This window comes from Arcicella sp. BE140 (assembly GCF_031456255.1).
GTDB lineage: Bacteria > Bacteroidota > Bacteroidia > Cytophagales > Spirosomataceae > Arcicella > Arcicella aquatica.
The window spans coordinates 1-44,054 of record NZ_JAVDUE010000025.1 but is presented as its reverse complement, the minus strand read 5'-3'; the positions used below and the strand labels follow the sequence as shown (position 1 = coordinate 44,054).

Genomic DNA, 44,054 nt, shown 5'->3' with positions numbered 1-44,054 from the left:
ACCTCCTGTTTTTTGTGTTTGTCGTAATTCACAAAATAAACAAGGAGGTTTTTATTTGGCAAGCCATCCACAAAATTCGGGATGACTCATGTTTTTTTGATATAGCATTATTACTAAAATCCCTTATTTTACTGCTGTCAATTCAATCACTACACTTGTTCTTCTGCGTGTAATATCTGGATTGATACCTACATTCATTAAATAATCGCCAGAGTAAACAAGGTCTTTTGCTAAGCTAGACTTCGTATCAGGATAAATATTAATTTCCTGAACCTTGTATCGTTTCTTAGGGTCTAATCCTTTTAATTTCACAGGCGTAATACTGAATACTTGGTCGTATCTGTTGGTAGTTAAGTATGAAAATACCACCGCATGGTCTTGTTGTGCATTACTAAACATCAACGAAGCATAAGGATTCTCCCAAGGGTTTTTCAAACGATACAAATCACCATGCCAGATAACATCACTAACATTCTTATAATTTGTCAAGGCTTGTTGACTAAACTGTAAATCTTTTTCAGATAACTCACTTACTACAATATCATAACCCATTTTACCCATCATCGCTACGTCAGTACGGTATTTAATACCTACTTTACTCCAATCTGTAATATGGTTACACTGAGCGATAGCGGGATAAAAATAAGAATATTCCCATTGTAAAAATACTCTTTCAAGTGGGTCGGTATTATCACTTACCCAAAATTCCGTAAAGTATTTTAAGGCTTCGTAGTCTACTCTACCACCTCCGCCAGAGCATAACATCATAGGTACTTTAGGATATTTAGCCCTGATTTTTTCTAATACTTTATACAACCCTCGGACATATTCTATGTACAAATGGGTTTGAGGTAACCCCTTTTTCTGTAAATATTCTGAATGAGCATTGTATGTTACCGCATTACAATCCCACTTAATAAAGGCTATCTCTGGATTTTTTGTAAACAAATTATCAATTACGCCATATACAAAATCTTGTACTTCAGGATTCGACAAGTCTAAAGGTAATTGATTTCTAAAATATTGCTCTGGACGCTCAGGTTCACGAATGACCCAATCACGATGTTTTTCATATAATTCAGATTTCGGATTTACCATTTCAGGCTCAACCCAAATCCCAAATTTAATGCCTGCCTTTGTGGCTTCCTTTACTAAATATCCAATACCATTCGGTAGCTTTTTGCGGTTTTCTTGCCAATCGCCCAAGCCTGCATTATCGCCATTTCTTGGATATTTATTGGCAAACCAACCATCATCCAACAAAAACATATCAACGCCCAACTTTTTACCATCTTTGAAAAGTGTTGTCAGTTTAGGCTCATCAAAATCAAAATAAGTAGCTTCCCAGTTATTCAGCAATGTTAGTCTTGAACCTTCACCATCCAAAATCCTATATTTTCTAGCCCAGTTGTGCATATTCCTACTGGCTTCACCTTTTCCGTTATCAGAGAATGTAAAAATAAAAGATGGTGTTTTGAAATCTTGGTTACTAGCCAGAGAGTACTCAGAGGCAAAAGAATTGATACCAGCCAATAAACGAAGATTATGATAAGTATCCAGTTCAAAATCAATCTTGAAATTACCAGACCAAGCCAATGTGCCTAACAATACTTTTCCGTAGTCTTCTGTAGCAGGTTTATCAAACGACAACATAAACGTAGGAGGCTGAAATAAATTAGCTCTTGTACCTAACTTAGAATCCAACGTTTTGATACCAGCCGTTAGCTTTGTTTCCTCTGGCTTCATTTCCTTTGCCCAACCTCCATGATAATGATTGAGGTAATAATCATCTGCCATGAAATACAAATTGGCAGAAGCATACTTTTGTAAAGTAATATTTTTAGCTTCTTGATGCTTGATAACAGACCATTGCTCGATGACATTCTCTTTGAAATAGGTCTTGTAAAAAAGCCTAACTTCTACCGCATAAACAGGATCTTTTAGGATAATCATTGTCTGAGAAACATTCTCGTCAATTTTTGTTATTTCATGGCTTACGTATTTTAGCTCTAATGAAGTGTTGCCGTCAGCATGTTTTACTTGAATAGCAGGTTCTACTAAATTCCAAGTACCACTAGGCGTGTAAACGGAGTTGAAAATCCCCGAATTTTCATCGCTGATTTTATATTCCTTAGAAACTATAGGATATTCTGATGCTTGAGCGAGTTTCTTGCCGAAGAATACTGTTCCGAGACGATTTTCTTGATCTGTTTGAAAAACCAAGGCGTTCTGAGCCGTTTGTATAGGAATAGTAACAACGGGCTTTTGGGCTGAAAGACCAAAGCTGATGAGAAAAAGACCTAAAATGATATAAAACGTTTTCTGAGAGTGATTAAACATATTATTGTTTTTTAATTATTTATGCCAAATTAAATCATTTTATATACTTGAATAACCAATCCTATCATGAAATATACTTAAACTTCATTAGATTTCTGAGAGTATTGCCTTTATGCTCTCAACAACCATAATACATTTAAGCATGAAAAAAATTAAACAAAGCTCTTTTATCTTTCTGTTATGTTTAGGTACAGCTTTACCTTCTTTGGCACAGCAAAAATCTTTACATTCAGAAATGCTTCATACGGCTCAGCCAGATTACCCTGTGGCTTATACTACACCGAAAGTAGAGGAGGTTACCCAGTTGCTCAATAGAGTACATAAATATTTGGATGCCGTAACACCTACCAAAGTAATTAGCAATACGACTAAAAAGGAGATTACAGATTTTTCTAAAATAGATACTAGTGCCGTTGTAGAAAGAGGAACTTTTAGCTTAACTAGCTACGAATGGGGCGTTACTTACTCAGGAATGTTGGCAGCTAGCGAGGCTACTGGTGATGACCGCTTTAATGAATATACCCGTAAAAGAATGACTTTTCTAGCAGAGAAAGCTCCTTATTTCAAAGAAGTATTAAAGCAAAATCCAAGTAGTAAAGGGCTTCGTCAGGTAGTTATGCCACATGCCTTAGACGACTGTGGTGCGGTGTGTTCTGCTATGATTAAGGCAACCACAGGGAAGGTCATCAAAACAGATTTACGTCCTTTGATTGATAACTACATAAATTATATCAGCACTAAAGAATTTCGCTTTGCTGATGGTACGTTGGCACGTAATCGTCCGCAAGCTAATACACTTTGGTTAGATGATTTATTCATGGGAGTGCCTGCATTAGCACAAATGGGTAAACTAACAGGCGATAATCGTTATTTTGATGATGCTGTTAAACAAGTTTCTCAGTTTTCTAAAAGAATGTTTAATCACCAGAAAAACGTATTTATGCACGGTTGGGTAGCTGATATGGAAACGCATCCTGAATTCCACTGGGGACGCGCCAACGGTTGGGCTGTTTTGACGATGGTTGAATTATTAGATGTTTTACCAGAGAATCACGCAGGACGTGCAGAAGTATTGACATTGTTAAAAGCCCATGCAAAAGGCTTGGCTTCATACCAAACAGGAAGTGGTTTCTGGCACCAATTATTGGATCGCCCAGATTCATACCTTGAAACATCGGCAACGGCTATTTATGCATATTCGTTTGCTAGAGCCATTAACAAAGGATGGTTGGATGCTAAAGCGTATGGCCCAGCGACCTTATTAGCATGGAATGCTGTAGCTACCAAAGTAAATGCAGAGGGGCAAGTAGAAGGGGTTTGTGTAGGTACAGGAATGGGTTTTGACCCAGCCTTTTATTATTACCGTCCAGTGAATGTTTTGGCAGCACATGGTTATGGTCCTGTGTTATTGGCGGGTGCAGAAATGCTAAAGTTGATGAAATCTGGAAAATATACTATTAACGATAGTGCTTTGCAGTACAATAAATAACAACAGTCTATTTTTATCCAAGAGCCACAAATTGAGTATTAATCTCAATCTTGTGGCTCTTTATTTTTATCTTTATGTGCAATGTTAATCTTTTGTTAATAAAATACTTTTCACACAAAAGGCTCGTTTCCCTGTCAAATCAAATTAAACAATCAGATGAAAAAATTAGCTAAACTATTAATGCTCGTTGTTCCTTTCGGACTAGGAGCTTTTGCAAGCACTGCACAACAAGTAATCGTAGAGAAACCTCAACCTAAAAAAATTGAAGTAACAGGAAGTGCAGAACAAGAAGTATTGCCAGATGAAATATATGTATCTGTAACGCTCAGAGAGTACTTTAAGGACAAAGACAACAAAAACAAAGTTGATATTATGACTTTAGAGAAACAACTCCAAAAGGGCGTTGAAGAGGCCGGTATTGCGAAAGAAAACTTTACAGTAGGGAATATCAATGGCTATCGTGAATGGTTTGGTAAGAAAAAACCAACGATATTTTTAGAAAGTAAAAACTATGTCATTAAGGTTTCTAATCTTTATAAAATCGACGGAATCATTGCTAAGGTAGATGATAAGGGCGTTGCCTCTACTAATATCGAACGCTTTGAATATTCTAAAATAGAGCAATTAAGAAAAGAGATTAAAATAAAAGCCTTGCAAGCGGCAAAGGATAAGGCAAAGTATTTACTTGAAGGAATTGGCGAGCAATTGGGCGAAGCATTAGAAATCTATGAAATAGATAATGGATATGCCCCTGAACCGATGTATTCAAACATGAGGATGAAATCAGCAAGAGTAGAGTCAGCAGACGCCATGCCTGAAAGTACTATTGATGTACAGAAGATTAAAGTGAGATATGAGATGAAGACTGTTTTTAGAATTAAATAGTTTTTGGAGACTTTAGGACTAGAGGATGATGGACTAAAGGATAGGGAGATTATTAGATGTTAGAATAACAGGATGATAGATTGGTCAATATTGAGATAATACTATCAAAATAGAAGCATTAGCCTAAATATATTCTTAATGTCTTTTAGTCCATCATCCTCTAGTCCTAAAGTCTCCAAAATCCACTAATCTGCAAACAAAAAATCATTTTAATAGCACGATTCTCACGAGTCGTGCTATTTTTGTTTATAAACTAACTTCTTCAGCAAACATGAAAAAACATTTACTTTACTCAATAATCCTTTTATTCTTTTGCCTACCATCTTTTGCACAACAAAATACTTATTTGCTTAAACCCTCACGCGTTTTTGATGGAGAGGTGATTCATGAAAACTGGCAAGTATTGGTTCAAAAAGATAAGATTATTGCTGTGGGCGAAAACCTAAACGTTCCGTTAAATACGGAAATTGTCAATTTACCTCATACTACTTTATTGCCGGGGCTGATTGAAGGACATTCACATTTGTTACTTCATCCGTATAACGAAACTTCTTGGGACGACCAAGTACTGAAAGAATCTCGTGCTGAACGCATCGTCAGGGCGACTGTCCATGCCAAAAACACTTTGATGGCTGGCTTTACTACTGTTAGAGATTTAGGGACAGAAGGCTCAGACTATGATGATGTAGGTTTGAAGCAATCTATTGAAAAAGGGATTATTGCAGGCCCACGGATGTTGGTAGCAGGGCGGGCTTTGGTCGTTACAGGTAGTTATGGACCAAAAGGCTTCCAGTCGGATGTAAATGTCATACAAGGAGCAGAGGAGGCCGACGGGATAGATAATTTATCCAAAGCCGTGAGAACCCAAATCGGCAAAGGAGCAGATGTCATAAAAGTATATGCTGATTATCGTTGGGGACTTTTTAAAGATGCTCAGCCTACTTTTTTGGAGTCAGAATTAAAATTAGTCGTTGATATTGCCAAGAGTTCCGGGAGAGATGTTGTTGCTCATGCTTCTACGGCCGAAGGAATGCGAAGGGCAATTATGGCGGGTATCAAAACAATAGAACATGGCGACGGCGGAAATGCGGAAGTATTTGCCTTAATGAAAGAAAAGGGGGTATGTTTTTGCCCGACTTTGGCCGCTGGTGATGCCACTACCCAATACAAAGGCTGGAAAAAAGGACAAGAACCTGAGCCAACACGTATTCAGGAAAAACGCAAGAGTTTTAAACTAGCTTTAAATTCAGGCGTGAAAATCTGTATGGGTGGAGATGTCGGTGTGTTCCCGCATGGCGAAAATGCCCGTGAAATGGAATTGATGGTAGAATATGGGATGAAACCTATGGATGTTTTACAATCGGCCACCGCTATTAATGCAGAAGTATTTAAACTAAAAGAGCTAGGAAGAATAAAAAATGGCTATTTTGCAGATATAATAGCCGTTGAAGGAGAGCCTGAAAAGAGCATCTCTCATATCAAAAATGTGATATTTGTGATGAAAAATGGCATTATTTATAAAAAATAATACCTAACAGGCTGGTATAATTTTTTACTTATATATTTGTAAGAAAGATAATAAGTTATTACTGCATATATTGATTACCGCAAACCAAATTACTATGTTTACTCAAAACGACCTCAATCAAATTCAAGAATTAGGCATTAACTTAGAAACTGTTGAACAGCAAATTCAGGATTTCAAAGATGGATTCCCATTCATGCAGCTTCAAAAGGCCGCTACTCCTGAAAATGGTGTTATACAGCTTTCTGACGAGAAATTGGCCGAATATGTAAGCCTTTATGAAAGTAAAGTGAAAAGCATTACGCCATTAAAATTTGTTCCTGCATCGGGTGCAGCCTCAAGGATGTTTAAGTCTTTATTTGCCTTTTTGGAAGAAGGAAAATCAGATAAATCAACGAATCAGTTCTTCGAAAGATTACCTGAGTTTGCATTTTATGACGATTTGCAGAAAGTTCTCCCTGAAAATGCCGACGAAAAAACCATTGCCGACTATTATTTAACAAGCAAAGGATTGGAATATGGCTCTTTACCAAAAGGACTTTTAAAGTTTCATAAATATGAAACAGGCAATAGAACAGCCATTGAAGAACACTTGGTAGAAGGAGCAAATTATGCTAACACCGATGGCATTGTAAAGCTACATTTTACGGTTTCGCCTGAACACTTAACTCGCTTTAAGATGTTATTGGATAAGGTAGTGCCTACTTATGAAGCTACTTTTGGTGTGAGCTACGAAATTACTTTCTCTGAACAGCGTCGTTCGACAGATACCATTGCGGTAAACCTAGACAACACACCTTTTCGTGAAAAAGATGGGTCATTATTGTTTCGTCCAGCAGGTCACGGGGCATTGCTAGCTAATTTGAATGATATTGATGCCAACATCGTGTTTATCAAAAATATTGATAATGTGGTGCCAGACCGTATCAAACAAACTACCTATGACTATAAAAAGGCTTTGGCAGGAGTATTGGTGTATTATCAAGACAAAATATTCGACTATCAGCATCAATTAACACAGTTTGCTTCGCAACCTTTGATTATAGAATTGACTGAATTTTTTGAAAAAGAATTGTGTGTATTACAGCCATCGAATTTTACAGATTTACCTCATAACGACAAAATAGCTTATTTCCTTAAAAAGCTTAATCGTCCGCTTCGTGTTTGTGGGGTTGTGAAAAATACTGGTGAGCCAGGTGGAGGTCCTTTCTGGTGTAAGAATGCTGACAGAACTACTTCTTTACAAATTGTTGAATCGGCACAAGTTGATTTAGAAGATGAAAAACAAAAAGAAATTTTTAATAATTCAACACACTTCAACCCTGTAGATTTAATTTGTGCGTTGAAAAATAGCAAGGGGGAAAAATTTGATTTGCTAAAATTCCGTGATTCCAAAACAGGGTTTGTTACCCAAAAATCTAAAGATGGTAAAGACTTGAAAGCGCAAGAGTTGCCGGGTCTTTGGAATGGAGCAATGGCTGACTGGAACACCATTTTTGTTGAAGTACCTTTAATTACATTCAATCCTGTGAAAACAGTGAATGATTTACTAAGAGACGAACACCAATAAAAGGAAGGAGAATGAAGTTTATAAAATCCCTTTGACTCATAAACTTTCAACTCATTAGCTATATACGTCAACGGCTTTAATTTGTAAACTTTTGAAGTTACAAATTAAAGCCGTTAATTTTTAGGAACTGATTTTGCTTAAAAATCATTATCTCTTTAGTGAAAAAGAAAACAGAAAAAACATGTTTATTCCTTTTGAAAAAATGCCCGATTATGCCCGTGTTTGGGTATATCAGACTGATAAAAATTTAAGCGATACTGAATTTATTTATGTGCTAGAGACCCTTGAAGCACAGGTAAATCAGTGGGCAGCACATGGCGTTCCTTTAGTAGGTTCGGTAAAAATATTACACAACCGTTTTATTGTAGTAGCCGTAGACGAAGCCCAGAATCAAGCGTCTGGCTGTTCTATTGATGCTTCTACACGGTGGTTGAAAGAGCTTAGTGCTGAAATGAACATTAATTTCTTTGATCGTTCTATCGCTTTTATTCATCAAGATGCTATTCATACTGTAGAGATGTTGAAAATTAAAAGCCTTGTAGCCGAAGGAATCATTCATCCTGATACCTTAATCTTTAATAATTTAGTGGCTAATATCGGCGAATTTAAAAACAATTGGCAAGTAAGTGCAGCACAAAGCTGGATGAAACGCTACTTCCAACCTATTACCGCTTAATACGCATGTCAGAAAGTTTGTATATTCCATCAACGACTAATCGTAAAGAAATTTATGAAAGTCTTTTGCCACAAATCAAATCGCTTGTTTCAGGAGAAAACGATTTAACGGCAAATCTTGCTAATATATCAGCAGCCTTAAAAGAAGCTTTCAATTTCTTTTGGGTAGGGTTTTATCTAAAGAAAGAGAATCAATTAGTATTAGGACCTTTCCAAGGCCCTATTGCCTGTACACGCATCAATTTTAATAAAGGTGTTTGTGGGCATGCCTATACGACTAAAGAAGTTGTCATAGTGCCCGATGTAGAGGCCTTCCCTGGGCATATTGCTTGTTCGTCGGCATCAAAATCTGAAATAGTGTTACCTGCTATCAACAAAAATGGAGAAGTATTCCTAGTGCTTGATGTAGATTCAGATGAATTAGACGATTTTTCTGAAGCAGACGCAGAAGGACTATCGCAAATCATTAAGCTAATAGAAGAAATGGTGTAAAATTATAAATCATCAATCTTGTTCATGAAGAGGAAAACATATTCGACTTCATGAACAAGATAAAAAGTATATTAGAGAACGGCCTTTGCTGTTCTCTTTTTATTTTCTAAAATAATCGCAGAAGGAGGCAATTTTCTACCCATGTTTAACTGTTCAACATCAGGCATACCTCTTCGTAAAAACGAGCCTAATATAATGTCAGCATCGCCGTCTTGGTCCATATCTCCTACATCCATTACCATCCATTTCCCATGAGTAGCCTCAGGGAACGTAGCCACCTTAAACTGATTATTCCCTTGATTATCTAATAACAAGAAATCCTCATGAGGCTTTTGTGTGGGGTCTGTAAAGAATGAAATCACAGCGATGTCTAAATCTCCATCCAAATCAAAATCGGCTGCCATCGCTTTGGATGCTCCAAACATCGGGTAGAAATAAGTTTGCTTAAAATTGTTTTTGCCGTCATTCATGAAAATTCTGATGCCATGATAACTTTTGAGCGTAATGGAAAAATCAGCATTATCACCATTGGTATACAAAATATCCATGAAGCCATCTTTGTTGAAGTCTGCTAACTCCATGTAGCTAGAACCATAAACCGCAGGAAAAGAGAGGACTTGTTTTTCTTCAAAATTCCCATTGCCTTTGTTGTAAAAGATAAAAATACCTTCTCGGGCTTGCGTCATCAATGCCACAATGTCGGGCAGGTTATCGCCATTCATATCTTTGATGAATGTATTTCTTGCCCCTGGTAGTGCCTTTAAAAGGTGTTCTTGCTTATTTTTACCATCATACCAAGCTAATTTCCCGATTTCGTTGCCAAAATTGCAAAGGATAAAATCCTCTTGTCCATCCTGATTTAAATCGCCAAAAGTTGCCTGTACAGGTCTCTGTAATGATTCTATAATAGGCTTTTGTTGTTTCTGAGCATTGATTTCGAACAAACTACCTTTGCTGAAATTATTAGGATCCATCAAACCCATGGTTAATACTCTCTTATTTTTTGTAGAAAAATCTATATCTGAAACAGGACTAGGAACACTCAACGAATCTGTTTGTGTAAATCCTAAATCATAAATTTTCAGAAAACTTTGTAATCCGCGCCAGCCTATATAGATATTTTTTTGAGCAGGATTAAATTTAACAAAAGTTACATAAGGTATTTTGTTGGGAATTCCTTGTATTTCTACCACCTTAAAGTTGCTTAAGCCCACAGAAACTTTTTCTTTTGGGGCTTGTGGAAGGGGTTTCTCTGGAGCGTTATTGATATAATATTTTATGATTTTAGCCCAATCTTCTGGGGCAATCACAGGCTTTTCAGGAAATACATTGGCAGCTGCAAGAATTGGTAATTCCTCGGGAGACATTCCGTTGTACACTTTAAAAATATCAGGCTCTAACCCTAATCTATACGACATTTTAGGCAACACGCTTCTTTCCCAAGTAGTCTTATCTAATAAATCAGGGGAGGGTAGTTGATGGCAACTGCTACAGTAGGTCTGGGCTAATTCTTTCCCAGTTTTATTAGAAGGGACAGGAGGAACATAAGTCTCCTTTTTATTTGAACTAGAACAGTTCCAAAGTAAACAAACAACAATAATAAATAATAAACGATTGAACATTTCTTGAGATTGAAGTATAAAAATGGTTTTAAACACAAAAAGGGTAAATTAAAAATACTTGAAATTTTTAATTTACCCTTCTGGATATATATTGTTTAGAAAAATATTAGGCTAATTCAGCAATCACTGTTTCACCGCCTATTGGTCTGTCTTCTAAGTTCACTAAAATTTTAGCATCTAAAGGAAGATAAATGTCTATTCTTGAGCCAAACTTGATAAAGCCAAATTCTTTTCCTTGTTCTACAGCCTGTCCTTCTTTTACATACCAGCAAATTCTACGAGCTAATGCTCCTGCAATTTGACGGAACAAAACCTCCGTGCCGTTATCGTGTTTTACCACAACGGTTGTTCTTTCATTATCAGTACTTGATTTTGGATGCCAAGCTACCAAATATTTCCCAGGATGGTATTTGAAATAAGAAACAATACCAGAAATTGGATTGAAATTGATATGAACATTGATAGGCGACATAAAAATAGAAACTTGTCGGCGTGGTTCTTTGAAATATTCAGTTTCAACCACTTCTTCAATTACCACTACCTTTCCATCAGCTGGAGCAATGACGTGTTTTGAATTTTTTTCTGTTGTACGAACAGGTACACGAAAAAATTGTAAAATTATTAATGCAAAAACTACACTAAAAGCGTATACAGCATTGCTTAATATTTTATTTTCAACGAAAAAATAAGCAACTGCACTATTTAAAATGAGTAAAAAAATGATTGTAACTAAAATAGTACCTTTACTTTCTTTATGGATAGTCATGTGTTTAAGGGGGTATAATCAAACAAAGTTAATTAAAAACTTTGAAAATCATGAATTATTGGTTTGGGATAGTTATCTTAATTGTTGAATAAGGAAAGAATAAAAAAAAACATATATTGTCTATATTATTACGCAACCTTTTGTGATAAAAACCGTAATGGTAATGAAACGTATTCAAAATGCCCATTATTACAGATAAGAATAATAGCCTCCAAATCATACTCGAAGGATGCCGTAACGGCGATTCTAAGAGTCAAGAATTGCTATACAAGCAGTTTTATGGCTACGGTATGAGTGTCTGCTTGCGTTATACCAGAACGCGGGATGAGGCTGTGGAGATTGTTAATGATGGGTTTATAAAAGTATTTAACAATGCCGATAAGGTTGATTTGAATAAATCGTTTAAGAATTGGTTCAGAAGAATTATGGTTAATACTGCACTAGATTATTACAGGCAAAACCATAAATATTACGACCATGATGATATAGAATATGCAGAAAATTTGAGCGATAGGAGTGATGATGCATCAGCTAATCTTGCTTATGAAGAACTATTATCTTTTGTGCAAAGGCTGTCTCCAACTTATCGAACTGTTTTTAGTTTGTTTGCCATAGATGGTTATTCGCATGAAGAAATAGCAAAGATGCTAGGCGTTTCAGTGAGTGCTTCAAAGTCAAACTTAGCTCGTGCGAGGGTTAATTTGAGGGAAATGTTAAGTAAACGTTTTTAAAAATAACAAAAGAATAAAATAAAGATTCAACAAAGAATCTTACTAAAAAGATGTCAGATAAGTGGTGGGATATGTCCGATGATGAACTGGATGACCTTTTCAGAGAAGCCTCTGATAAGGTAGAAATCCCGTTTGACCAGTCGTCTCTGGATAAACTTAAAAATAAGCTTGCGCCGCAGTCTGCAATAATACCAGAAAGTCGTTATAAATACGAAAGATGGTTATTATTGTTGTTTTTGCTATGTTTTGTGGGTGGTATTACGATCTATTATTTTACTAAAAACAACCTCACAGATAAACTAACAACGGAAACCCAACTAAACAATAATCAATTAGAAAGTCAAAAAGAGGTATCAAAAGCATCTAAACAAAGCACTACAAAGGGAGAAGAACTAAGTGAAAATATTGCTAATTCTAATGCTGTTTCAATACCTGATGATAAAAAAATAACCGTACAACCTAAAGTTGAAAGTGTTGATAAAGGCACAGTGATAGAAAATAAGGTTGATGCTGTTTCAAAACGCAATGAAAAAGTCAATTCAAAGGCATTAAAAATATTTAAGTCTATCCCAAGCTTAGCAAAAAATAAAGTAACCTCTAAATCATTTACTAATTTTAATTATACTAGTCGAGTTCAGGAGGTATCGAATATTCGTCAGGCAGAAATAAAGAGTGATAGACAAAAAAGTATAGATAATATTGGGCAAAAAGAGATAGGAGAGGGAGTATCATTCACCCAAGGAAATGTGACAAGAGATAATACATTAAAAACATCTGAAAGCTTGTCATTACTTACTGGCAAGCCCTTAAAGCCACTGAAATCAGCGTTAGAAATCACTTTGCCAGAATTTGAAGAGAGTAGCAGTGAACCTCGTGTTAGTCCGCTTGTTAAATCTAATAAATTTTCACGTTTTGGGGTTAGATTATCTATTGCACCAGATGCAAATGGAGTAGAAAGCTTAGCTGGTTTTGCACTGGGCAAATCGGCAGGGATATTATTCGAGTATAATATCACGAAGCGTATCGTTATTCAAACAGGAGCAGTTTATAGTTCAAAAAAATACAGTACGGGTATCGAAAACTATCATGCGTGGGCAAAAAACTGGGCTACCCGCCCTGTTTTGCCTACAAGTGTTGAGGGCGATTGTCAAATTTTGGATATACCTTTTAATGTCCGTTACAATGTTTTACAGAAAGCTAAAGATACTTGGTTTGTAAGTGCAGGGGCATCTTCTTATTTGATGTTGACAGAAGGATATGAATATTATTATCCTGAAACAGCTACAGTGCCACCTAATTTCCCTAGATATGTATCTTGGAAAAGAGATAATGATTATTTTATGAGTAGCTTGAATATTTCATTTGGGTTTGAGAAACGAATCAATAACCATCTTTCTATCCAAGCAGAACCTTATTTGAAAGCACCTTTGAAAGAAGTAGGGCGAGGAAAGGTTAATTTATACAGTAGCGGAATTATGTTCTCGTTGAAGTATGGTTTTTAGAGAAACGCTAAACGATTTCCAGAATCATCGATTCTAACGTCAGTCCTGGCCCAAAAGCACAGCTTAGAATATGTTGGTTTTTGCGAACATTTGCTACATCTTCGATGATAGCCTTCAATACAAAAAGTACTGTTGTCGACGACATATTTCCGTAATCCCTCAGAATCTGATAGGCATACCGATTGTCCTCCACACTAATACTTAGCGCCGTTTCAATGGCTTCTAAGATAGCTTTTCCCCCAGGATGCATAGCATATAATGAAATATCCTGTGTAATCAAACCACAGTTTTCTAATAATTTATCTGTTAGTGCCTTAATGCCTGATTTTACCAATTTCGGAATGTATGAAGTGAGCGTCATTTCAAAGCCAAAGTCGGCTACTTGCCAAGCCATATCTTGTTTTCCTTCAAGGTATAAATCACAAAAAAACGATTTTAATGCCAATGATTGTCCCGTCGCTGAAGGCGTTCCTGTTATTAAAACAGCCGCAGCTCCATCTGCAAATAATGCATTGGATAAGAGAAAATCTTCATCCATTTTTTTCTGGAAATGAAGTGTGCATAACTCTACACAAATAACCAATACCTTCGCTGTTGGATTAGCTTTACAGATAACATCGGCCATTTTTAAGCCATTAAATGCCCCGTAACAGCCCATGAAATTAATAGCGGTTCGCTGAATAGTAGTGTTTAACTGTAAAGACGCAATAATTTCAATATCAAGTCCTGGAGCATACATTCCTGTGCAACTTACGGTAATGATGTGCGTGATGTCTGGAAGAGTGCCTAAGTTATCAATCGCTTTTAGGCAAAGAGGCAATGCATATTTTTTATAGGCAACCATTCTTTGAGAAATACTTGGGAATGGTTCTAAATCTAATGTATTTGGGTAAAATTCGTACTCATCAATAGTTTTACCATAATCTGTTAATACAGAGTATCGTTGATTGATTTTGGTAGAACGATACAGCGCTTTTAGTCTTCGTTGGTCGTATTCATTCATTTGAAGTGCAGAAGCCATGAATTCCGCAATTTGAATCTGAGGAAAACAGTTTTCAGGAACAGCCGTACCTATAGCATTGATAAAACTCATAAATGATTATGGTATTAACCGTTTGTTGATAATGAAAGCTACGCATTATACATGATAATACAAATGATATACGAAATTGGAAGGATAATTGTTTTAATATAGTCGGATAGATGTCACTTTATATTATTTTATCATTCATTTGTAGGTATTCTACTACTTTTTCAAGCATTTTTGTATGTCCAGCTTCAAGTGTTATCATCTGAGCATTTGGTAATTTTTGTGAGAGAGGCAATACTTGTTTAGTCGGTAGAATAGTATCGTATTTTCCTGTGAAAATACTTACTTTAATATTTCGTGAATTAATTACTGCTGATAGTTTGCTCATATCAAACTTTAAATGCCTAAAACCAGTCCATGATTCAAAAACTTGCTTTTTTTTGCGAGGAGTATCAAGCATTCTATGGGCGAAGCGTATAGAACTTTCGGGGACAATCCGCATTTTGGCAAAAAGCTTGGTTAATACCAATAGCTTATCTTCTTTAAAAATAACGTATTTGAACAACCTCCTCGTCAGATTAAAATGTGTGGCAAAGGCATAAATTGGATGCTCAGAAATGCCATCTGGCGCAATTAGTATTAGGTTTTCAACTTTTTCGGGAAATGCTTCTAGTGTAGCCAAAGCAAATCTACCACCCATACTAAAGCCTACTATTGAAAAAGAATCGATATTATTTTGGTGTAGAAAACTTTTCAAAAAATCTTTCCAATTTTTTTTGGTAATAATTCCATTTATGAGATGGTTATTGATGCTTTTTCCATGAAAAGGGAGGTCAAATGCATAGGTAGTGTAGGTATCACCAAAGGTTTCGCCAAATTGTTGGAAACACAAAAAATCCTGCCCAATTCCATGAAAGGCGAGCAGGATTTTTTGTCCGTTTCCAAATTTTTGAAAATGTAATTCCATTAATTATTAATGACCTTTACCGCCTGTAACAACAGCATTATCAAAATCAATTCCTTGTCTTCTCAATACACTTTGTACTCTTATTCCAAAAAATACTAAGTAAGAGAAACAAATAATTGGTACAAAATAAGATTGTTGAATACCGATTGTATCAGCCACGATACCTTGCAATACAGGCACTACGGCACCACCACAAATCATCATAATCATGTATGCTGAACCTTGGTTGGTATATTTTCCTAAACCTGCTGTACCCAACGAGAAAATACATGGCCATAAAACCGAGCAGAACAAACCTCCACTAATGAAAGCGAATAAAGTAACAGTTCCGCTAGATACTAAACCGATTATCATGGCTAAAGCACCCATTCCAGAGAAAACCAATAATGTTCTTACAGGCTTTTCATCGCAGTAGAAGAACGCCGCAATCATAATCAATACGCAAATACCATAAGCGTACAAATCGCTCATATTGCTTCCGTGCAATGTATTTACACCTAAAACAATGGCAAAAGCTACGAATGGCACAATGATAGTCAATAGTTTTTTAGTAGTCGGAGTAACGTCAAAATTACTGATTGAGGCCGTCCAACGACCAATCATCATACTTCCCCAGAACATTGAAACGTAGTGTGAAATCTGAGAAGAATCTAAGCCTTGAGTTACTTTTAAGTATTCACCTAAATTACTACCGATGGTTACTTCAACCCCCACGTACATGAAGATAGCAAACATCCCCATTAATAATTGTGGGTATTTCAATACACCTGTTCCGATTTCTACTTCTTCGTCATTCGTTATTCTTGGTAGTTTAGAAACTTTGAAGAAAATAGCCATTAATACAAAAAGTGCTCCTAGAATCAAATAAGGTAATTTCACAGATTCGATGGTTGCATTTTTAGCAGCATCGGCCGCAATTGAACCAAATATGGCGAAGCTGATGATAACTGGGCCAATAGTCCCTCCTAAATTGTTTACAGCACCACCTAAGTTAATTCTGTGTGAACCCGTTTCAGGTGGTCCGAGGGCAATCATAAATGGCTGTGTAGCCGTTTGTTGAAGCGAGAACCCTAAACCAACAATAAACAATGCTGACAATAATAAAGGAAAAGATTTCATTTCGGCTGCTGGATAAAATAGCAAAGTACCTAACGCCGATATAATTAAACCGTACACAATCCCATTTTTGTAGCCGATTTTGTTCAAGATATCACTTTTTATGGCACTTGAAACGATAAAGTATAAAATAGAACCAACCGTATAAGCGATATAAAATGCAAAATCAACCAATTGTGCTTGCCATTGTTCTAAACCAAATTTTTCCTTGAATAAAGGAATTAAAATACCGTTTGAGGCAGCAACGAAACTCCAAAAGAACCATACTGTCATTAAAGTATAAAGATGGGACTTTTGATTGGATTGTGTGGTCATTGAAAACTTGTTTAAGGGTTATTTTTTGAATGAAGCGGTTTAAACTTTCGGATTCTGAGGTGAAAGCATTGTATTTTTGAATTGATTTTTTCAAAATTTGCGAAGTATAGCATCGCTACGTTGAGTAAATTTTGGAACAAGCTATTCTAAAAGACTTAGTTTAACCCGAAACGGAAAGTTTAAACAGCTTCGATAATTAAAAAGGATAATTTTACTTTAAAACTAATACTTTTTAATTGTTTCGTCAAAAATATATTAATAAAATACTAGAGTCTTTACTTATATTGCCGATTAAGCTTCAAAAGAGTCTATTCACTACTGAACATATATATCTGCTGAGTCATAAACTACTACTTTAGACCATAAGTGATGATTGTCTGCTCCGAATTTTTTGTGTAATGGATGTACCAAATACTTTTCTTCATCTTCTTTACTAGCAAAAATCAACATTACTGAAAAAGAATAAGAAGCGTCAGTTACGGGCTTGTCAAAATCATTGATAGAAGGAAGTCCAATATGTGCAGATTTGATTACTTCTATTTTTCCTAAAGCTTTCAAGGCTGCTAATAATTGGTCATGGTCTTTTTTATTAGAAGGGTCTTTCAACCAGAAAAATACATGATGAATAAACGAAAGTTTGCCAGCTACTGGTGCAGCGGCTTCTGAATCTGTGGTAGCAATACCTGTCATAATAGTTCCTGTAGCTAAAGCTACTGTTGAGTTTTCTAAAAATTGTCTTCTAGTTGATTTTTGCATGATTTTGGATGAGATAAGTAAAATTTACAATGTTTTTGAAGAGTTTCGCAACAAATATATCTTTTCTTGACTTAAGTCTATCATGAAATACCTGTGAACTATTTTTATAGCGATATCGGTTAACTCTATAGATTAAACATTTTTTGTAATTTACGGCTTAATTAATACCCATTTCCCTAAAACATACATTATGAATATTGCTATTATTGCCACATCGCCCAGAAAAAACAGCAACTCATTACGCTTTTCTAAATACCTCCAAAAAGTACTCTCTGCGGAAGGTTTTGAGTCAACCACGGTGGTAGATTTTCATCATTTTGATATTCCTTCAGTAGGAAGAGGAGTAATTAATAAAGATGAATTAACTCCTTTTCAAAGCGAATTGATTGGTGCTTGGGCAAAAGCCGATTTAGTTTTTTTTGTAAGTCCAGAGTATAATTGGACGGTGAACGGAGATTTATTAAATGCGCTACACCAATTAGGTTCAAAGGATTTTGTGCATCTTTTTGATAACAAAGTATTTGCTTTGGCAGGGGTTTCGAACGGACGTGGCGGAAAAATTCCTTGTTTAGAATTGACAACCGTGATTAATAAAATTATCAATTTCACGCATCAATATTCAGTGGTTTCGCCAAGAATCTATGAGTCGCATGAAACATCATCAAATTTAGATGAGCATTCAGAATCAACAGGTAATAAAATATATGAATTTACTGTAAAATCTTTTGTTGAATACGCCGTGGCAGTAGCACAGAGGTGGGTTAAATAATTGTGATTTAGTGATTGAAATAGTTGTGAGTTAGTGAGTTTTTAGTTGTGAGTTAGTGAATTGTGAGTTAGGTTTTTTAATTGTAAGCTAGTGATTGAACAATTTAAAAGGAGCTTCGTCGTAAATCAATTATCCCAAAATTATTTTATTTTTTAAATCACTAACTCACAACTCACTCATTCACAACTAAAAAATCACTAACTATATCTATCATTCCTCCAAGGATAAGCCGTGTTTGAATAGCCTCTTTCTTCCCAAAAACCTAACTTGTTTTTAGGCATGAATTCTATTCTTTTAATCCACTTAGAGCCTTTCCAAGCATATAATTGTGGCGTAATCATCCGTAATGGTCCACCGTGTTCTACAGCCAAAGGTTGACCGTCTACGGTATGCACTAACAATACATCTGGCTTTAGGGCTTCTTCTAATGACACATTCGTTGTATAAGTGTCATAGCCATAACACATTATGTGCGTGGCAGTTTCTTTGGGTTGTACTAAGGCCGCTAAATCTAACAAACGTACGCCTTGCCATACCATATCTAGTTTAGACCAAGTAGTTACACAGTGAAAATCTGATACATCCTCCGTTTGTGGCAAAGCCATAAAATCATCCCATGTTAATATCAATGGTTTTTCTACTTCGCCATCAATAATCAATCGCCATTTGTCTAAAGGGATTTTTGGTTGATACCCCAAATCTAAGACAGGCCATTTAACAGTTAGGGTTTGTCCCACTGGAGTAGTTGGCATACCGTGCCTATTGATAGGCCCCTTTCCTTGAGGTTTTGAATCAGCCATTGAAGGCGTCGCTTTCATTTTTTCTTCAAAACGAGCTTTCAATTTCATTCTAGCCTCGATGATACGGTCGAGCTTATCGTCTTGATGTTGTTCGTTTTCCATAGTAGTATTTTTAAGCGTTGAGCTTTTTTGTCTATTTTTTTTACCCGCAGATTTACGCTGAAAACTTACGCAGATGACGGAGATTTTTAATTTATCACAACTTTAAATCAGCGGGTAAAATATCTTCCGCAGATTTACGCTGAAAACTTACGCAGATGATGGAGAATTTAATTTATCGAAACTTTAAATCAGCGGTTTCAAATCTCTGAAATCAGCGGGTAAAATATCCTCCACAGATTTCTACTACAAAAGTATAATCATAATCTATACTCTATAGTTTCTTCGGCATTAATTTTTAACCATAAAAATGCACCAATGATTACGATGATGCCAAGTAACAACACAGGGAAATTGTACCCAAAATTAGTCACTAGATACCCAAAACTTACGGTGTTTAAATAAGCAACTAATAATCCTGCTGAATTCATGGCTCCAGAAATTGACCCACTTCTTTTTCCTCCAATATCCATTGAAACAGCCCAAGCTACTGGCGCAGTCACATCCATAAAAGCCATGCCCAAGGAAAGCAGAATAATAGCAACAGTATTATTTGCTGTAAGCGCCGAGATAATTAAAAATATACCTGAAATACCCATACCAATCATCGGAACAATTCTTCGTCCCCATTTCTTACCATACTTCTTTACTAAAATATCGCTAATAAAACCACCCATAAAACAACCAAAGGCTGCTAATAAAAAAGCGATAGAACTGATATATTTTAGTTGGTCTTCGCTGACCCCTCTACCTTGTTGCAAGTATTTAGGCAACCACGTTTGAAAGAAATAAATGCCTGTTGCATAGCAAGCGTACATTCCCATCAGAAACCATAAGTTTTTACTTTTCAGAAATTTCCTAAAAGGTACTTTATCTGCATGATTATCTAATTGACGCTTCGCTAAGATTTCATCTAACTCACTCTTTGAAATATCTTTTGCCTGCGTGGGGTCTTCTTTATGCCAAAAGTACCAGAAAATCACCCAAATTACGCCTACAAAGCCTAATACATAGAAAGATGCCTCCCAACCATACCGCTGTTGAATTGGGATAACTACTAGCGGTGTTAAACCAGCCCCTAAACGCGAAGCACCCCAAATGATGGCTTGGGCTTGTCCACGTTCGTTAGCAGGAAACCATTTTGCCAAGGCAATAGCAATATTAGGATATGCACCCGCTTCGCCAATGCCAAATAGAAACCTAATACCAAGGAGCATGACAAAACCAGTGGAGAAACCCGTTAATACCGTAAAAAACGACCACCATAATACTACTCTAATCAGAACCGATTTTGCCCCGATTTTATCACCCAATAAACCTGTAGGAACTTCAAAAAGGGCATAAGCTAAAGTAAATGAGCCTAAAATCCAGCCCCATTGTACGGGCGAAAGTCCTAGTTCTTTTGTGATACGTTCTCCTGCGGTAGAAAATGCAATACGGTCTAGAAAAGTTATGACAGATAAAATAGCAAGTACTAACAGCACTTGGTGACGTTTTTTCATTATTAAAAGGGTTTATTTAGATGGTTAAAGATAAGTAATAGTTATGGATTATAATTTCAAAAAGCTGATATTCACTATAATTATACTGTTCAATTTATTGAATATTCATCAATGCTACATACGTTTCAAGTCCGTTCCAAAGGTTTTGTATTCTGATGTTTTCATTTTCAGCATGCTGGTTATTGTCATGATTGGCAATAGGTACAGTAATGGTAGTAGTTGACAAATATTTGCCAAATAAATACAGAGGCAAACTTCCACCTGAGCTTGGCATCAACACGATGTCCTCTTTAGAAGTACTCTGCACAGCTTTAATGATAAGTTGAGCGATTGGCAAATCCATTTTAGTCCGTTGAGCATTGTATCCATCTTTGGCTTGTACACGGGCAATGAGTGGATATTTTAAACGCTCTTCGTCTGTAATACTTTCGTTGGTCGTGACATAATAGCCTTGAGCTTTGATATGATTAATTACTTTTTGTACCTGTCGTTGAGCATCATTTCCTAGCACCAAGCGTAAGTCTAAAGCCGCTGTAGCCGAGGTAGGAATAATATTGGCTACCATTTTACCAACATTGGCACTGGCTATGCCATTGATATTTAAAGAAGGCAAACTAATTAATTCTGCTAATGACCTACCATCACCTTCGGCACGGACAAAACCCAATTCATTTTTCATTTGTTCGTCGGGAGGAGGAATATTAGCTAAAGCTTGTTTTTCTAAGGCTGTTAAAGGTGTAACATCATCATAAAAATCTTTGATTAATACTTTACCTTTTTCATCTTTCATAGATGCCAATAGATTAACTAATAAATTAGCAGGATTGGGAGCCCAGTTGCCATAATGTCCACTATGGAGTGGTCGTTTTGAGGCATATACCTTTATTTCAATATTTACATCTCCGCGTACACCAAACACAACCTGTTTGCGTCCAGATTGATGTACTGGCCCATCACAAATTACCCAGAGGTCTGCTTTGAGTTTATCTTTATGCTTATCTAAAATTTCTTCCAAGTGTGTAGAACCCGCTTCTTCTTCTCCTTCAAAAAAGAATTTCAAATTAACTTTCGGACTAATACCCATTTTTGTCATAGCCTGATAAGCTGACAGAATGGTAAAAACTCCTGCTTTGTCATCAGAAGCACTGCGACCATAAATTCGCCATTCGGGATTGATACTTTCTGTGGCCTTAGGCGTAGGAATAATTGTTCCGCCCTTTTCCAAAGACCCATTTAAGAAAACCGCTTCAAAAGGCTTTATACCTTCTGCCCATTGGTTTGGGTTTACTGGCTGACCGTCGTAATGAGCATAGAACACCAATGTCTTTGTAGCATTAGGCACAATTACTTCGCCAAAAATAGCAGGAGGAACACCTTTGGTTTTGGCATCTAACTTTTGAGCTTTGATACCCCTTTCCTCCATCATTTTTACGATATAGTTAGCCGTTTTCTGAATGCCGACGGTATCATACACTACATTAGGAATAGACAGCAGTCCCATGAATTCATTCAAAAGACGATCTTCATTCGCTTTACGAAATTCACGTGTTTTTTCTACTAAAACATTTTGCGAGAAGGCAGACAAAAGAGTGAGACTGAGTATGGTAAGTAAAAAATAGCGTTTCATGGATGAAGTATGGATTTTAGTTTACCCAAACTTACATTTTGCAACGCATAAAACAAAATTGAGGGGAGGAGGGTAGACTTGAGGAGGTAAGATTATAGACGTTAGACACAAGACTTTAAGACTGAAGAAAGTTGGGGTTTTAAACCCTATCGATTACCCACAAGTATATAAATAATTGGTAATCAATATGAATTAACCTCACCCCCAACCCCTCTCCTTCAGAGATGGGAGCTTTAAGTACCAAAGTCTACACCCCTTCTCTGAAGGAGAAGGGGCTGGGGGATGAGGTTTGAGAGGCGATTTAAAACCATTTTATCAATAATCACATCTTCATTTCAATTTTTTTAAAAGATGTGGGTAATCGATAGGTTTTAAACCGTGGTAAATTCAATCTCTTCCAGTCCTAAAGTCCTTTATCATCAAGTCTTGTATCTAATGTCTAACATCCCCAAACCTACCAAAAAATAAAAAGCCGAGATAATTATCTCGGCTTTCATTTCACTATCAAACAAACCTGTAAACTACTAAATAAGATTGTTTTTAGCCAAATACTCTACAATTTGCACAGCGTTAGTAGCAGCACCTTTACGAAGGTTATCCGCTACAATCCACATATTGATGGTATTAGGTTGTGTTTCATCACGACGGATACGTCCAACAAAAACCTCATCCTTACCATGTGCATTAATAGGCATTGGATATACAAAATTCTTAGGGTCATCCTGTAAGATTACGCCCTCTTCATTTGCTAAAATATTTTTTACTTCTTCTACGTCGAAGTCATTTTCAAATTCAACATTTACTGCTTCAGAGTGTCCACCAATCGTTGGGATACGCACTGTAGTAGCTGTTACCGCGATAGAATCATCCAACATGATTTTCTTGGTTTCATTCACCATTTTCATCTCTTCTTTGGTATAACCATTATCCAAGAATGAATCAATGTGTGGTAAAACGTTCAAATCAATTTTGTGTGGATATACCGCAGGTACATCTGTACGACCTTCACGTTCTGCGAATAATTGATCAACTGCCGCTTTGCCCGTTCCTGTTACTGATTGATACGTAGACACAACAACACGTTTGATTTTATATTTTTTGTGTAAAGGGTTCAACACTACAACCATCTGAATTGTAGAACAATTCGGGTTAGCAATGATTTTATCTTCTGATGTTAATGTAAACGCATTAATTTCTGGTACTACTAGTTTTTTAGTAGGGTCCATTCTCCAAGCTGAAGAATTATCTACTACTGTAATCCCTGCCGCTGCAAATTTCGGAGCTAATTCCAAAGATGTACCACCACCTGCCGAGAAAATCGCCACGTTTGGTTTCATCTTAATAGCATCATCAAAACCAACAACGGTGTACTGTTTACCCTTAAATTCTACCTGTTTACCTACTGAACGCTCAGAGGCAACTGGGATGATTTCTGTTACTGGGAAGTTACGTTCCGCTAACACTTTAAGGATTTCGCCACCGACCAAACCTGTGGCTCCGACTACTGCTACTTTCATTTTAAAAATTGATTATTAATTGATTATATAAAAAAATACTTAAAAATTATGCTTTAATCCAACCCCCACTATCGCCTGATGGTCTGGTGTTGTTTGTACATTTAGCCCGATTTCGTTATTGCGGATAACCTCATTATAACGATTAATCGCATTAGATAAATGCATATTTGCTTTTACATTTAAATAGGTCGAAATCAATAAAGTACTGCCGACTGTTGACCAATAAAAACCGCTTGATACTTTATCTCTATTAAAAACTGTATAAAGCGAAACCCCCGCAGGAATAATATTGATTAGCTTAACTAGCTTTTGTTGCTGTTTATAAGTCAGGAACTCCACACTTACTTTGGGGTCTCTGGCTTGCAACAAGGGTATTTGTAAGGCCGCTGCGTTATCAATAATCTGTCTGTCATAAATAAATTTTACGCCAAACAATTGTCGCTTAACTGAAATCGGATACAAAGTTCTTTTTTCTTCCTGAGCAAAGGTTTTAAAACCTATACATAACAAAAAGCATATTAAAATCTTAGTTTTCATGGCTTCTTTCCTGTGATTTATCGTTCAAAAAAATCACAGCGTTGAATAGTCGTCAGAATCATTGAAATTTAATTTCCTTTGAAAGTCAGGGAAAATAAAAAGTTTGCAAAATTACTTGATAAAGTTGGAAGAGAAAAGGAATCTGCTGGGAATAGTAGAGTAAATTTGTAGGAATTCTTGTTTTTTATTGAAATTTTACTTCTATCCGAAGGAATATAGTCTATTTGGACTAATACAATAATTGATTTTTACATCAAATTCGTTTACATCCTCAATGTTGTCAATGGGTTCTTCTAAGCATAAGCCAATTGTAATGAGGTCTGGAGCACATTGCTTAAGAAACCGATCATAAAAACCTTTGCCATAGCCCACACGGTTGCCTGCTATATCGAAAATCAATAACGGAACGATTACCATTGAAATATCAATAGGCAAAACGGGAATAGTTGGAATAGGCTCTGGAATACCCCACTTGTTTTCAACCAATTGACTTTTATCGTATAGAAAATGTTCCATCTCGTTGGTTTCAGGAATACTTTTGGGCACAACTAATTGTACGTGAGGAAATTCCTGCTGAATTCTGTCAATTATCAAAAAAGTATTAATTTCATGATGCCTGATAATAGGCAGAAAAATATGAAGATATTCAATCGTAGAAAGATTGAAATGCTGAAAGAACAAATCGCAAATAGCTTGACTCTTTTCGGTGATACTTTCCTGACCGAGTGCTTTTCGTTGAGCTAAATAATGTTTCCTAAGTGCCGATTTGTTCATACTGATTTTAAATTAATGATTCATTTACAGCATCTTTTACCCAAACACCATTGTTTTCTACTGTTAATATCACTTCTCTGCCACAAGGCATTGCCCAGTTGGTAGGTTCGTGACCAACAGGGAAATCATAACATACAGGGAAACTATATTCAGCAACGGCATCCTCGATAATCTGATTAGCTGTTTTTCCGAATTGTACTTCATTGTCTTCCAAGTCAGAAAAATGCCCTACAATCAGACCTGCCAAGGATTTTAATTTACCTGAACGTTTTAGCTGAATCATCATACGGTCGATGCTGTATAAATATTCACCTACGTCTTCCAGAAACAATATTTTCCCTGTCGTATCAATATCAGAGTTTGAACCAATGATATGAGTCAACATCGCTAAATTACCTCCTACTAATTGCCCTTGGGCAATACCTACTTTATTTAAAGCATTCGCTGGGATATGATAGTCTAGGGATTCGCCAAAAAGCACTTTTCTGAAGGTTTCTAACGCATATTCACCACCATCTTGCATAAATAATTTAAGCATGGTAGCGTGAATACTTTCAATATTCAGATTATGGATATGGCACAATACAGCCGTAATATCTGAAAACCCAGTAACCCATTTAGGATGTTGAATGAATTGTGAGAAGTCTATCCTATCTAATAACCGTGAGCTACCATAACCACCTCTTGCCGATATAATGGCTTTGATATTAGGGTCATCTAGCATCATCTGGAAATCATTAGCCCTGATTTTATCAGTTCCTGCAAATTGATGATACTTACTAGTCAATGAAGTACCCAACACTACATTTAGCCCCCATACCTTTTCTATTACCTCAATAGCAGGTTTTATTAATTCAAAATCTACTTTGCATGCCAATGCTACTAGGCCAACAGTATCTCCTTTTTGTAATGCTTTTGGTTGAATCATTTTATAATGATAAAGGCGAATTACTGATACAGAATCGCCTTATTTTTTGTTTTATTTCAGTTTTATAGCTCACTTGATAGAGTCGCATCCTGAATATCTGATAATTTACGTAAGTCTAGCGTTACTACTCCAGCACCTGGAACATCGCTAAACATAGGAAGAAATTTCGCACCTACTACTACTTCACGTGCATGAAAAGAAGTACGAGAATTTACCGTTTGATTATAAGTCTCTTCTGTAGCTTTCAGCAATACTAAAAACTCAGCGTCACTTGATAACAAATCCTCTTTAGTCAAGCCAAACAGCGGACTATCTTCTGTAATCGGATGCACTATAGTCCAATTAGCCGGGAAAAAATTGACTTTGCTTCTTTCTAATTTTAGTCCGTAATACCTCCTCACTGTTTTTCCTTTGCTTTCATTTCTTAGCATGGATACCGCCAGTTCAACTTGTAAATCGATTAACTGATTATCTTGTTCGTTCACAATTCTAAACATAAAGCCCGTAATGTCCAGATAAGGCGCAATAATAGCTTTGTCGGAATATAAGATTCTGGCAACTGGCCTTGAAAAACGGCCATAAAGTAAACTAGTAGCCAAGGCAAAAATCAACAAGCCTAATAGCGATTCAATAGCCGCGATAGTGCTTGCCCAAAAACCAACGGGGGCAATTCTTCCATAACCAACAGTAGTTAGTGTTTGTGAAGAAAAGAAGAAGGCATCCATAAAGCCCGAGCCTTTGGTCGTTAAATCCACACCTTGTAGGTGTTCAATTCCTACGGCTTGATAAAGGCAGGCAAAGATAAAATTCAATATTAAGTAAAAGGCAACAATGAGGATAAAAAAGCGTTTCCATGAACAGATAATAAGCTCATTAAATATATTATAGCGTCCCCAGAAATTACCACCAATTCTTTTAACATTAAAACTACCATCTTTATTGAGGAGCCTAGTGTCAGGGTCAGTAATTTGAGTGCCAAAGCCTAAATCTCTACGTTTTTCTTCAGCCTCAACAAGTTTACTTTTTTTGTGTCGAAGTATAGCCATGAATTTATTTGAAGTCAAAAACAGTTAAAGATAATGAGTGAAAATAAAACAGTTGACCGTTTACTCAAAAATCTTTGTAAGGAAAACAAACCTTTTGTAAATTGCTAAGGTATAAAAAGGCTATTTAGCTAAAATCTGAAAGTACTAAAGACAATCTTTCAGAAAGTTGGACCTCGGATTCAATAAAATATCTTAAAGTACAATATAATTAAAATTACTTTATCCAATTATCTTTGCTAAAAAGGAGAAAACCGTTTTAGATAAAAATCTCACAAAGCAAGACCAACTTATAAAACATGAAAAATATATTCTTTACTTTTCTTATATCCCTGATAGCTTTTGCTGGGAAAGCACAAATCGCTGCGAATACAGCACCCAACACTAGCCTTGTTCCTAAAGCAAACAAAGCCAAAATTAATTGGATGACTTTGGAGCAAGCGTATGCGGCTACTCAAAAAGAGCCAAGAAAAATTTTAATTGATGTATATACAGGCTGGTGCGGTTGGTGCAAGGTGATGGATCAAAAAACTTTTACGGATGAAAAAGTAGCTGAATTTGTCAATCAAAAATATTATGCTGTAAAATTGGATGCTGAAATGAAGGATACCATCAGAATTGGCAAACAACAATATATCTGGGAAAATGGGTACAATCAGGCAGGTGTTGCGCTTTTACAAGGAAAGATGAGTTTCCCGACGATAGTGTATTTAGATGAGCAATTTAATATGATTCAGCCAGTGGCAGGTTATCAAGAAGCTCAACAATTTCATCAGATAGTTACTTTTTTTGGAGATAACCACTACCGTAAAGGGAACTGGGAAAAATATCAAAAAGAGATATATCCTCAACAGTATAGTCTGAATAATAAGTAATTATTTAAAGGACACCAATAATAGGTATTAATAGGGACTCATTCTTATTTTAAATATGCTAGAGTTTGTCAAGTTTTTTTGTAAATTCCACTATTATTTCCTATTTCACAACAGACAAAATGAAAATAAACCTTTACGTTTTTCTTATTCTAATCCTTATTACTTCGACCGCTGCATTTCAACCTTTAGGAAATGAAGATGAAGAATTAATAGAAACATTCAGGCGAATCAATGATGAAGTAGTAGCCAATAGTAGGGCTTACGAAACGTTAGGAGACGCTTGTAAAACAATCGGACACCGCCTTACAGGCAGTGCTAATGGTAAAAGGGCTGAGGAGTATACTTATAACTTATTAAAATCTTATGGTTTTAAAGATGTAAAATATCAGCCATTTCAAGTAGAGGCTTGGTCAAGGGATACCGTGACGTTAGCAATTGCCCCTAAAAAAAGTGATAACTTCCATGACATAGAAGTAGTTTCATTGGCAATGACACCCGTTGAAGCCAAAGTAACTGCTGAACTCGTGGATGTAGGGAATGGATTAGAACCAGATTTTCAAGCAGTAAAAGACCAATTAACAGGAAAAATAGCCTTAGTAAACCTCGGATTGTTAGCCCCATTTAAAGGAACTCGGAATTTACACCGTTCTGAAAAAACAGCCCTAGCCATGCAATATGGTGCAGCAGGGGTTATTTTTGTCAACACAGTAAAAGGAAATGTACTACTAACTGGTACAGCTTCGGTTACTGGAAGCCTAATAGCGATTCCAGCAGTGTGTGTGTCATTAGAGAGTGGCATCAAAATCCGCTCTTGGATGAGTGAGCAGCCTAACCTGATGGGCGTAATAGACATGAAGAACTTTAGTAAAATGATTAAAGCTCGAAATGTTATCGCTACTATCAAGGGAGACAATAAAAAATACCGTGACGAGAAAATAGTAATTGGCGGACACCTTGATTCTTGGGATTTGGCCACTGGCGCGCTTGATAATGGCATAGGTTCGTTTTCTATTTTGGATATTGCCCGTACTTTCAAAGCATTAAATCTAAAACCTAAAAGAACGATAGAGTTTGTCATGTTCATGGGAGAAGAAGAAGGTTTGCTAGGCTCAAAAGCAATGATTGAGAAAAGTAAACGTAATAATTCACTAGAGAAAGTGGTGTTTATGTTCAATCTCGATATGGCTAATAATGCGAATGGATTTAATACGGCAGGTAGAGATGAAATGGTGTCGTTGTTTACAAAAATAGGAGAGTGTATGCAAAAGGCTGTACCCGAATATAAAAATAATATTATTAACCAAGCAGGGCTTCATTCAGACCATCAAAGCTTTATGTTGGAAGGAATACCGACGGCATCTCCGATTGGAGGAATCTCGCCTGATGCGGTAGGATGTTATCATGCCAATTGCGACCGTTTTGATTTGATTAACAAGAACGAAATGGTTAATACCGTAAGGTACACAACGATGATGTTGTATGGAATAGCCAATGTGGATAAGGTGCCAGCGAAAAAATTAGATTTTTACTCGACAAGAGATTTTTTTATAAAACAAAACCTGAAAAAAGAGTTAGAGCTTGGTAGAGAATGGCGATGGGGAGCAGAAGAATAATAGTGTATTCAACTGATTTTCAAGACAAATAATACGGGCTATTTAGTAATTAATTAATCCTTAATAATAATTTATAATATGGATTTTTTTCATCATAATATTGAAATTTCATCTGAGACAAAAGACAATATCATTAAAGTGATTGGTGTCGGCGGAGGAGGAAGTAATGCTGTTAGTCACATGTTCGAAATGGGGATTGATGACGTCGATTTTGTAGTGTGTAATACCGACTTACAGGCCCTGAATGATAATAAAGTTCCTGTAAAATTACAATTAGGCGAAATTTTGACAGAAGGACTTGGTGCTGGAACAGAACCAGAACAAGGAAGACTAGCCGCGCTGGAAAGTGAAGCTCAGATTAAAGCATTGTTACAACCAAGTACCAGAATGGTTTTTATTACGGCTGGTATGGGTGGAGGTACTGGAACAGGAGCAGCCCCAGAAATTGCGAGAATAGCCAAAGAATTGGATATACTAACAGTAGCGATTGTAACAGCTCCATACTCGTGGGAAGGTACTGAAAAAATTGAAGCGGCTAACCGAGGAATTGCTGAATTACAGCGTACTTGTGATACTGTTTTGGTAGTATTGAACGATAAATTATTAGAAATTTATGAAGATTTAAACATCTTAGAAGCCTTTGAACATGCAGATGATGTACTGGCTAATGCTGCAAAATCAGTAGCGGAGGTAATTACAAAATCTGGTAAGATAAATGCTGACTTTAAGGATGTTAAAAAGGTATTAAGCAACGCTGGGCAAGCTGTAATGAGTACGGCTACTGCTAAAGGACCAAACAGAGCTAAAGAAGTTATTGAAAAAGCCCTTGATTCGCCGTTATTAAACAACCGTGATATTAAAGGTGCGAAACGTGTATTAGTAACGATTGCTACAAGTGACCAGAAAGTAATGGCAGTAAAAGAACAAACAGCTATTACCGCCCATATCATGGAAGCTATCGGAAATTCTCCTGCTGGATTTAAACTCGGTTTTATCATTGATAACAACTTGGGGGATGATATGAGTATCACGGTAATAGCAGCAGGGTTTGATTTACCAGATGGACCCGTGCGTACACCTTTGAAACAACCTGTCAACGGTAATCATGCAAAAAAAGGAGTCAAAGTAGAACCCGTATCTTTACAGCCTTCAAATGTTGTGGAAGATGAAGAGTATAAGGAAGATGAGGACGAAGTAATAGAAGAAGAAAAACAACCTATTAAGCACGTTTTTCCTCCAAGAGAAGACGATACACCAAGATTGCGAAAAATGATTGAAGATTTTGCAACCAAAATGCCAACTGATTCTGAAGATTTTGATACGCCAGCGTTTCAGCGTTATAATATTAAATTATTAGATATTTCTGAAATCCTTGAACTTGATTATCAGTCACATTCTTTATAATTGAAGCATATCGCATATCGTTATCAATCCCGCAAGCAATTCAAAATACTTGTGGGATTTTTATTAAACAATATTCAACTATCATTACAATTAATTAGTCGATGAAAAATTTCATTTTATTATTCTTAATGTGCTTTGTATTTACTAAAAGTAATGCTCAGGATAAAATAAAAGACCTTACTACTGAAAGACAAACGCTATATCAAAAATACAAGGAATCAGAAAACCTATCGACAGGACTTTTTGGTAATCGTTCGAAGGATGATATGCAAAAGACGATAGATGCCCTCAATGAAATTATTGATAAAGACAATGAAATCTTAAATGAATATCAAAGCCAGCAATCCAATGCTACTGCTGCTTTTACTGAAAAATATAATGAACTGATTCAGCAAAATAATGACCTTACCCAAAAGAATCATGATTTAGTAGAATTGACAGAAAGACATAAGGGTTTTTCAAAAGAGAATCATCAAATGCTAGAAGAGATTGAAAAATACCAAGGCGTATATATTGCTTTGTTGGGGTTGTCGTTGGTCTTAGCGATTGTGTTTATCATCAAGTATTTCAGCTTAAAAAATAAACTAAAAGAAGTTCAGAGACAATAGCTCAGGTTGAAGAGTGCCTAATTATAAGAATACAACATCCTGAATGATTTTTTCTCCTACTTCTTTATTGATAAGCTCAACGATTTTATTTTTTGCCATCAATAGTTCATTTCGAAGCGGAGCGGAATCTAGTTGAATAAACAATTTTCCGTCTTTAATATAAATTTGGGTTGTCCTGGAGGCAATCGGAGAACCCATGATTTTTTCCCAATAAGCAACGATATAAGTTTCGTTAAACTTAGAACGAATTTTATATAGCTCAAGCATATCTTCTATGGCATCCTTTAACGAGGATGCTCCTGTTTTTCTACGAACATTTTCTTTGTTATAATGATATACCTTCGACATACGCTTTTGGGGGATACTGCAAATGATTGAACCAAAGTTACGGTATTTGTTATTTTAATTGTTAATAAATTAGACCATCTCATTTTAAAATTCATAAAAACGATAAAATGTCTAGCCTTTTTTTATATATCCAACTACGAAATAGTCAGTTAAATATCAAATATACCAATACTTTTGTCGATTTTGTAAAGCTATCAAAGCCTTCGGTGATGGTTTATGATATTGATAATTTTTCTGATAATTTAACGATTCAGTATGCTATTAAACTAGTAAAAGAGTCGCCAAAAATACTTGTTTTTCTGGATACCGAAGAAGGAAGTAGCATCAAACAATTGATGTCATTACTTACCAATTTATTAGATAAATCAGAAAGTATTAAGGTACTTATAAATGGAGAAAATGAACGCCTTGAAAAAATGATAGGTATTTTAGACTACCAAAAAATTAGAGAAAATACTCAGGGAATAGCCTTGCTAGAATCAATACTTAGAGAGTTTTTATAAAAAAAAGATAATCATTGAAAAGTTATATACATTCTTCGTAAAGTCAAATTCTTGAAATAGTCCTGCAAATATGTTTTAAAATGCATGTATTTATTGTTATAGTACAATACATAGGTTTTGTTGAATATTTTTTTAAAAAAACTTCATATACGTGGTATCATAATTAAAAGATTTTTGTGTTAGTTTTGTCATTACCTAAAACAAGTTATTTCAAAAGAATCTTTTGTCTTTAGGTTATTTTCATTATTTTTATTTTAAAATTCACCTAAAACTGTTTTTTAACTTAAACCCAAAAATTACCAAACTAATGAGTACACAAGCAAAAACTCCAGCTGCTAAACCAGCAGCACCAGCTCAAAAAAAATCAGGCGGCATTTCAGCAGGCTTGATTATTTTAATTCTTTTTGTTATTGCCCAATTATTTTTCCGTTTTGTAATGGGAGATGGATCTCGTTTTGAAGGTGGAACGAACGCAGGTCACCCACACCAAGGAGATTACCTTGCTCTTGCATTTAAAGGTGGTGATATTGTACCAATCCTTTTAACTTGTTTCTTGACAGCTTTGACATTCTCTATCGAGCGTCTAATTACAATTAGTAAAGCGAAAGGTAGTGGTGATGTTAATGCATTCGTTCGCAAAATTCAGTCTCTTCTTGACAAAGATGATACTGATGCAGCTTTGAAAGAATGTGACAAACAAAAAGGTTCAGTAGGAAACGTTACTTTAGCTGCTGTTAAAAAATACAAGCAGTTGACAAGTGATGGTTCATTGGACAAAGAACAAAAATTAGCTGCTCTTAGCAAAGAAGTTGAAGAAGCTACTTCATTGGAATTGCCAATGTTAGAGAAAAACTTAACTATTATTGCAACGTTAGCATCAGTTTCTACGCTAATCGGTCTTTTAGGAACAGTAGTTGGTATGATTAAAGCGTTCTCGGCTTTAGGTAACTCAGGAGGATCAACAGATTCAACTGCCTTAGCAAATGGTATCTCTGAAGCCCTTATCAACACGGCATTAGGTATCGGTACTTCAGCAGTTTGTATCATTGCTTATAACTTCTTTACGTCTAAAATTGACGAATTAACTTACAGTGTTGATGAAATTGGTTTGAGCATTAACCAAAACTACGCAACTCACCATAATTAATAGTTATGTGTTAAGCGCTAAGTGTTATAGGTTAATCTTATAACTCATATCAAACAACTTATAACTAAACAAGATTATGCCAAAAGTTAAAGCAAAACGACAAAGTGTTTCTCTAGACATGACAGCGATGTGCGATGTGGCGTTCTTGTTACTTACTTTCTTCATGCTTACTGCGAAGTTTAAACCTGAAGAAGCCGTAACAATCGTTCCTCCGTCATCTATTTCAGAGAAAACAATAACTGGCGAAAAAGGAATCCTTACTATTTCAGTAAGTCCTGAAGGTGGTATTTTTTTAGGAACAGACGACAAAGCTGCTAAGGATTATATGTTGGAAAGAATGGCAAACCGCCTATCTGTTCCAGTATCTGCGGAAATGAAGAAGAACTATGACGCTTCAGAAATCGTAGGTTATCCAGCAGGCGCTATGCGTCAGGTTTTAAGTGTAAAGCCATCAGATGCGAAAGCAAAAGGATATTTGAAAGGTATTCCTTGCGATTCAGCCAATAATGAACTTTTCCTTTGGGTTAGTTATGCTAAAATTTCTAATCCAGGATTAAAAGTAGCTATTAAAGGTGATGCTAACTCAAACTATAAAGTGTTCAACCAAGTAGTTGGTACTTTGCAGGAACAGAATATTAACACATTCCAATTGGTTACATCTCCTGAAGGTAGACCTCAATAGATTTTATTTAGTTGTACTCAGTAGTTTTAACCCTGCCTCTCTTTGAAAGGCAGGGTCTTATAAAGCTAAAACTCTCTGAGTATCATTAACTACCAACAATTAAAACCCCAATACAATGGCAGAAATAAGTCAAGACGGTGGGGGCAAAAAAGGCGGTAAGAAACGCGCGAAGAAAGCGTCAACCAAAATTGACATGACTCCCATGGTAGATTTGGGTTTCTTATTGATTACCTTTTTTATGTTAACCACGACGTTAGCAAAGCCCGTAGTAATGCAGTTGAATATGCCTGATAAAACAGAAAAGGAGGAAAAATCAGAAGTTAAAATGTCTGAAACCTTAACTGTTATGCCGGATGCCGAGAAAGTATATTACTATCAAGGTTTGCCAACAGAGGCAACAACTCAACTTCAGAAAACAAATTATTCTAAAGACGGAATTAGAGCTGTTTTGTTCGACTACAAAAGAAGAATCGGTGATAATTTTACGATTGTTATTAAAGCTACTAAAGGAGCTAAATACAAGAACATGGTAGATTTGCTAGACGAATGTGCTATTACAAGTAACAAGCGTTATGCAATCCTTGAAATAGATCCAGATTCTGAAAAGCTAATCAAAAAGTCTGGTCTTTAAGAAAAAATCACGGTAAAACTAAAAAAATAGTTGACAAAATTTTGAAAACTAAATTAATAGTTTTATCTTAGTTCAATGAAAATTTAATTTGAAGGTTTTGATTCAAATTAAGAAACATTAACAGTATTAACATCAGGAATTATGTCAAACGTAATAAGCCAAAATGCAACGTTGGATGACATTATTTTTAAGAATAAGAACAAAGAATATGGTGCTTATCTCTTAAGAAAATCTTATCCGAAAGTGGTTTCACGTTCTCTGATAATTGGTATAGCTTCGGTTTCATCTCTTTTTGCATTGTCATTTATTTATAATAAAATTAATGAGCAACTAGAAAAAACTAAAACTGAGGTAACAGCTGAAGTAATGAAAATTGATCAGCCACCACCAGAGAATAAAACACCACCACCACCACCACCACCACCACCGCCGCCACCACCAAAAGAATTACCAAAGGTGACGACGACAAAATTCTTACCTCCTGAAATCAAAAAAGATGAAGAGGTAACAAAACCTGAACCACCACCAGAAGAAGTAAAAGGTAATACGGCTGCTGAAACTGTGAAAGGTGAAACTGAAGATGCTGGCCCGCCAGTAGATCCAGATGCAAGAGGTACAGCGCCAGAAGCGCCAGTTGAACCACCAAAGCCAAAAGAGGAAGAAATCTTTACTGCGGTAGAACAACAAGCTGAATTCCCAGGTGGTATGGGTGCATTCGCTAAATTCTTGCAGAAAAACTTGAAATACCCAGCAGCAGCGCAGCGTGCTAACGTTTCTGGTAAAGTATATATCCAATTCGTTGTAAATACTGATGGTAGTATCCAAAACGTAGATGTACTTAAATCAGTAGGTTTTGGTTGCGATGAAGAAGCTGTTAGAGTAATTAAATCTGTACCGAAATGGACACCAGGTAAACAGTCTGGTCGTGCAGTACGTTCAAGATTTACAGTACCAATTAGCTTCGTGCTATCTGAATAATTATATTATTTAGCATTAAGATACAATGAAAACCTGTCAGGAAACTGGCAGGTTTCATTTTTCAATAGGAATCAGTTTTTGTTTTTTTCTATGAGAAATGTATTAGATTAGGTTGTGATTATCGTTTTATATTAAACATCAAAACATGCCCAGTAGAATTTTTTTACTTGTTAATGTATTAATGGCCCTTTCATACGCTGTGATTGGATTACTTTTGATACTTAACCCTCAATCAACTTTTGCACAGATGATGTTGCCTTCTTCTTGGTATGCATATGCTTTGGGTGCATTACTTGTAATATATGGCATTTTTAGAGCATGGAGAGTTTACACCAAATTGAAAGATGAAGACGACGACGATAAAGAGGAGTATTCATATTATGACGAGAAGAAATAAACAATCACAAAAACCATGAAAACTATATTAAATCTATCTTATTCGATTCTACTAACCGCTACTTTGTTTTCTTGTGGAAAAAACACAGGAAAAGATGGTAAAGAATTAGATGGCCCAGCCAAAGGAGAGATTACTGTTGCTGTTGATGAGTCTTTTCAACCCATCATGGAAGCTGAGAAAATGGCTTTTGAACAGACCTATCCATATACAAAAATCAATTTAGTATATAAACAAGAGGGTGAAGCAGTAGCAATGTTATTAAATGATAAAGCTAGAGTAGCTGTAATAACACGAGAACTGAATGATGCAGAGAAGAAAATTTATACTGACGATAAAGTTACCTACAGGAGTTTTAAATTTGCAGGTGATGCTTTAGCCTTGATTACTAACAAAGCTAATCGTGATACGATGATAACTGTGAATGATATTGCGGGAATCATGAAAGGGGAAAAAAAGAAATGGTCTGAGATTAGCAAAAGTGGTAGTGGCGAAGATATTGTACTGGTTTTTGATGGTTCAAATTCTAGTAATTTAACATTTTTAGTAGATAAATTTGGAATAGATAAAAAAGAGAAAGTTTCTTTTTTTGCAACAAAGTCGAACAAGGAAGTTATAGAATATGTGAAAACGCATAAAAATGCAATGGGCGTAATTGGTACTAATTGGATCAGTGACGGTGACGACCCTGCATCGTTAGGTTTTATCAAAGAAATTAACGTAATGTCGGTTTCAGAGAAAAGTAGCACTAATCCAGAGGATTATTATCAACCATTTGGATATAACCTTGCTTTAAAAAGGTATCCATTAATTCGCCAAATTAGATTAATCTTAAAAGAGCCTTACATGGGGCTAGGAACAGGTTTTATCAATTATATATGTCTTGAACAAGGACAATTGATTGTACTGAAAGGGGGACTTTTACCACTTACAAAACCACTTCAGATTAGGCAAGTAAAAATGGATTAACCTAGCGTGGCATAATATTTTTAGAAATATTAAAATGCAGAACAAAATAAAATATTTTTATTGAATAGATTGCGAATAAAATTTTGAGTTATTGTAACAATTTTTTAATTTAATTTTATTTTTTGTTACAAAATCAAAAGATATTTTGGAAATTTGTTTAATAAAAAGAATTACCTGATTTTAGATACTTACTTTTAATAACTTACAACTAAAACTTTAAAAAAAATGGAAGTAAAGATTAAATCTCTGTTGGTGGCTGCAAGTTTGTTATTTGCCGTTGCGGTAAATGGGCAGACTGTTCAGCAAGGCTTGACGCAGTTGGACGGAGACCAGCCAATTAAAGCTAAAGCAACATTTACATCACTAGTATCGGCTAGCTCTACTGGTGAAAATTTATATTATTTAGGGTATGCTCAGTTACGTTCAGGAGAATTAAGTGAAGCAAAAGCAACATTTGAAAAAGGACTTGCTACAGACCCTAAACAACCGTTGAACTCAGTTGGTTTAGCAACTTTGTTGTTGGCAAATAAAGACGGAGCAGGTGCAAAAGCTGCTTTTGATAAAATTTTGGCTGATACAAAGATGAAAAATGCTGAAGTGATTTTCCGTATTGCAGAAGCTTATACATTGTTTGAACATACAAATGATCCTGCGGAAGCTGTTCGTTTGATTGATTTGATCACAGAAAAGACTAAAAAGCCTTTGACTGCTGATATGCAAATTGTAAAAGGAGATGCGTTTTTATTGAAAAATGATGGTGGCCCAGCGGCATCAGCTTATGAGCAATCTATCTTAATCAACAAAACTGCAAAAGCTTATGTTAGATTAGGTGTTGTATATTTAAGAGGTAAAAACTATCAATATACAATCAATAACTACCAAACTGCTTATGAGACAGATTCATCTTATGCTCCGTATTATAAGAGAATGGGTGAATATTATATCATCTTCAACCGTTATAAAGAAGCATCTAAATTCTTTAGAAAATATGTTGAAAGAGCAGAGGCTACTCCTGCAATCTTATTAAGTACTGCTAAATTATTATTCTTAGCAAAAGATTATGAAGGTGCAATGCAGTTTACAACACAAGCGGAAGCTGGTGGAGCAAAAGATAATGATATCTTTAGAATGAAAGGTTATTCTAATATTGAATTAGGAAACCCACAAGTAGGTATTGAAAACCTAGAGCAAATGGTGAAAGCGGGTGTAAAACCGTATTATTTGGATAACGTTTATTTTGGAAAAGGATATCAAGGTTTAAAACAAGATTCTTTAGCAGTTGAATATTATTTGAAAGCTGCACCAGAAGATACGATTAACAACCATTTCGCTACAATCTATACGATTGTATATGGTCAGAAAAAGTATCCAAAAGCAGCAGATTTTGCTTTAAAGGCAATTGACTGGAAATTGAAGAAGAAAGCTCCAATGGCAAGTGCTGATTACTACAATGCTGCTATGGCTCTTTATTTTACAACAGCTTATACCCCACGTGAAGATTCATTAGGCAGATATAACACTGGAATGAAAGCAGATTCAATGTTTGCTAATGCAATTGCAATCAATGATAAATTTGCTCCATTCTATTTGTTCCGTGCTAGAACTAATAACTATGTGGATTATACTGGAACAAAATGGTTGGCAGTACCACACTACGAAAAGTTCTTGTCAGTGGTTGATTTAGCAAAAGCTAATAAAGAACAATTGTACGAAGCATACAGATATTTAGTAGGATATCACGCAAACGTAACGAAAGACACAGCTAAGATTCAAGAGTATGTAGATAAAGCTGTTGCTATCAAGCCTGAAGACCCAGATAAATTGAAAGAGTTTTTAGCACCTGCTACAGGAACAGCGGCAACGCCAGCTAAGACTCCAAAAAAATAATAATTTAAAATTTGTTTGATACAAAGCCCTGCCATTTGGTAGGGCTTTGTTAATTTTGAGGCATTCTAACAAAACAACAAACATGTACGCACTAATTACAGGAGCCAGCAAGGGAATCGGGAAAGAAATAGCCGTAGAATTGGCTAAACAAAAATATAATCTATTATTAGTGGCAAGGTCAGAAGGTTTGCTTCGTGAAGTAGCCATTGAAATTCATGAAAAATACGGCGTAACAGTAGATTATTTAGCCGTAGATTTAGCAGCGGTTGATGTTGCTAGAAAAGTATATCAATGGGTTGAACAAAAACAATATGAAGTAGCTATCTTGGTGAATAATGCGGGATATGGCTCTGTGGGTAATTTTGATACCTATTCTATTGAACAAAATAGGGATATGATGAACCTAAACATGGCTACGCTTACTGAAATGTGTCATGTGTTTTTGCCGATGTTGAAACGTCAGTCCAAAGCATATATCATGAATATTGCTAGCTCTACTGCCTATCAAGCTTTACCAAAAATGGCAGTTTATGCAGCCACTAAAATATTTGTATTAAACTTTACAAGAGCATTAAAAGGCGAATTAAAAGGCACTTCTGTATCTGTAACTTGTATTAGCCCAGGTGCAACAGATACTGGATTTAATGATAGAGCTGCTGTTCCAGCTAAGGCTCGTAAGGCAGCAGAGAAGGTAGCGATGACTCCAGAATTGGTAGCAAAAATTTCGGTATCAGCCATGTTTGCTGGAAAAACAGAGGTGATTCCGGGCTTGGTCAATAAGCTTGGAGCTTTCTTGGCTTGGCTTGCCCCAAAATCGATTACTGAAAATGTAGCGGCTGGAATTTATCAATAAAATATAAGAATGTCACTGGAAGGTAGTTTTTCAGTGACATTAAATTTTCAAATTACCTTCGCTATCATAAGCTATTTCCCCATCAGCAATCATTTCACGAATGATGTCTTTGAATATTTGCATATTGGGTGGTTGCATAATCTGAGTGATTAACTGTAAACTCATTGCCCCGTTAGCCAAAAGCAGTTTTATTTTCTGCCGTGTATTGTTGGCAAAATCTTCATCTTCTACCTCTTGTTTATTACGCTTCTTTTTCTTCAAACAATTATCACAAATACCACAAGTTTCGTCAGTAATTTCATCGAAATATTCTAATAAAATTTGTGTACGACACCTAGTTTCATGCTGTACATAATGTGCTACTGCTTGGGCTTTTTGTAACGCTTTTGCTTTGCGATAATCAATTTCTTGTATTTGTAGTGGCAATGTTTTTGAATCATACCGAGCAGTAAGGAAGGTAACTTGAGGTTTATCTTTTTGTCTATCGTAAATCACCAAATCAAATTTTTCTAAATTGGACAGCATCGTTTCAACCTCCTTCAAAGGTATTGAATAAGCTTTGGCGATGTTTACTTCAGAAATGGTTATGAAAGTACTGAAAAGTTCTCCCCCATACATCCTCAGCAATAGTTTAATAAAGGAATCGTATTTAGGATTTCGAAGTTGAAAATCATATAACTGTCGGTTATCGACTTTCAAAGTTATTTTTGAAGGACTATGAAATGAATCTGACAGTTGAATGAATCCTTCATTTTCAAGAACTTTTAAGGCAAAATAAGTTTCGGTAGGAGGGAGGTCAAAGCGTTTTTGAAATTCGAGCAAATCAAAATCAAAACTAGAAAACTCTCCCGCACCCACTGCCAATTGAAAAAAGTTACCTAAACATTGATATACTTTTTTAACTAATTCAATGGGTGGATAATTCTGTAAAATATTTTTCTCTAAACTTTCAATATCTTTTAAGTTAAAAAGCGCTACGGCATACGCTTTTTCGCCATCGCGCCCTGCTCTGCCTGCTTCTTGATAATAAGCCTCTAGCGTATCTGGCAAATCTATATGAATGACAGACCTAACGTCGGGCTTGTCGATACCCATGCCAAAGGCATTCGTCGCTACGATTGTCCTAACTTGATTTTTTATCCAGCGTTCTTGTCTTTTACTACGCTCATCAGCACTCAATCCTGCATGATAAAAAGTAGTATTGATATTATTCTTATTTAATAAATCTGAAATTTCCTGTGTTCTTCGGCGATTGCGGACATACACGACAGACGAGCCTTGTACATTTTGCAAAATTTTGATAAGTCTCCTTTCCTTATCTTCTTCATTAAAGGCCGAGTAGGATAAGTTGTCACGGGCAAAGCTTTGTTGGAAAACGGAGGGCGAATCCATTTCTAGTCGCATCAAAATCTCTTGACGAACGTCTTTCGTAGCAGTAGCCGTTAAGGCAATAAGGGGGACGTTTGGGATATTTTTTTTGAATTCAGCGATTTTCAGATAAGGTGGTCTGAAATCATGACCCCATTGCGAGATACAATGGGCTTCGTCAATAGCCAACAAATTTACTTTCATCTGTTTGACTCTTTCAATAAAAATAGTGGTTTGTAATCTTTCGGGCGAGACATATAAAAATTTAACGTCACCATAGATACAGTTATCTAAGGCAATATCAATTTGATTTTTATGCATTCCTGAAAAAATACCAATCGCCGAAATCTTTCTTTGTTTTAGCTGATTTACTTGGTCTTGAATCAGCGCAATTAAGGGTGAAACCACGATGCAAATGCCGTCGTTCATCAATGCTGGGATTTGAAAACACATCGATTTCCCCCCACCCGTTGGCATTAATGCCAAGGTGTCTTTTCCATCCATTACCGATTGAATAATATCTTCTTGTAATGGTCGAAAGGAATCATAACCCCAATATTGCTTTAGTATTTCCTGTGCCGACATAGGTAATAAGCAGATTATTCAATAGTATAATGTTTCTACAGTTATAGAACGAGCCTTGAAGAATAGTTAAATAAATGTTCCTGCTAATAGCTCTTGTTTAATCGTTTTGATTCTTGAATTAAGGTTAATATGTTCAAAGTCGATGCCTTCTACACAAATAGCCGTTAAAAAAGCATTTACTTCTGGTTGATGCGGAGTTTTTTTGCCTGTAATTACATCGATGTATTTAGAAGTTGTCCACAGCACAGCCTTTAGGTGTGTACAATTTTCATCTGTCATTACAAACTCCGTAACTAGCGTATCATCATTAAAATAAATAGCAGAAGAAATAATACCGATTCTCTCGCTTACTTTAGCAGAATTAACGTAGGCTATTTGATGATTATAAACAACCCATGATGTTTTGTTGTGTTCAAAATAGTCGTTATAATCAAACTCATAGATAGTAGCAACTTGGTCTTCACGAGCATTAAAGAAGTAATCAAAATATTTCGCATTGTTTAAGTGCTTTAAAGGGTCGCAATCCTGAAACCTTATTACAGCTTTTGAATATAATTTTTTTGGATATTGTTTATCGGGCTTTAACGAGAACATTGTTTTTCTGTTTATTGACTGTTGTGATGGAATAACTTTTTATACTTATTAAATATGTACAAAAGTAGCAATTCGTTACGAATTGTAAATATTAGCTAAAACAAGTACATTAGCAACACAATATATTGCGCCGACAAACATTAAGAAAGATAATCTTATAACCAAACGAATGACAAAAATATTATTAGTCGAAGACGACGATAGCCTAGGATTTGTAATAAAAGACAATCTTGAACAAGAAGGATACACCATAGACCTTCAAACTGATGGGAAAGCTGGACAAAAGGCTTTTCAGAATAATCAATATGACATTTGTGTTTTTGATGTAATGCTTCCTGAAATGGATGGATTTTCGCTTGCAGAATTTGTAAGAGGTACGGGTAGTGAAGTTCCTATTATTTTTTTAACAGCCAAATCATTAAAAGAGGATAGAATAAAAGGGCTAAAATTGGGTGCTGATGATTACCTAACCAAACCATTTAGTATAGAAGAGCTCGTACTAAGAATAGAAGCGATATTGAAAAGAACAGGGAAGAAGACTGGACAAGTAGTTAATCAAAATATACATAACATAGGGAAATATACTTTTGATGTAAAGAATTTAAAACTGTTTTTTGAAAACGAAACACAAGACCTCACGCATAGAGAAGCTGATTTATTAGCTTTTTTAGTGAATAATAAGAACGAGACACTGTCGCGAGATAAAATTCTTATTGCCATTTGGGGTGACGACGATTATTTTAAAGGCAGAAGCCTTGATGTTTTCATTACTCGTTTGAGAAAATACCTTAATAAAGACCAAAATATCAAATTAACCAATGTTCATGGAGTCGGTTTTCGTTTTGATGTCCCTTGATTTTTTCAAATTTTAGGTAAAAAGTCCGCTATTAAATGAAAGTTAATAGCGGACTTTTTATTTGTATATAGGCTTAATATAGAGGTAGAAGCATTTTGAGCATTTTTTTTCAAAAAAGTTTCTTTTTTTTTATTGTTAATAACATCTTGGTTTTCAGCGGTATTATGGGGGTAGTTATGTGTTATTTCACAAAAGTTTAAAAAAAAGTTTGTGTAAGTGTTTGGTGGTTTAGAATTAATCCTACATCTTTGCACTCCCAAACGACGCCAACGGGCTGATAAAAGGGGAAGAGTTAGAGTAATTAGGAAGATAATTACTAGCGAGATTTAAAAATCGGAAGTAGGTTTTTAGGTTAAAGAGTTCTTTGAGATATTGGTAGAAA

The 44,054-nt window shown here is 35.8% G+C and carries 41 protein-coding genes; 23 read left to right on the top strand and 18 right to left on the bottom strand.

Features of this window, described 5'->3' with window-relative positions:
* Positions 1-123: 123 nt before the first annotated feature.
* Positions 124-2,340, bottom strand: a complete 2,217-nt coding sequence (locus tag J2Y60_RS23795) for an alpha-galactosidase (protein WP_309924562.1) — start codon at positions 2,338-2,340, stop codon at positions 124-126.
* 142 nt (positions 2,341-2,482) lie between these two features.
* On the opposite strand from J2Y60_RS23795, the gene J2Y60_RS23790 reads away from it, so the two are divergent.
* From J2Y60_RS23790 to J2Y60_RS23765, 6 genes are all read left to right on the top strand, one after another.
* Entirely contained in the window at positions 2,483-3,829 is a 1,347-nt protein-coding gene (locus J2Y60_RS23790) for a glycoside hydrolase family 88 protein (protein WP_309924560.1), read from the top strand.
* Between the two features lie 156 nt (positions 3,830-3,985).
* The gene (locus tag J2Y60_RS23785) at positions 3,986-4,714 is read left to right on the top strand and encodes an SIMPL domain-containing protein (RefSeq protein WP_309924559.1); all 729 of its coding nucleotides are present in this window, start codon (positions 3,986-3,988) and stop codon (positions 4,712-4,714) included.
* A gap of 271 nt (positions 4,715-4,985) precedes the next feature.
* Positions 4,986-6,242: an amidohydrolase family protein gene (locus tag J2Y60_RS23780; RefSeq protein ID WP_309924558.1), complete on the top strand. Its 1,257-nt coding sequence runs from the start codon at positions 4,986-4,988 to the stop codon at positions 6,240-6,242.
* A 94-nt stretch (positions 6,243-6,336) separates the two neighbouring features.
* Entirely contained in the window at positions 6,337-7,809 is a 1,473-nt protein-coding gene (locus J2Y60_RS23775) for a DUF4301 family protein (RefSeq protein ID WP_309924557.1), read from the top strand.
* 181 nt (positions 7,810-7,990) lie between these two features.
* On the top strand, positions 7,991-8,485 hold the full coding sequence (locus tag J2Y60_RS23770) for a hypothetical protein (RefSeq protein WP_309924556.1): 495 nt from the start codon (positions 7,991-7,993) through the stop codon (positions 8,483-8,485).
* 5 nt (positions 8,486-8,490) lie between these two features.
* Positions 8,491-8,976 (top strand): GAF domain-containing protein, encoded by a 486-nt coding sequence (locus J2Y60_RS23765; RefSeq protein WP_309924554.1) that lies wholly within the window; start codon positions 8,491-8,493, stop codon positions 8,974-8,976.
* Between the two features lie 71 nt (positions 8,977-9,047).
* Here the strand turns inward: J2Y60_RS23765 and J2Y60_RS23760 are convergent, their stop codons facing one another.
* Both J2Y60_RS23760 and J2Y60_RS23755 read right to left on the bottom strand, forming a co-directional pair.
* Positions 9,048-10,598 (bottom strand): VCBS repeat-containing protein, encoded by a 1,551-nt coding sequence (locus tag J2Y60_RS23760; protein ID WP_309924553.1) that lies wholly within the window; start codon positions 10,596-10,598, stop codon positions 9,048-9,050.
* 106 nt (positions 10,599-10,704) lie between these two features.
* Positions 10,705-11,364 carry a phosphatidylserine decarboxylase family protein gene (locus J2Y60_RS23755; protein WP_309924552.1) on the bottom strand — a complete coding sequence of 220 codons (660 nt, stop codon included), beginning with the start codon at positions 11,362-11,364 and terminating at the stop codon, positions 10,705-10,707.
* A 179-nt stretch (positions 11,365-11,543) separates the two neighbouring features.
* Here J2Y60_RS23755 and J2Y60_RS23750 point away from each other — a divergent pair, with 179 nt between their 5' ends.
* Positions 11,544-12,095 carry a sigma-70 family RNA polymerase sigma factor gene (locus J2Y60_RS23750; protein ID WP_309924551.1) on the top strand — a complete coding sequence of 184 codons (552 nt, stop codon included), beginning with the start codon at positions 11,544-11,546 and terminating at the stop codon, positions 12,093-12,095.
* Positions 12,096-12,145: 50 nt separating this feature from the next.
* The gene (locus J2Y60_RS23745; protein ID WP_309924549.1) at positions 12,146-13,597 is read left to right on the top strand and encodes a hypothetical protein; all 1,452 of its coding nucleotides are present in this window, start codon (positions 12,146-12,148) and stop codon (positions 13,595-13,597) included.
* A 7-nt stretch (positions 13,598-13,604) separates the two neighbouring features.
* Here J2Y60_RS23745 and J2Y60_RS23740 read toward each other — a convergent pair whose 3' ends face one another.
* The 4 genes from J2Y60_RS23740 to J2Y60_RS23725 all read right to left on the bottom strand — a co-directional run bounded on the left by J2Y60_RS23740 (position 13,605) and on the right by J2Y60_RS23725 (position 17,781).
* Complete coding sequence (locus J2Y60_RS23740) at positions 13,605-14,690, bottom strand: type III polyketide synthase (RefSeq protein ID WP_309924548.1); 1,086 nt, start codon at positions 14,688-14,690, stop codon at positions 13,605-13,607.
* 118 nt (positions 14,691-14,808) lie between these two features.
* A complete protein-coding gene (locus J2Y60_RS23735) occupies positions 14,809-15,594 on the bottom strand; it encodes an alpha/beta hydrolase (protein WP_309924546.1) in 786 nt (261 codons plus the stop codon).
* A 6-nt stretch (positions 15,595-15,600) separates the two neighbouring features.
* Positions 15,601-17,025, bottom strand: coding sequence for an MFS transporter (locus J2Y60_RS23730; protein ID WP_309924544.1), 1,425 nt, complete (start codon positions 17,023-17,025; stop codon positions 15,601-15,603).
* 315 nt (positions 17,026-17,340) lie between these two features.
* Positions 17,341-17,781: a Dabb family protein gene (locus tag J2Y60_RS23725; RefSeq protein WP_309924543.1), complete on the bottom strand. Its 441-nt coding sequence runs from the start codon at positions 17,779-17,781 to the stop codon at positions 17,341-17,343.
* A gap of 190 nt (positions 17,782-17,971) precedes the next feature.
* Between J2Y60_RS23725 and J2Y60_RS23720 the strand changes: the two genes are divergently transcribed.
* Positions 17,972-18,550 (top strand): NAD(P)H-dependent oxidoreductase, encoded by a 579-nt coding sequence (locus J2Y60_RS23720; RefSeq protein ID WP_309924542.1) that lies wholly within the window; start codon positions 17,972-17,974, stop codon positions 18,548-18,550.
* A gap of 197 nt (positions 18,551-18,747) precedes the next feature.
* Here the strand turns inward: J2Y60_RS23720 and J2Y60_RS23715 are convergent, their stop codons facing one another.
* The 8 genes from J2Y60_RS23715 to J2Y60_RS23680 all read right to left on the bottom strand — a co-directional run bounded on the left by J2Y60_RS23715 (position 18,748) and on the right by J2Y60_RS23680 (position 27,380).
* Complete coding sequence (locus J2Y60_RS23715) at positions 18,748-19,452, bottom strand: sulfite oxidase-like oxidoreductase (protein ID WP_309924540.1); 705 nt, start codon at positions 19,450-19,452, stop codon at positions 18,748-18,750.
* Between the two features lie 257 nt (positions 19,453-19,709).
* Positions 19,710-20,951 (bottom strand): MFS transporter, encoded by a 1,242-nt coding sequence (locus J2Y60_RS23710; protein WP_309924539.1) that lies wholly within the window; start codon positions 20,949-20,951, stop codon positions 19,710-19,712.
* A 94-nt stretch (positions 20,952-21,045) separates the two neighbouring features.
* Entirely contained in the window at positions 21,046-22,578 is a 1,533-nt protein-coding gene (locus tag J2Y60_RS23705) for a M20/M25/M40 family metallo-hydrolase (protein WP_309924537.1), read from the bottom strand.
* Between the two features lie 524 nt (positions 22,579-23,102).
* Positions 23,103-24,095, bottom strand: coding sequence for an aspartate-semialdehyde dehydrogenase (locus J2Y60_RS23700; RefSeq protein ID WP_309924535.1), 993 nt, complete (start codon positions 24,093-24,095; stop codon positions 23,103-23,105).
* 39 nt (positions 24,096-24,134) lie between these two features.
* Positions 24,135-24,632, bottom strand: coding sequence for a hypothetical protein (locus tag J2Y60_RS23695; RefSeq protein ID WP_309924533.1), 498 nt, complete (start codon positions 24,630-24,632; stop codon positions 24,135-24,137).
* A gap of 201 nt (positions 24,633-24,833) precedes the next feature.
* Entirely contained in the window at positions 24,834-25,406 is a 573-nt protein-coding gene (locus J2Y60_RS23690; protein WP_309924531.1) for a 5-formyltetrahydrofolate cyclo-ligase, read from the bottom strand.
* 7 nt (positions 25,407-25,413) lie between these two features.
* Positions 25,414-26,334 (bottom strand): LD-carboxypeptidase, encoded by a 921-nt coding sequence (locus J2Y60_RS23685; protein WP_309924529.1) that lies wholly within the window; start codon positions 26,332-26,334, stop codon positions 25,414-25,416.
* Between the two features lie 62 nt (positions 26,335-26,396).
* Positions 26,397-27,380 (bottom strand): ion channel, encoded by a 984-nt coding sequence (locus J2Y60_RS23680; protein WP_309924528.1) that lies wholly within the window; start codon positions 27,378-27,380, stop codon positions 26,397-26,399.
* A gap of 296 nt (positions 27,381-27,676) precedes the next feature.
* Between J2Y60_RS23680 and J2Y60_RS23675 the strand changes: the two genes are divergently transcribed.
* The 4 genes from J2Y60_RS23675 to J2Y60_RS23660 all read left to right on the top strand — a co-directional run bounded on the left by J2Y60_RS23675 (position 27,677) and on the right by J2Y60_RS23660 (position 31,877).
* Positions 27,677-28,252, top strand: coding sequence for a DUF255 domain-containing protein (locus J2Y60_RS23675; RefSeq protein ID WP_309924526.1), 576 nt, complete (start codon positions 27,677-27,679; stop codon positions 28,250-28,252).
* Between the two features lie 119 nt (positions 28,253-28,371).
* Entirely contained in the window at positions 28,372-29,865 is a 1,494-nt protein-coding gene (locus J2Y60_RS23670; RefSeq protein WP_309924523.1) for a M20/M25/M40 family metallo-hydrolase, read from the top strand.
* Between the two features lie 78 nt (positions 29,866-29,943).
* Positions 29,944-31,269 carry a cell division protein FtsZ gene (ftsZ, locus tag J2Y60_RS23665; protein WP_309924521.1) on the top strand — a complete coding sequence of 442 codons (1,326 nt, stop codon included), beginning with the start codon at positions 29,944-29,946 and terminating at the stop codon, positions 31,267-31,269.
* Positions 31,270-31,370: 101 nt separating this feature from the next.
* On the top strand, positions 31,371-31,877 hold the full coding sequence (locus J2Y60_RS23660) for a hypothetical protein (RefSeq protein ID WP_309924517.1): 507 nt from the start codon (positions 31,371-31,373) through the stop codon (positions 31,875-31,877).
* 21 nt (positions 31,878-31,898) lie between these two features.
* Here J2Y60_RS23660 and J2Y60_RS23655 read toward each other — a convergent pair whose 3' ends face one another.
* Complete coding sequence (locus J2Y60_RS23655) at positions 31,899-32,225, bottom strand: DUF721 domain-containing protein (RefSeq protein WP_309924515.1); 327 nt, start codon at positions 32,223-32,225, stop codon at positions 31,899-31,901.
* A 107-nt stretch (positions 32,226-32,332) separates the two neighbouring features.
* On the opposite strand from J2Y60_RS23655, the gene J2Y60_RS23650 reads away from it, so the two are divergent.
* From J2Y60_RS23650 to J2Y60_RS23610, 9 genes are all read left to right on the top strand, one after another.
* On the top strand, positions 32,333-32,728 hold the full coding sequence (locus tag J2Y60_RS23650; RefSeq protein ID WP_309924513.1) for a hypothetical protein: 396 nt from the start codon (positions 32,333-32,335) through the stop codon (positions 32,726-32,728).
* A 307-nt stretch (positions 32,729-33,035) separates the two neighbouring features.
* Positions 33,036-33,875 carry a MotA/TolQ/ExbB proton channel family protein gene (locus J2Y60_RS23645; RefSeq protein ID WP_309924511.1) on the top strand — a complete coding sequence of 280 codons (840 nt, stop codon included), beginning with the start codon at positions 33,036-33,038 and terminating at the stop codon, positions 33,873-33,875.
* A gap of 76 nt (positions 33,876-33,951) precedes the next feature.
* Complete coding sequence (locus tag J2Y60_RS23640) at positions 33,952-34,557, top strand: biopolymer transporter ExbD (protein ID WP_309924509.1); 606 nt, start codon at positions 33,952-33,954, stop codon at positions 34,555-34,557.
* Positions 34,558-34,672: 115 nt separating this feature from the next.
* On the top strand, positions 34,673-35,188 hold the full coding sequence (locus J2Y60_RS23635; RefSeq protein WP_309924507.1) for a biopolymer transporter ExbD: 516 nt from the start codon (positions 34,673-34,675) through the stop codon (positions 35,186-35,188).
* Between the two features lie 141 nt (positions 35,189-35,329).
* Positions 35,330-36,166, top strand: a complete 837-nt coding sequence (locus tag J2Y60_RS23630; protein ID WP_309924506.1) for a TonB family protein — start codon at positions 35,330-35,332, stop codon at positions 36,164-36,166.
* A gap of 145 nt (positions 36,167-36,311) precedes the next feature.
* Positions 36,312-36,563: a hypothetical protein gene (locus tag J2Y60_RS23625; RefSeq protein ID WP_309924504.1), complete on the top strand. Its 252-nt coding sequence runs from the start codon at positions 36,312-36,314 to the stop codon at positions 36,561-36,563.
* A 15-nt stretch (positions 36,564-36,578) separates the two neighbouring features.
* On the top strand, positions 36,579-37,529 hold the full coding sequence (locus J2Y60_RS23620) for a substrate-binding domain-containing protein (RefSeq protein WP_309924502.1): 951 nt from the start codon (positions 36,579-36,581) through the stop codon (positions 37,527-37,529).
* 225 nt (positions 37,530-37,754) lie between these two features.
* Positions 37,755-39,416 carry a tetratricopeptide repeat protein gene (locus J2Y60_RS23615; RefSeq protein WP_309924501.1) on the top strand — a complete coding sequence of 554 codons (1,662 nt, stop codon included), beginning with the start codon at positions 37,755-37,757 and terminating at the stop codon, positions 39,414-39,416.
* An 82-nt stretch (positions 39,417-39,498) separates the two neighbouring features.
* Positions 39,499-40,269, top strand: coding sequence for an SDR family oxidoreductase (locus tag J2Y60_RS23610; protein WP_309924499.1), 771 nt, complete (start codon positions 39,499-39,501; stop codon positions 40,267-40,269).
* 39 nt (positions 40,270-40,308) lie between these two features.
* On the opposite strand, the gene J2Y60_RS23605 is transcribed toward J2Y60_RS23610, so the two are convergent.
* Together J2Y60_RS23605 and J2Y60_RS23600 are read right to left on the bottom strand one after the other, a co-directional pair.
* Positions 40,309-42,222 carry an ATP-dependent DNA helicase RecQ gene (locus J2Y60_RS23605; RefSeq protein WP_309924497.1) on the bottom strand — a complete coding sequence of 638 codons (1,914 nt, stop codon included), beginning with the start codon at positions 42,220-42,222 and terminating at the stop codon, positions 40,309-40,311.
* A gap of 66 nt (positions 42,223-42,288) precedes the next feature.
* Positions 42,289-42,816: an acyl-CoA thioesterase gene (locus tag J2Y60_RS23600; RefSeq protein WP_309924495.1), complete on the bottom strand. Its 528-nt coding sequence runs from the start codon at positions 42,814-42,816 to the stop codon at positions 42,289-42,291.
* 169 nt (positions 42,817-42,985) lie between these two features.
* Between J2Y60_RS23600 and J2Y60_RS23595 the strand changes: the two genes are divergently transcribed.
* A complete protein-coding gene (locus tag J2Y60_RS23595) occupies positions 42,986-43,672 on the top strand; it encodes a response regulator transcription factor (protein WP_309924494.1) in 687 nt (228 codons plus the stop codon).
* Positions 43,673-44,054 lie beyond the last annotated feature (382 nt).

Excerpts from the sequence above, each read along its gene's own strand:
- J2Y60_RS23595 (WP_309924494.1), top strand. The coding sequence starts at position 42,986 with ATGACAAAAATATTATTAGTCGAAGACGACGATAGCCTAGGATTTGTA.
- J2Y60_RS23715 (WP_309924540.1), bottom strand. The coding sequence starts at position 19,452 with ATGGAAAACGAACAACATCAAGACGATAAGCTCGACCGTATCATCGAG.
- J2Y60_RS23635 (WP_309924507.1), top strand. The coding sequence starts at position 34,673 with ATGGCAGAAATAAGTCAAGACGGTGGGGGCAAAAAAGGCGGTAAGAAA.
- J2Y60_RS23725 (WP_309924543.1), bottom strand. The coding sequence starts at position 17,781 with ATGCAAAAATCAACTAGAAGACAATTTTTAGAAAACTCAACAGTAGCT.
- J2Y60_RS23735 (WP_309924546.1), bottom strand. The coding sequence starts at position 15,594 with ATGGAATTACATTTTCAAAAATTTGGAAACGGACAAAAAATCCTGCTC.
- J2Y60_RS23745 (WP_309924549.1), top strand. The coding sequence starts at position 12,146 with ATGTCAGATAAGTGGTGGGATATGTCCGATGATGAACTGGATGACCTT.
- J2Y60_RS23790 (WP_309924560.1), top strand. The coding sequence starts at position 2,483 with ATGAAAAAAATTAAACAAAGCTCTTTTATCTTTCTGTTATGTTTAGGT.
- J2Y60_RS23660 (WP_309924517.1), top strand. The coding sequence starts at position 31,371 with ATGAAAAATTTCATTTTATTATTCTTAATGTGCTTTGTATTTACTAAA.
- J2Y60_RS23785 (WP_309924559.1), top strand. The coding sequence starts at position 3,986 with ATGAAAAAATTAGCTAAACTATTAATGCTCGTTGTTCCTTTCGGACTA.
- J2Y60_RS23650 (WP_309924513.1), top strand. The coding sequence starts at position 32,333 with ATGTCTAGCCTTTTTTTATATATCCAACTACGAAATAGTCAGTTAAAT.
- J2Y60_RS23645 (WP_309924511.1), top strand. The coding sequence starts at position 33,036 with ATGAGTACACAAGCAAAAACTCCAGCTGCTAAACCAGCAGCACCAGCT.
- J2Y60_RS23740 (WP_309924548.1), bottom strand. The coding sequence starts at position 14,690 with ATGAGTTTTATCAATGCTATAGGTACGGCTGTTCCTGAAAACTGTTTT.
- J2Y60_RS23690 (WP_309924531.1), bottom strand. The coding sequence starts at position 25,406 with ATGAACAAATCGGCACTTAGGAAACATTATTTAGCTCAACGAAAAGCA.
- J2Y60_RS23795 (WP_309924562.1), bottom strand. The coding sequence starts at position 2,340 with ATGTTTAATCACTCTCAGAAAACGTTTTATATCATTTTAGGTCTTTTT.
- J2Y60_RS23700 (WP_309924535.1), bottom strand. The coding sequence starts at position 24,095 with ATGAAAGTAGCAGTAGTCGGAGCCACAGGTTTGGTCGGTGGCGAAATC.
- J2Y60_RS23775 (WP_309924557.1), top strand. The coding sequence starts at position 6,337 with ATGTTTACTCAAAACGACCTCAATCAAATTCAAGAATTAGGCATTAAC.
- J2Y60_RS23755 (WP_309924552.1), bottom strand. The coding sequence starts at position 11,364 with ATGACTATCCATAAAGAAAGTAAAGGTACTATTTTAGTTACAATCATT.
- J2Y60_RS23675 (WP_309924526.1), top strand. The coding sequence starts at position 27,677 with ATGAAAAATATATTCTTTACTTTTCTTATATCCCTGATAGCTTTTGCT.
- J2Y60_RS23655 (WP_309924515.1), bottom strand. The coding sequence starts at position 32,225 with ATGTCGAAGGTATATCATTATAACAAAGAAAATGTTCGTAGAAAAACA.
- J2Y60_RS23750 (WP_309924551.1), top strand. The coding sequence starts at position 11,544 with ATGCCCATTATTACAGATAAGAATAATAGCCTCCAAATCATACTCGAA.
- J2Y60_RS23770 (WP_309924556.1), top strand. The coding sequence starts at position 7,991 with ATGTTTATTCCTTTTGAAAAAATGCCCGATTATGCCCGTGTTTGGGTA.
- J2Y60_RS23760 (WP_309924553.1), bottom strand. The coding sequence starts at position 10,598 with ATGTTCAATCGTTTATTATTTATTATTGTTGTTTGTTTACTTTGGAAC.
- J2Y60_RS23620 (WP_309924502.1), top strand. The coding sequence starts at position 36,579 with ATGAAAACTATATTAAATCTATCTTATTCGATTCTACTAACCGCTACT.
- J2Y60_RS23780 (WP_309924558.1), top strand. The coding sequence starts at position 4,986 with ATGAAAAAACATTTACTTTACTCAATAATCCTTTTATTCTTTTGCCTA.
- J2Y60_RS23630 (WP_309924506.1), top strand. The coding sequence starts at position 35,330 with ATGTCAAACGTAATAAGCCAAAATGCAACGTTGGATGACATTATTTTT.
- J2Y60_RS23720 (WP_309924542.1), top strand. The coding sequence starts at position 17,972 with ATGAATATTGCTATTATTGCCACATCGCCCAGAAAAAACAGCAACTCA.
- J2Y60_RS23605 (WP_309924497.1), bottom strand. The coding sequence starts at position 42,222 with ATGTCGGCACAGGAAATACTAAAGCAATATTGGGGTTATGATTCCTTT.
- J2Y60_RS23685 (WP_309924529.1), bottom strand. The coding sequence starts at position 26,334 with ATGATTCAACCAAAAGCATTACAAAAAGGAGATACTGTTGGCCTAGTA.
- J2Y60_RS23680 (WP_309924528.1), bottom strand. The coding sequence starts at position 27,380 with ATGGCTATACTTCGACACAAAAAAAGTAAACTTGTTGAGGCTGAAGAA.
- J2Y60_RS23730 (WP_309924544.1), bottom strand. The coding sequence starts at position 17,025 with ATGACCACACAATCCAATCAAAAGTCCCATCTTTATACTTTAATGACA.
- J2Y60_RS23670 (WP_309924523.1), top strand. The coding sequence starts at position 28,372 with ATGAAAATAAACCTTTACGTTTTTCTTATTCTAATCCTTATTACTTCG.
- J2Y60_RS23610 (WP_309924499.1), top strand. The coding sequence starts at position 39,499 with ATGTACGCACTAATTACAGGAGCCAGCAAGGGAATCGGGAAAGAAATA.
- ftsZ (WP_309924521.1), top strand. The coding sequence starts at position 29,944 with ATGGATTTTTTTCATCATAATATTGAAATTTCATCTGAGACAAAAGAC.
- J2Y60_RS23615 (WP_309924501.1), top strand. The coding sequence starts at position 37,755 with ATGGAAGTAAAGATTAAATCTCTGTTGGTGGCTGCAAGTTTGTTATTT.
- J2Y60_RS23640 (WP_309924509.1), top strand. The coding sequence starts at position 33,952 with ATGCCAAAAGTTAAAGCAAAACGACAAAGTGTTTCTCTAGACATGACA.
- J2Y60_RS23625 (WP_309924504.1), top strand. The coding sequence starts at position 36,312 with ATGCCCAGTAGAATTTTTTTACTTGTTAATGTATTAATGGCCCTTTCA.
- J2Y60_RS23710 (WP_309924539.1), bottom strand. The coding sequence starts at position 20,951 with ATGAAAAAACGTCACCAAGTGCTGTTAGTACTTGCTATTTTATCTGTC.
- J2Y60_RS23705 (WP_309924537.1), bottom strand. The coding sequence starts at position 22,578 with ATGAAACGCTATTTTTTACTTACCATACTCAGTCTCACTCTTTTGTCT.
- J2Y60_RS23765 (WP_309924554.1), top strand. The coding sequence starts at position 8,491 with ATGTCAGAAAGTTTGTATATTCCATCAACGACTAATCGTAAAGAAATT.
- J2Y60_RS23695 (WP_309924533.1), bottom strand. The coding sequence starts at position 24,632 with ATGAAAACTAAGATTTTAATATGCTTTTTGTTATGTATAGGTTTTAAA.
- J2Y60_RS23600 (WP_309924495.1), bottom strand. The coding sequence starts at position 42,816 with ATGTTCTCGTTAAAGCCCGATAAACAATATCCAAAAAAATTATATTCA.